We start from the raw sequence: 57,472 nt of genomic DNA, 5'->3' as shown, positions 1-57,472 counted from the left end.
ACCGCGAAGGGGCCTTTGCCGGTGAAAACCACCAGATAGTCTCCATGCCATAGGGTACTGAGGATCTCCTGATCCTCTGTCCAGGGGAAGAGAGGCAGATGGACCACCACCTGGCCGTTTTTGGGGTCCAGCTGGGTGAAAAACAGCGTGTTCTCTTCCAAAGTCAGCAGATAGAGGCAGTCGTCTCCTTCCGGGCCGCCAAAGAGACGGACCACCCGTCCGCCGTTGGGCACCGAGTAGAGGGTGGAAATGGCGGCGTCCTCTCCACTGGTGCCGGTGAGGGCGTATATCCCCCAGCCGCCGGGAATATGACTGGTGTCCAGCAGGTCGACCTGGTCACCTCCGGGAATGAGAGCGAAATAGGTAATATAGTCCCGCATCACAGTCTGGGTAGATAGACTCAAGTCATATTCCAGGTCAAAATCATAACCACAGAGCTGGCCGCTCTTCTCATCGGTCTCCAGAGAGATGATGGCATATGTGCTCTTGGACAGAGGAAAGAAAAAGTAGTCTTCCACCAACTGGATCAGCTGCTTGGATGTCAGCGGGTCGTGTATAAATTGGGTGAAAGAGCCGGAAACCTCCAGGGGATAGTGATCGGTATAGTCGGACAGGTCCACCCGCTGTTGCGAAACGGCGACGTTGGGCCGGTTACTCTGGATCTGCTTTAAAAGAGCGAGCAGAGAAGGGGAGAGCTGCTTCTCTATAGAGGAATGACTGCTTATGCTATGTCTGAAGAGCTCGATATTAAAATAGGTTCCCCAGGAAAAGTTGTCCTCTGCGAAATGGGCAGCCTGAGAAAAGGTGCAGAGGGTCTCACCCTGCTCTGGGCTGTCCGCCGGAAAGGACTGGCGCCAGAAGAGGTGATTTTGATACTCAGTGTAGCTGGTGACCTGGACGTCGGCGACAGCTGCCGGGTCCCCTGCCAGGGTGGTGGAGGAGACGGTTACGTCGGTACCCTGTTGCTGCAGCTGAGCATTGGTCCAGCCCAGCAGTCCGCCGAAGGCGACCACCAGAGCCAGAAGCAGAGCCAGAGCGCTTTTCATCCCTCTCCCTCCTCCTTGCCGGTGAGCTGGTCCAGGGCCTGACTGACCCGGTCAGCCTTGTAGCGGTAGGTCTCTTTCACATAGTCCATGAGGCTCTTGCCCTGTTCCTCCAGATCCAGGGTGGAGGCGTCTCCCACCAGCTTGCCCTTTTGCAGCAGCACGGCCCGGCTGATGAAGTGCTGTACCTCCTCCAGCAGGTGGGTGGACAGCAGAATGGTCTCGCCCGGCTCCAGGATCCCCAGCAGCACCTTGTAAAAGTCCTCCCGGTTGAAGATGTCGTTGCCGGCGAAGGGCTCATCCATCAGGATGTAGTCGGCGCCCTGGCACAGGGCCAGGATCACCTCGAACTGGTTCTTCTGGCCGGTGGAGAACCGGCGGATGGCCTTGTGGGCAGGCAGCTCAAAGAAATCCAGCAGAGCGTGGAACCGTTTTTGACGGAAGGTGGGGAACTGGCTGGTGAGAAAAATTCTGTGTTCCTCTGCGGTCAGATTGGGGAAGAAGGAGTGCTCGCAGGTGGCGAAGGAGAAACGGGCGATGTTGGCCCGGTTTACCGGAGCGCCGTCCAGGGTGATCTGGCCCTGATAGGACAGCAGACCCAGGATACACTTGAGCAGCGTGGTCTTGCCGGCGCCGTTCTCCCCGAACAGGCCCACGATTTCCCCGGGACCTATGGTGAGGGACAGATCATCCACCGCTATGGTGGAGCCGAAGTATTTTTTACGAACCTGATGCAGTTCAAGCATAGCAGCCTCCAATCCAGTAGAAGGGGAAGGAACCCCAACAGTTGGGGGGGAAGTGACCGTCCGGCGTCCCGTAGCGGTAGGTGAGGGCGCACAGCAGAAGCAGCAGGCCCCACAGCAGCGCGCAGGCAGCCAGGCCTACCAGAGGGATCAGGACCACCCGCCGCCACAGCTCCCAGCGGTTGGGGAGCAGCTTCATGCGATAGATGCTGCGGCTGCCCAGTTTATGCCAGGTATAATGGAGAAAGAGGGCGGCCACCAGGCAGAGGGCCACCAGGGTCAGCCCCAGGGATACCCCGCCCAGCAGGTGAGAGAATGGGGCAACGACTGAACCCTCGATAAGTCTGGAGACCCACTTGCCATCGATCTTGACTGACGTATAGAGCTCCTCTTTGGCGGAAAAGAAGGAGGCGAGAAACTGGAAATAACCGATGGCAAAGGCAGCCCCCAGCCCGCCCAATGTAATTTGGAGGGCCTGCCTGCCGGGAAAGCCCAGGGGATAAACGCGTTCAGGTGTCCACATAGCGAGCCCTCCCTATCAGGTTGTAGGTGACGATGATCAGGGCCGTCACAAAGACGGCCAGCTGGAAGAGCGCCACCATGATATTATCTGGCACCTTAGCGTACACATTGGGCAGACTGGCAACAAAATCGCTGCCCGGTCCCGGTAAACCGAAGGCGCCGATGTCGGCAGGGAAGCTAAGACCGGCAAAAGCGGCCAGGGGCACGACGGTAAAGGGTTTATCGCCCCGCCGCCAGTGGTAGGAGCAGGTGGCTGCTGCCATGGCCAGCGCCGCCAGCATCACCACATTGCGGATGTAGATGGGCCAGTCCAGGCCGGGCAGAATTCCGTGAAACCATCCGCTGTAATAAAACACCAGCATGGGAAAGGCGTCGTCTGAGAGGGCGCAGAAGCGCAGGGCAATATACCATGCCGCTGCGATCTGCCCGCCCCAGTAGATCAGTAGGCAGAGGAAGTGGTGAAGGGCGAATATCAGGGTGGCCCGCTCCTCTCCACAGGGCAGGCGGCGGAGGGTATAGCCCAGCTTGCTGCCGCCCCGCTCCATACCGAAGGAGGCCAGCGACAGACAGACCAGCACCAGACCTGCGGTGAACAGCAGATGGAACAGGGAGTTCTGCACAAATCCATACAGACTCACGCTGTTCAGCTCGGAACTGGCCAATGCCACCTGGGCGGCACAGGTGGCGGCGGTGATCAAGACTACCTGCCACAGCCGGGAGCGGGCGGCTACCATCATCAGGCTTACATATTGTCTCATGGGTCCTCCTCCTTTCGGTCCCACAGCCGGTCAATCAGCTCCAGAGCGGCCTCTTTCTCCAGCCTGGACTGCCGCAGGGAGCGGATAAAACCGGCGATCTCCTGCTCCAGCAGCCGGGTGCGAAGGGCCGCTGCCTGCTCCGGCGGGGCGCACACCTCGCTTTTGGCCCCCGAGCGGGAGGTGATGAGCCCCTCCTCCTCCAGCAGGCGGTAGGCCTTCTGCACCGTGTTGGGGTTGACCCCCAGTTGGGCCGACAGCACCCGGCGGGAGGGAAGCTCTTCGCCGTCGGCAATGGTCCCAGCCGCTACGCCCCGTTCCACATAGCGCACAATCTGAAGGTAGATGGGCAGACCGTCCGCCGGGACGAAGCCGCCAAAGTTACACATGGCCTTACCACCTCCTAACTGTATTACTGGACTAGTACACTTTCTAACTGTATTATATGAGTAATACGGTTGCCTGTCAAGTACCATGAGGCCTTTTCTTTTTCAGCCATTTCCGCTATACTATACGGGATATCGACAAAGCGAGGGAACAATATGCTGTTATCGGCGGAACAATTGACCAAGACCTACGGGACCCGCATCCTGCTGGACTCTGTCTCGTTTTATGTGGAGCCGGGGGACAAGGTGGGTATCATCGGCGTCAACGGATGCGGAAAATCCACCCTGCTGCGGCTGTTGGCCGGGGCGGAGGAGCCGGACGGAGGTACCGTTCGTCCCGACCCCAATGTGCGCCTGGCCTACCTGCCTCAGAACCCGGTATTTCCCGGGGAACATACCGTGCTGGAGCAGGTGCTGCTGGGGCTGGACGGGGACGATCGCGCCCTGGCGGAATATGAGGCCAAGACCATTCTAAACCAGCTGGGGGTACCCCGGTTCGACCAGAAGATGGAGGAACTGTCCGGCGGAGAGCGCCGCCGGGTGGCCCTGGCGGCGGTGCTGGCCCGGCCCTGCGATGTGCTGTTGCTGGACGAACCCACCAACCATCTGGACGACCGGATGGTTGGCTGGCTGGAGGACTATTTGAGAGGCTGGAAGGGCGCTCTGGTGATGGTCACCCACGACCGGTATTTTCTGGAGCGCATCGTCACGAAAATGGTGGAGGTGGAGGGCGGCAAGCTCTACACCTATGAGGGTAACTATGACAAATATCTGGAGCGGAAGGCGGCCCGGCTGGAACGTGAAAAGGCCAGTGAGCGCAAGCGCCAGGCCATCCTCCGACGGGAGTACCAGTGGGTGATGCAGGGCCCCACTGCCCGGGGTACCAAGAGCCGGGAGCGGCTTGAGCGGTACGAGGCCCTGAAGGCCCAGACCGGCCCCACGGAAAAAAGTACCTTGGAACTGTCCGCCCGTGCCAGCCGTCTAGGGAAAAAGACGGTGGAGCTTGCGGGGGTCACCAAGGCCTTTGGGGACCGGACCGTGGTCCGGGACTTTGACTGTATGCTGCTGCGGGACGACCGTATCGGCATCGTGGGCTCCAACGGCAGCGGAAAATCCACCCTGCTCAACCTGATGGCGGGGGCCCTGGCCCCCGATTCTGGTACCGTGGAGGTGGGCGAGACGGTCCGCTTCGGCTACTTCCACCAGGAAGTGCCCGACATGGACGGGGATATCCGGGTCATCGACTATGTGAAGGAGATTGGCAATAACATTGAGACGGCAGAGGGAATGCTCACCGCCTCTCAGCTGCTGGAGCAGTTCCTTTTCCCGGTGGAGGTTCAGTGGTCTCCCATCTGCAAGCTGTCCGGCGGGGAGAAACGGCGGCTCTATCTGCTCTCGGTGCTGGCCGCCGCTCCCAATGTGCTGCTGCTGGATGAGCCCACCAACGACCTGGATATTCAGACCCTGTCCATTCTGGAGGACTATCTGGACACCTTCCCCGGCGCGGTGATTGCCGTATCCCACGACCGCTATTTCCTGGACCGGGTGGTGCGGCGGGTGTTTGCCGTAGAGGGGGATGGCTCTGTGCGGGCCTATCCCGGCGGATATACCGAGTATCTGGACGCCAAGCGGGCAGAGGAGAAGGCCAAAGCCCCCAAAATTTCCACCTCTGACAAGGGGAAAGAGCGCCCCGCCGCCCCCAAGAAGCTGAAATTCAGCTACAAGGAGCAGCGGGAGTTTGAGACCATCGACGACGACATCGCCGCTCTGGAGGAGCAGATCGCCCAGGTCCAGGCGGAGCAGGCTGCCAAGGCCACCGACTATGTGGCTCTCCAGGAGCTCCAGGAGAAGCAGAGCCAGCTGGAGGCCGCCCTGGAGGAGAAGATGGAGCGCTGGGTCTATCTCAATGACTTGGCGGAGCGGATTGCCGCCCAGGAGAAGTAGCCCGCCGTCCTCAGAACCAAAGCAAGGAGAATCCCATGACAAGAGTATGGAAATTTGTGGTGGCCATTGTGCTGGTGTGTGCCCTGGCATTGGCAGGCATGGCCATCCGTACCCAGACCAGCGCCGGGAAGAATGAAGTGAAGAATCCCGACCAATTCCGGGCGGTGTGGGTGAGCACGGTGTACCGGCTGGACTATCCCAGCAAGGCCACCACCGACCCGGCGGTGCTGAAGGCGGACGCGGACAAGATCTTGCAGACCTGCGCCGATATGGGCATGACCGCCGTGATCTTACAGGTGCGGCCCTCCGCCGACGCCCTCTATCCCTCCAGTTACTATCCCTGGAGCGCCGATCTGACGGGCCGACAGGGTCAGGCCCCGGCAGATGGCTTTGATCCCCTGGCCTACTGGGTGGAGAAGGCCCATGAGATGGGGCTGGAGCTTCACGCCTGGATCAACCCCTTCCGGGTGACCAAGGGAGGCCAGTCCGAGTACGACAGCCTGACTGCCGACCATCCGGCCAAGGTCCACCCGGACTGGGTGGTGGAGTACGACGGCAAATACTATTTTGATCCCGGTCTGCCGGAGGTGCGGGAGTACATCATTCAGAGCGCCGAGGAGTTGGCCCGTAATTACGACATCGACGGCATCCACATGGACGACTACTTCTATCCCGGCGCAAACTTTGACGACGCCGACACCTATGCCCAGTACGGCAGCGGCTTCTCCGACATTGGGGATTGGCGTCGGGACAATGTGAACCAGCTGGTGAAGGAGATGGGGGAGCGGCTCCACGCCATTGATCCCGATTTGTCTTACGGCATCAGCCCCTCCGGCGTGTGGGCCGACAAGAGCAGCCAGTCCCAGGGCTCCAATACCACCGGCGGCTTTGAGAGCTACTATGCCTCCTACGCCGACAGCCGGAAGTGGGTGCAGGAGGAGTGGATTGACTACATCTGCCCCCAGGTCTACTGGTATATCGGTCATAAAAGTATGGACTATGAGACCATCGTCAAGTGGTGGGCAGACACAGTAAGGGGTACAGATGTTTCCCTTTACATTGGTATGGCCGACTACCAGGCGGGCAACACTGATCCCAGCAGTCCCTGGTACGGTGTGGAGGCCATCCGGCAGCAGCTGGAGCTCAACGAGACCATTGCCCAGGTGGATGGTGAAGTTCACTTCCGATATCAGTTTTTGGCGCAGAATGGGGAATTGCAGAAGCTTTATAAGGAATTTTATGCGCCTCAGCCGGAAGCAGCTCTAAATACGGCGGACCATATGGCCTATGTACAGGGCAGCAATGGACAGTTCCACCCGGACAGCTCTCTGACCCGGGGAGAGGCGGTGACGATGCTGACCCGGCTGGCGGTGGATCGTAATGGGAAACCACTTTACAGTTATGAGGAGGGCACCGGCGGCTTTTCCGACGTGAGTCTGGGGGACTGGTACAGCTCCTATGTCCATTTTGCCCGGAAATACGGCATTGTCCAGGGCTATGAGGACGGAACCTTCCGCCCCACCCAACCAGTCCGCCGGGCGGAGCTGGTGAAGATGGTGTGCGGCTTCTTTACTGTCACTAGCGGCAGTCACGCTTTTCCCGACGTGCCCGCCAGCTATTGGGCAGCCCGGGAGATCGCCTTTGCCGCTGCCCAGGGGTGGATCTCCGGCGGTACCGATGGTACCTTCCAGCCGGGCCGCAATGTGACAAGAGCGGAGGCAGTAAAGATCCTCAACCGTGCCATGGACCGGCAGGCGGGTGAGCGGGACATAGCGGCCCCCTTCACCGATGTGCGCGTGGACCACTGGGCCTACCATGAGATTCTGGAGGCCTCTGTGACCCACGACTATGAAAAGCACAGCCAGGGGGAGACCTGGCTGTAAAACAGGAAAGGCTCCCGGCGCTGCCGGGAGCCTTTTTGGAAGTCAGAAGAAACTTTACAGTCTTTTACCAAAAGGTGATGGAAAGCGCGGGGCAGGCCAAGTACAATAGAGACACCGGATGTTTTCAGACAAGCCGGAACCGCCGGGGCAATCACCCGGACAGAGCAGAAAGGGGTTTCCGCTATGATTCCGTGTCAACAGACCTGTTCCAGTTACTGCGAAGGCTGTCACAAAAGCTGTGCCCAGTGGGCGAATTTTCAACAGCAGAAGAGCCGGGAGCGCCAGGCAAAAAAGGACTATCTCAAGTATTATAACGAGCTGTGCGGTGCGGTGGCACGGCAATTCAAGGCTATTGGCGCGGTGTATATGGCCCGTTGAAGTACATATAGAGAAAAAGCAGCACGCCCTCCACATGGGAGGGCGTGCTGTTCTTTTTATTCCAAGCCTACCAGGGCAGACTGGGCCAACAGGGCGGCGGCCAGAGGCAGGGCGTTGTCATCGGTGCGGAAGTGCTCGTTGTGCCAGCAGGGATTAAACTGGCCGGGGAAGCCGGAGCCCAGCCAATAGAAGAAGGCGGGCACATCCTGCCCAAAGACGGCGAAGTCCTCCGAACCCATATCGGGGGCAGGGGAGACCACATAAGCCTCATCCACCAGAGCCAGAGCCGCCTTTCGGGCCAGAGCGGTCATGGCGGGGGAGTTGACAGTGGCGGGGACGCCGGGGTGGAACTCCACCTCGGCGGTGCACCCGTAGGCGGCCGATACCCCCAGAGTCAGCTCACGCAGCCGCTCCTCGGCATGGCGGTGGGCGGCGGTTCCGTGAGCCCGGATGCTTCCTGTCATGGTGAGTACGTCGGGGACGAAATTGTCCGGGGTGCCGGCGTGGATAGACAGCACGGAGCACACCAGGCTTTCCAGGGGATCGGTGTTGCGGCTCACCACCGTTTGAAGGGCGTTGACCACCGCCGCACCGGCCACAATGACGTCGGTACATTTGTGGGGGGAGCCGCCGTGGCCGGAGATACCATGGAGGGTGATGACAAAGTGGCTCTTGCCCGACATCACCGGCCCTTCCATCACGGCGATCTGTCCGGCGGGCAGCTCAGGCCGGTTGTGTAGGCCGAAGAGACAGTCAGGCTTGGTGGGCAGCTTGTCCCACAGCCCGTGGTCGATCATGGCCTGGGCCCCCTGGGTGACCTCCTCGGCGGGCTGGAAGAGAAAGACCACGTTGCCCGCCAGCTGATCCCGGCGCTGGGCCAGCAGGCAGGCTGCGCCATACAGCCCTACGGTATGGAAATCGTGGCCGCAGCCGTGCATCAGCCCGTCACACTGGGACATGGCCCCGTCGTGGGCGGCTTCCTGCTGGGCGATAGCATCAATGTCGGCCCGGAGGGCCACAGTCTTACCGGGGTGGGCTCCCCGCAGCAGGGCTACCACGCCGGTGTCCATGCCCAGGTCGATGAGTTCCAGCCCTAAGGCGGTCAGTTTTTCTTTTAAAATTCCAGTGGTGCGCACCTCCTGAAAGCTCAGTTCGGGGTGGCGGTGGAGGTCGTCCTTCATGGCCCGCAGCTGAGGCTCCATGGCCTTGGCCTGCTCCAACAGTGTCAAAGAAATCATTTCCTTTCCGTTGCCTGTACTTTAAAACGGTAGTATAATTAACTATTATGCATCCGTCGTATCCAAACGGCGGAGCCGGGGTTCCCTATAGGTATACCCCAAATTCATCCAAATTGCAAGAGAAGAGGTGACCGGCCACGCAAGCCCGGACCCAGAATGATTTTTCCAAGGGCAGTATGGCCCGCAATATCGTCTATATGGCGGTGCCCATGACGGTGGCTCAGCTCATTAATATCCTGTACAACGTGGTGGACCGGATGTACCTGGGCCGTCTGCCGGGGCACCTGGCCCTGACGGGACTGGGGCTGTGTCTGCCCATCATCTCCATCTTGATGGGTTTTGCCAACTTGTGCGGCATGGGTGGCTCCCCGCTGTGTTCCATCTGCCGGGGCAGAGGAGAGAATGAGGAAGCGGAGCAGATTATGGGCAATTCCTTCTCTCTGCTGCTGCTGTTTGGCACATCCCTCACAGTTTTGTGTCTCATCTTCCGCCGGCCGATTCTCTATCTGTTCGGGGCCAGCGATGTCACCTTCCCCTATGCCAACGATTACCTGACCATTTACATTCTGGGTACCCTCTTCGTTATGATCAGCCTGGGTATGAACCCCTTTATCAACGCCCAGGGCTTCAGCCGCATGGGCATGGTCACGGTGGCAGTGGGGGCAGTGGTTAACATTGTGCTGGACCCCATCTTTATCTTCCTGCTGGACATGGGCGCGCGAGGGGCGGCTCTGGCCACGGTGATCTCCCAGGGGTGCTCGGCCCTGTGGGTACTGAAATTCCTCACCGGGAAAAAGGCCATTCTCAAGCTGCGGCTGTCTGCCCTCCGGCTCCAGGCGGGCCGGGTGAGGCGTATTTTGAGCCTGGGCACCTCCGGCTTTGTCATGTCCATGACCAACAGTCTGGCCCAGGTGTTGTGCAACGCCAGCCTGGAGGCCTACAGCGGCGATCTGTATGTAGGCGTCATGACGGTGATCAACTCCATTCGGGAGATCATTACCATGCCGGTCCAGGGCATTACCAACGGCTGCCAGCCGGTGCTGGGCTACAATTATGGGGCAGGCCAGTATCAACGGGTACGCCAGGGTATCCGTTTTACCACGGTGTTGACGGTGGGCTACTCCATCGCCGTCTGGGCGGTGGTGATGCTGCTGCCCGGGCCCCTCATTCGCATCTTCAACAATGAGGCCGACCTCATTGCCGCAGGCATTCCCGCCTTCCGAATCTATTTTGCCACCTTCTTTTTCATGTCCTTCCAGTTTATCGGCCAGTCCACCTTCGTGGGCCTGGGCCGCTCCAGGAGTGCGGTGTTTTTCTCCCTGCTCCGCAAGGCCTTCATTGTGGCTCCTCTGACCCTGATCCTGCCGGCGGTGGGCTTCGGGGCAGACGGCGTGTTCCTGGCCGAGCCGATTTCCAATGTGCTGGGGGGCTTGGCCTGCATCCTCACCATGTATTTCACGGTCTACCGGCGGCTGGACCGGGCATGAATTTTGGGGCGTCTGGATGACGCCCCAAAATTTTTTTATTCTCTGTGAGATTTTTTGCCCCTCCGGGGGGTATTCCTGATGAAAGGCCTTTCAAACCAACCCACAGAAAGGGAGTAGTCATGACCGACGAGACATTTGAACAGGCGGCCCGGACCTATGGCGATATGCTCTACCGGGTGGCCTACCACGCCCTGCGGAGCCGGGCGGACGCGGAGGACGTGGTGCAGACGGTGCTCCTCAAGCTCTACCAGCAGGATGGCTTTGAGAGCGAGGACCACCTGAAGCATTGGCTGCTACGGGTGGCGGTCAATGAGAGCCGGAAGGTGATGCGTTCCTTCTGGCGCCGCCGGGCGGTACCGCTGGAGGAGCGGGACGAGGCGCCCCTTCCGGCGGAGGACCGCCGGGAAGAGGTGTTTCAGGCGGTGATGGCGCTGGATGGAAAGTACCGCCTGACCATCTACCTCTACTACTACGAGGGCTGCTCCGTCAAGGAGACGGCGGCGGCCATGGGGGTCAATCCCTCCACCGTACAGACCTGGCTCCAGCGGGCCCGGGCCCGGCTGCGCCGGACGCTTTCCGAAGAAGAGGAGGGGAACGACGATGTTCGACCACAACGCATACCGTGAACGATGCTCGGAGCTTCACGTCTCCGAAGAAGCCCTACAGGAGGTCATTGAAATGGCAGAACAGAAACAGAAGAAGCCGGTCCGCCGCCCGCTGCGGGTGGGCCTGATCGCCGCCGTGGTAACGGTGGCTCTGATGGTGACCGTAAGCGCCGCCAACCCGGAGGCCCTGGAGTGGCTCTCCGCCACCATCCGCTCGTCCGCCTCTATCGGAGATTACCGGGAAGAGATCGTGATGGATGACACCGGCGAGACCATCACCGCTTTGCGGCTGCCTGATACGGCGGTAGAGGAGAGAGACGGCCGCATCATCCTTACCGTGGACGGGGAGGAGACGGACATCACCGAGGCCATGGAGCGGGACGGCAGCTACCTCTGGACCCGGGAGGATGAGGGAGCCAAGGTTTCCGTCCAGGTGACCCTGGATGAGGACGGAAAGCCTGTGGCTGTCTCCCATGTGACACTGCCCGACGGTACCGGACAGGACGCCAACATGGCTATGGTCACAGAGATCAGCGGAGTGGAATAAGACGCAAAGGACCCGGACGGCAGCCGCCGCCCGGGTCCTGTTTTATTGTCCCGCCAGGAAGGCGCGTACCTCGTCCAGCCGGGCCATGCCCTCGTCGTAGCCGTCTTGCCACAGCGCCTGAATCTTGGCCACATCCCGCTCAGTGCGGCTGAAGCCCTGGGTATTGTGAGGAGCAAAGAGAAGCACCCGCCCCTCCTTTTCCAGCTGAAAGAGCTTTTCCCGGGCCTCGTTGTAGGTATCTGCCCGGCGGCGCATGGTGTCGCAGAAGTTGGGGTACTTCCGGTAAACCCGGTCAATGAGAGGCTGGAGCTTCTCTGGCTGCCGCCGGAAGTTTCGCTCCCGGGTGAGTACCACGATCAGCCGGTCGCAGCCCTTCTCAAAGGCTCGGTCAAAGGGAATGGCGTCCGCCGCGCCGCCGTCCATGAATGGTTTGCCGTCAATGTGGAAAATAGGGAAGAGGAAGGGCAGAGCACAAGTGGCCTGGAGGATGGTAAAGCTCTTGTCGTTGCCGTCCACCGGCAAATATTCTGCCTTGCCGGTGTCAAGGTTGGTGACCGCTGCTTCCACTTCGCCGGGGAATGCACGGTAGGTATCATAGTCAAAGGGGATTAGCTCGTTCGGAATGGTGTCATAGACGAACTTCAGACCGAAATATGCCTTGTTGTCCCGGCGGAGCAGGTTGCCCATGCTCATATACCGCTTATCATTGACGTAGTTTACCATAATATCAAGGTTGCGGCGGATCTGCCTGGACACATAACTGACACCATAAGCGATCCCGGCGGAAACGCCGATGACATAGTCCGTCATAATACCGCCGGTGAGCAAGGCGTCACACACACCGGAAGAAAAGATGGTACGAATGGCGCCACCCTCCAGCACGATCCCGGTCTTCATGGACAACACATCCTTTCTTACATGGACAGTACATTTTTGCGGCACCAAGCCCGGCTGCGCCACCGCAGCAGGAAGAGCACCGCCCGCAGGCACTCGTCGCAGGCCATGGCAATCCATAACCCCGCCAGCCCCAGGCCCAGGGGCACGGCCAGCAGGAAACCGCCTACTACAGCGGTAAGCCAGGCGCTGAAAATGCAGATGGTGATGGGGAAGCGAATATCTCCGCAGGCCTGAAGAGCCCGGCACATGACCATGTTCACCGCACGGCCCAGTTCCAGGGGGATCTCGATGATCATAATGATGCGGAAGAGTTCCAGCACCTGGGGATCCTTGGTAAACAGGCCCAGCAGGGGCTGACAGAACACCAGCAGTATCACCGCCATCAGACCGGAGATAGCCAGGGAGGCCAGCAAGGTGCGTTTTACCAGCCGCTCCACATCGGGAACCCGGTCGGCGCCCATCAGGTGGGCCACCATGACCTGGGCAGCCTGGGAGATGGCGGAGCCGAACATATAGGTGAGCATGGCGAACATATTGGCGTACACTCGGGTGTTGATGACGAAGATGGCAAACAGGTTGCAGATGGACTGGATAGCCACCTGGGACAGATTATAGGAGATGGACTCTCCGCCGGCGGGGATGCCGATGCGCAGCAGACGGCGCAGCTGGTCGGTGGGGAAGGGGCGGAGCAGCTTGAGGGAGAGCACAGGGCCAAACTTCCGGCGGAACAGGAAAGCGATAAGGATGACGCCCACCACACGGGAGATATCGCTGGACAGAGCGGCGCCTGCCACGCCCAGGGCAGGCAGGCCGAAGGTACCACCGATGAGCACCGCGTTGCCGCCGATGTTGAGCAGATTCATGATCACAGCCACGATCATGCTCTCCTTCATCATCTGGTTGGAACGGAAAAAAGCGGTAAAGGTGAGATAGACCGCCTGGAACACCATGCCCCCGCCAATGATCCGCAAGTACAGGCAGCTGCGGTCCAGGATTTCCGCCGGTACCTGCATCAGGGTGAAGATGGGGCCGCACAGAACGATAAGCAGGGTTCCTACCGCCAGACCGAAGATAGCGTTGACCAGCAGTGAAAGGGTGTAGGTCTCGTTGACCCGCTGTTTATCCTCCGCTCCCAGGTAGCGGGAGATGAGAATGGTGGAGGCGGTGGAAATAACGGAAAAGACCAGAAGTACCAGATTGGTGATCTGGTTGGCGTTGCCGATGGCGCCTACGCCGTTGGGGTCAAAGTGCCCCACCATGACCTGGTCGGCGTTGCCCACCAGCATCTGAAGAAGCAGTTCGATGAAGATGGGCCAGGTGAGGGACAGAATGCCCGGCTCGCGCCGGCGAAGGACGGTAGCTTGTTCCATGGAGGGGCTTCCTTTCGGTACAGAAATGGGAAATAGAAAGTACCGTATTAGTATAATGCGTACTGAACAAAGCCGAATGCCTTGAAAGCACCAGCTTTCAAGGCCAGTTGGCTTTGTTCAAGTGCAAGGTTTTTGGACGAGATCGACCCAAAACCTTGCACCTTCTGCTGGTGCGCCTTAACGCATCAGCGGAAATACGCATTGTACCAATGGCTGAATTTCATAAAAACGGCCACTTCGAGCCGTTTTATGAAATTGGGCGGCTACTGCCGCACGAATAAACCGTATCACGGTTTATTCAGCAGACATTAGTATAGTGTCTCCATGCCAAAATGCAAGGGGGAAAAACGCCGTCTTTTCCCCTCATTTCAGGGAGCGCCTCCGTCAGTTTTTGTCAAATTTAAATTAGGGCCAGGGTTTTCAGCACATAGAGCCACAGCGTCAGGGTAAAGGCGCTGAAGCCGGTGGTCAGCATGACGGTGCTGGAGGTCAGGGTGCCCTCGTGGCCCATGTTGCGGGCCATCACGAAGCAGCTGACAGTGGTGGGGCTGCCCAGCATGGTGAGAGCGGCCACCAGCTTGTCGTCCCGGAAGCCCATGGCTACCGCGATGGGCAGGAAGATGGCCACAAAGACCACCAGCTTGAGGGCGGTGGCGGAGAGGGCGGGCTTGATGCGGCCGATGGCCTTTTTCCAGTCGAAGGAAGCGCCGAGGGCCATGAGGCCCAGGGGGGTGCCGGTGGCCGAAATGCTGTTCACCGTCTTGGTGAGGATGGTGGGCTGGGGGATGCGCAGCAGGGTCCAGGCCAGACCCACGATGATGCCCAGGATGATGGGGTTGGTGATAATTCCCTTGGCCACTTTCTTGGCCGCCCCCTTGGAAAGGCCCTTCTGAGTGGGGCTGGTGAGGGAGAGTACCGTCACCGCCGCCGCGTTATAGAGGGGGACCGCACCGATGATGATCAGGCTGGCGGCCCCGGCGCTGCCGTAGAGGTTCTCCAGAAAGGCGGCGCCCAGCAGGGCCACGCTGCTGCGGTAGCCCACCTGAATAAATTCCCCTCGCAACGGGGGTTCTTTCAGCATACGGCTGAGCAGGGCGGCGAGCAGGATGGAGGCCAGAGTGGCCAGAAAACAGAATACCACAAAGGAGGTGTCCCACACCTGGAAAAAGTCGGAGCCGGTCAGGTCCTTGAACATCATGACAGGCAAGCCCACTTTAAACACATAGCTGTTGAGCTTATCGGCAAAGGCCTGGCTAAAAAAGCCCATTTTGCGGAATGCGACACCCAGCAGCATGAGCAAAAAAATGGGTATAGTACCATTGAGACAATAGATCAGATTGTCCAGCATGACGATCCCCTCCAGAAATGACATCTATTTCATTATATCCCCTCCGCTATACAGGTGCAAGATTACCAAATGGTAAGTGGAATGGGCCAACCTGGTCGGCGCATAGGGATATCAAAAAGGGGGATTGTGCTATGGAGTGCCGGGGATCGGAGTTACGGGACAAGGAGATCATCAATATCAGCGACGGCAGCCGGATCGGCTATGTGGGGGATGTGATCATGGATCTGGAAGAGGGCAAAGTGAGTGCTCTGGTGGTGCCTGGGCGGCTGCGCCTGTTTGGCCTGTTGGGGCGGGAACCGGACACGGTTTTTCCCTGGACGGCGGTGCGCCGCTTCGGTGCGGATACCATTTTGGTGGAGGGGACGCAGGTCAGACAGAGAGAGCGGAGGGAACGAGCCTAATTTCGGGTGTTCTGCCATTGTTTTGCCAGCTTTTCCGTGCTATAATTCTATTTTAAAGCACCATATATCAAACACGTCAAATACGCAGGAGGATCGCCATGTGCGGGATTGTTGGATATGTTGGAAGGGAGGAGGCCGCGCCAATTTTGTTGGACGGCCTGGCCAGGCTGGAGTACCGGGGGTATGATTCCGCCGGTGTAGCGGTATACGGAGCAGAAGAAGGAATGCAGGTGGCCAAGGCCAAAGGGCGGCTTCAGGTGCTCAACGACCTGGTTGAGGGCGGAAGCACCCTTCACGGTACCATTGGCGTGGGCCATACCCGGTGGGCTACCCATGGGGCCCCGTCGGACGTCAATTCCCACCCTCAGGTCAGCGAGAATGGCCGGTTCGCCGTAGTCCACAACGGTATCATCGAAAACTACGCTGAGCTGCGGGAATTCCTCCAGTCCGAGGGAGTGCAGTTCGTGTCGGATACCGATACCGAGGTGGCGGCCCAGCTGCTGGAGTATTACTATCAGGGCGACCTGCTGGACGCAGTGGTGCGTACCCTCCACACCATCCGGGGCGCCTACGCCTTGGGCATCCTGTGCGCCGACTGCCCTGACCGGCTCATTGCTGCCCGAAAGGACAGCCCGCTGATTCTGGGTTTCGGCGACGGCGCTCACTATTTGGCCAGCGACGTCACCGCGCTCATCAAGTACACCCGGGAGGTGTGCTTTCTGGATGACGGTGAGATTGCGGAACTGACTGCCGACCACCTGTGGGTGTACGATTCCTATCTGCGCCCGGTGGAGAAGGAGCACCGCCATGTGGACTGGGAGATCTCGGCGGCGGAGAAGGGCGGCTATGAGCACTTTATGATCAAGGAGATCATGGAGCAGCCAGAAGCCATCCGCAAGACCATCTCTCCCCGCATCAAGGACGGCCGTATTGTGCTGGATGACTGGCGGCTCACCGCCCGTGAGCTGGAGGAGATGGACCGGCTGTATATCATTGCCTGCGGCTCCTCCTACCATGTAGGTGTGGCGGCCAAATATATCCTGGAAAAACTGCTGCGAAAGCCGGTGGAGGTGACCTTGGCCTCCGAGTTCCGTTACTGCGACCCCATTGTGTCGGAGCGTACTCTGGCCCTGGTCATCAGCCAGTCCGGTGAGACCATCGATACCCTGGCTGCCATGCGGGAGGCCAAACGGCTGGGCGCCAAGGTGGTGTCCATTGTCAACGTGGTGGGCTCCACCATTGCCCGGGAGAGCGACAGCGTGCTCTACACCTGGGCCGGACCGGAAATCGCCGTGGCCACCACCAAGGCCTATTCCACCCAACTGGCGGTGATCTACCTCATCGGCCTGTACTGCGCCGATCTGCTGGGCACCCTGGACCGGGCGAACTATGATGCCATTCTGGCAGAGCTCCAGCGCATTCCGGACAAGCTGCAGGAGATCCTGGAAAATCGGGAGGACATCCAGTATTTTGCCTCCCTGTACTTCAACCGGCCTTCCATGTTCTTCATCGGCCGCAATCTGGACTATGCGGTGGGTCTGGAGGGCTCCCTGAAGCTGAAAGAGATTTCCTATATCCACTCGGAGGCCTACGCTGCCGGTGAGCTCAAGCACGGCACCATCTCCCTCATTGAGCCGGGCACCCTGGTGGTGGCCCTGGCCGGGTGCGGGCCCCTGTTTGAAAAGACAGTGAGCAACGCGGTGGAGGTCAAGAGCCGGGGAGCCGATGTACTGGGTCTCACCACCCGGGACCGGGCGGCCGATCTCAGCCGTACGGCGGACCATGTGATTGCCATTCCTGAGACCCATCCCATGCTGCTGCCTTCCCTGGCAGTGGTGCCTATGCAGCTGTTCGCCTATTATACGGCGCTGCAGCGGGGTTGTGATATTGATAAACCCCGGAACCTGGCCAAGTCTGTAACAGTGGAATAAAAAAGACGGAGGAACGACATGAAACGACTGATCGCATTACTGATGGCAGCCGTTCTGGCCCTGGGGCTGACGGCCTGCGGCGGAGAGAAAGAGACCGCGGAGCAGGTCACGGTGCGCTATGGCCTGTCCAATGCCTGGGACTCCCTGATGCCCTATAACAGTCCTTCGGGCAGCAATTATACCCGTATTGTCTGTGATAAGATCTATGACCGGCTGGCCTATGTCCACGCTGACGGCACCCTGGACCCCCGAGGCGCTAAAAGCTGGGAGAGTACCGACGACGGTATGGCGGTGCTCTTCCACCTGGATGAAAAGGCTGCCTTCCACGACGGCACTCCGGTGACCGCCCAGCACTGGGCGGATACCATTGCCCTCATTACCAACCCGGACTGTCCGGCCCTGGGCCGTGGTACCTTCTCCGTGCTGGCGGGCACCGACAGCAACGGCTGCGCCGTGGCGGGGGAGCAGCTGGGGGCGGAGGCAGTGGATGAGTACACTTTGAAGCTCACCTTCAAGAGCGCTACCACCCCGGAGGACTTCCTGCTGGACAAAAACCGGGAGCTCTATGTGCTGCCCACCCATCTGCTGGCGGATACCGAACCGGCGGACATTATGGAGCTTGACCTGTGGGACGCACCTGTAGGCTCCGGCCCCTGCAAGTTTGCGGAGGAGATCCCGGGCAGCCAGCTGGTGCTGGACATCAACAAGGACTATCAGCTGGGCTGTCCCGACTTTGATCAGCTGGTGGTGACGGTGATCGATAAGTCCAACCTGTTGTCCTCCCTCATTTCCGGCGATCTGGATTACTATGCCTTTGGTGGCAACCTGTCCATGGATGATGCTGAAACCGCCAAAGCGGGGGGCATTGAGGTGCTGGAGGGCGAGGTCCCCAACACCTTCTATGAACTGATGCTCAACTGCGAGACCATCCCCAGTGCAGAGGTGCGCCGGGCCATCGATCTGGCCCTGGATAAGGAGGCACTGTGCCTTCAGTCCACCCATGGTTTGGGTGAGCCCACTGCCACCGACGTGACTCCGGGTACGGAGTACACCTGCTCCCTGACCTGGCAGCGGGACGTGGAGGGAGCCAAGACGCTGCTGGAGCAGGGAGGCTACGACGGGCGGACCTATACCCTGGCCTGTACCTCCAACCGCTCCGGTCTGGCTGCCCTCATGCAGCAGGAACTGGCCGAGGTGGGTATGAATGTGACCATCGAGACGGTGGACTCCGCCGCCCTCTTCTCCGGTATGGCTGACGGCAAGTACGACATGGCCATTGCCAGCCATACCCCCGGCGCGCTGCCTCTGTGGTTTACGGAGAGCCGTCTCAGTGAGAGCAACAACATCTTCCACATTGCCGATCTGGAGCCCTACACTTACTATATTGACCAGATCAAGAGTTCCTCGGGCTGGGAGACTCGCCAGGTCATGCTGGATAAGCTGCAGGAGCTGCTGGTTGATCAGCGGCCCTTTATCCCCCTGTGGTTTGGCCGTACCCTCCATGCCCAGTCTCCCACAGTGGACAACATCGACTACCCCTCGTCCAGTTTCTCCAATGAGAACATCTGGGCGTGGCGCATGAAGGAGGCCTGAAAGGCCCCTTCTCCAAACTAGAAAGACCTCCGTAGGGCCGCCGCCCATAGCGGCCCGTGCCCCTGATTGGGGCCGGAAGTGCAGGAGGAAGCGAAAACTATGGGACAATATTTCCGCCGTCGTCTGCTGACGGCCATTCCGGTCTTTTTCGGAATTACGATTCTGGTATTTTGTATGCTTAATCTGGCCCAGGGCTCCATCCTGGACCTGATGGGGGAGGGAAGTGGCGCCACCGACGCCGACCGCTCTGCCCTGGCCGCCTCCCTGGGGCTGGACCAGCCCCTGCCGCAGCGGTATCTCTCATGGCTGGGCGGACTGCTCCGGGGGGACCTGGGCAATTCCTACACCAACGGGAAACCGGTGGCTGGGCTCATTGCCCAGCGGGTAGGACCCTCCCTGCTGCTCACCGGCACCGGTGTGGTGCTGGCGATAGCCATTGCCCTGCCGCTGGGGGTGTTGGCTGCCTGGAAGCCCCGGTCCGGCTGGGACCGGGCGGCCTCTGCCCTTAGCTTGGTCAGCTTTGGTGTGCCCGGCTTTTTCCTCTGCCTGGCCGGCATCTTTGTCTTTTCCGTCACTCTGGGCTGGCTGCCCGCCAACGGGATGTATGCCGCCGGGCGGTTTACCAGCCTGGCTGACCTGCTCCGCCATCTGATCCTCCCGGCAGGGGTGGTGTGCCTGAGCAGTGTGGGCGAGCTGGTGAAGCAGACCAGGGCCGCCTGCCTGGAGACTTTGGGAGAGGACTATATCCGCACTGCCTATGCCAAGGGACTCACTGAACGGGCGGTCATGGTACGCCATGCCTTCCGGGGCTCTATGATCCCGGTGCTTACCACCATTCTCAGCCACATTCCTCATATCCTGGGTGGCTCCGTGGTGGTGGAGCAGATCTTTGGCTGGCAGGGTATGGGCAGCCTTCTGTTTTCCGGTATCTCCGGCCGGGACTATCCCGTGGTGATGGGCGTCACGGTGGTCATCGCCCTGACGGTGCTCCTAACCAACCTGCTCCTGGATCTGGTCTACGGACTGGTGGACCCCAGGGTGCGCTATGGGAAGGGGTAGGGCTATGGAGGAAAAACGTTTAGGCCGCAGCCCCTGGGACCGGTTTAGGGCGGACCGGAGGGCGATGGTATGTCTTTATATACTCTGCCTGGAGATCCTTGCGGTGTTGCTGCTGCCGCCGCTGCTGGGTCTGGAGCCCAATGCCAGCGATTTGGAGGCAGGTTTCTGGGCTCCGCCATCGGCACAGCACCCCCTGGGTACCGATGACGTGGGCCGGGACCTGCTGGCCCGGCTGCTGAGCGGAGGGCAGGTATCCCTCTTCATTGGCCTGAGCTCTGCCGCCATCAGCACCGCTCTGGGTGTGCCTCTGGGCCTGCTGGCGGGTTACCGCCGGGGAGCCTGGGAGTTCTGGATCATGCGGTTGGCTGATATCTTTCAGACCTTTCCCTCTATCGTGCTGGTGCTCTGCCTGGTGACGGTAGTGGGTCCGTCGGCCACCAATATCGTACTGGTGCTGGGCCTGCTGGGCTGGACGGGAATTGCCCGGCTGGTGTACGGCAATACCCTGGCAGTGCGTGAGCGGGAATATGTGCTGGCAGCCAGGGCCCTTGGCGCCCGGACCGGGACCATCCTGCGGCGAAATGTGCTGCCCAATGTGATCTCCCCGGTGTGGTGCTCCATCCCCCTGCGGGCGGGGCGGGCCATCCTGTCGGAATCCAGCCTTAGTTTTCTGGGCTTCGGCATCCGGGCACCCCAGGCATCCTGGGGCAGTATGATCCAGTATGCCAGTAACCTGACGGTGCTCACCGCCCGGCCCTGGGTGTGGCTGCCGCCGGGCCTGTGCATTATTCTCACGGTGCTCTGTCTGGCGGGTATCGGAGACGGCCTGCGGGATGCGCTTGACCCCCGGTTCGACGGTCGGCGGTCCTGAGAACAGCGGAATATCAGTTGGAGAACCTGAAACAGCTCCAGCCCGGGAAGGACCGGAGCTGTTTTGCAGCAAAAGGAGGTAATAGATGGTATATATGTTGATTTTATGCGGTGTGGTGCTGGTAGCCTGTATTCTGGCCAGCCGCTTCTCTCAGCGGGCCGGAGTGCCGGCGCTGCTGCTCTTTATGGCTCTGGGGATGCTGTTTGGCTCCGATGGGCTGTTGCGTATCCCCTTCGATGATTTCCGGGCGGCGGAGCAGATCTGTTCGGTGGCTCTGATCTTTATTATGTTTTACGGCGGATTCGGCACCCGCTGGGAAGCCGCCAAACCGGCAGCGGCCAGGGCGGTGGTGTTGTCCACCCTGGGGGTGGCGATGACCGCTCTGCTTACCGCCCTCTTCTGCCATTTTGCATTGGGGTTTCCGCCCCTGACCAGCTTCCTCACCGGCGCGGTGATTAGCTCCACCGACGCGGCCTCGGTGTTCTCCATTCTGCGCTCCAAAAAGCTGGGCCTGCGGTACCATACGGCCTCCCTGCTGGAGCTGGAAAGTGGCAGCAACGATCCCATGTCCTATATGCTGACCATGATTGCCCTCTCGCTGATGGGGGTGTGGGAGAGCGGCAATCTGATCTGGATGGTCTTTTCCCAGATCGTATTTGGCGTTGCGCTGGGTCTGGCGGTGGCCGGCCTGTCGGTGCTCGTTCTGCGGCGGGTCCATCTGGCGGACGGCATGGACTCCATCTTTGTGCTGGCAGCCGCCTTGTTGGCCTATGCCCTGCCTGCTGCCGTGGGAGGCAACGGCTATCTGGGTACCTATCTGGCAGGGATCCTGCTGGGCAACGCCAAAATTCCTCATAAGCCCTCCCTGGTCCATTTTTTTGACGGCCTGACCGGTCTGGGCCAGATCATCATTTTTTTCCTGCTGGGTCTGCTGTCCTACCCCACGCAGATGCCCGGCGTACTCCTTCCGGCAGTGGCCATCGCCCTGTTCCTGACGCTGGTGGCCAGGCCGCTGGCGGTCTTTGTGCTGCTGGCTCCCTTCCGGTGCAAACTGCGTCAGTGTTTGCTGGTGTCCTGGGCGGGACTGCGTGGCGCGGCCTCCATTGTGTTTGCCATTATGGCTCTGGCCGGGGGAGCGGAAACCGGCTATGATTTGTTCCATATTGTCTTTTGTATCTCCCTGCTGTCCGTGGCAGTTCAGGGTTCCCTGCTGCCTCTGGTGGCCCGCAAGCTGGATATGGTGGATACAGAGGACAACATTGGACGGACCTTCAACGACTATCAGGACCAGCGGCAGCTCCACCTGACCCGCTTCCGCATCCAGCAGGGACACCCCTGGGAGGGAAAGACGGTAGGGGAGTGCAATCTGCCTGCCGATGCTCTGGTGGTTACCATCCGCCGGGGGGAAGAGAGTCTGATCCCCAACGGCAGCACCGTGGTCCAGGCGGGGGACCTGCTGGTGGTGAGCACGCCCATCTATCAGGACGACGGCGGTATCAGCCTGCGGGAGCTTCCGGTGGAGGAGCATAAGGAATGGATTGGCCGCACCATCCGGGAGCTGGATCTGCCGACGGAGGTGCTCATCGTACTGGTCCGCCGGGCGGACGGTACCACCGCTGTACCCAAAGGGGGAACGGTACTCTGCCAGGGAGATACCCTGGTGGTCAGCGAAGGGGAGAATATGCGCCCCGCATAAATCAGAAAAAATGGATAGAGGGGTTAAAATCTCTTGCCATTACCAAACGGTAAGTGTTATCATGATAACAAAGGATCATGTGAACCGGTTTCGTGGCAAAGGAGGCCCCACTGGTGGAGTATACGGTAGAACTGGCGGAAAAAAAGCAACTGCGCGTGATGCTCAACCCGGTACGGCAGGAAATGATCCATCTGCTGCGCCTGGTGGCTCGGCCGCTGTCCGCCAATGAGGTGGCGGAGCGGATGCAGCTGTCTCCCAGTGCCGCCCATTCCCATTTGAACAAGCTGGTGAAAATAGGATTGGTGTCGGCCCGGGAGGGTACCCGGCGGGACGGGAGCAAGACGACTTACTATCAGATGCGGGATGTGAGACTGCGGCTGTGTCTGGGCCGGAAGGACGGCTTTCAGGGCGAGCGGGAGGCCCTGGCAGCAAATTTGGTGGACAGCACCTTCCGCAGTTTGCTGGATAACGTGTACCGCTATGAGGAACAGGAACTGAAAGACTACGGGGTGCTCCGCTTTGGGGCCCTCCATCTGGATACCGCCCAGCGTAAGGAGCTGATGGAGCTGGTGACGGATTATCTGGAGAAGCACGGAGCCCTCCGGCCGGAGGCAGAGGAGCACTGGGAATATGTGGTGCTTGCTTACCGGGCCGGGGAGGAATTGTAATAAAAATCAGGGCCGGACTTTTGTCCGGCCCTGATTTTTACAGATAGATAATATCCAGTTCCAGCTCCTGCTTCATGGCGTAGCTGATGGTATACATGGTGCCCCCCAGCATTCCATTGTAGATGGAGATAAGCCGGGCGGCGTGATCCACCAGATAGCGGTTACGGCGGAGCATACAGCCCTTGTCATAGCGGCGCTGCACCATGGTCTCCCCATCGCAGGCTTCCACCAGTGCGTAATACCGGTCCCGGTCCCGCTCGCTCCAGCGGGCGGCCTGCTCCTCACAGGGAATAACCGCTTCCAGCGTGACATCGGGCATCTGCTCCCGCAGAGCAAGCACAGCCTCACAGAAGTAAAAGTCAGCGCCCCGGGCCATGCCGCACAGAAAATGTCGGTATCCGGCTTCATAGGCCCGCACTACCGACGCGGCCAGCTTATCCTTGATTTCCAGGCAAGAGGGGTCCTGCTCGTCCTCACCCCAGGGCAGCTTTTCCGGCCGATGCCCGGTAAAGCAGCAACTGATGTCCCGTCTCATAGCCAACCCCTCTCCGCAGTTTGATGCTGCCCATATTGTAAACGATTCCCTATTGGAAGTCAATGAAAATCGAACATTTGTTTTTGTCTTAGAAAGCAGTTGCAAATTGTGTTGGAATGTGTATAATAGGGGATGACAACTGAATGACTGTCTTCAGGGCAGGGTGAAAATCCCGATCGGCGGTAAAGTCCGCGAGCCGTTTTGGCCGACCCGGTGGAACTCCGGGACCGACAGTGACGCACAATGTGCGAAGTCTGGATGGAAGAAGACGTGTGGTACATTGGCACGCTCCCATTGCATGGAACTCTGAACGGCAGTTTGGTTCAGCAGATCCGGTAATGAGGAGTGTTTTGTTATGACCAATTCTGTTTCCGCCCGGCGGCGGGTGGGGGCTCGCGCCGTGACGGTGACGGCCATGTTTTCCGCCGTGGCCTTTGTGCTGATGTTCCTGGAGTTTTCTCTCCCCATCATCCCCAGCTTTGTAAAGATGGATGTGTCCGAGCTGCCCGCCCTGCTGGCTTCCTTCGGCCTGGGACCGGTGTACGGTGTGGTGGTGTGCCTGGTGAAGAACCTGCTCCACCTGCTTATCACCACCACCGGCGGTGCCGGTGAACTGTGCAACTTCCTGCTGGGTGCCTGTTTTGTGTTCCCGGCCGGCCTGCTCTACCAGCTCCACAAGTCCCGCAAGACCGCCATTTTGGGCGCTCTGGTGGGTGCCATCATCATGGCCCTGCTGTCCATCCCCCTGAACTACTATATTACCTACCCCATTTACTCCAACTTTATGCCTATCGATACTATCATCGGGATGTATCAGGCCATCCGTCCCTCCACCAACGGCCTGCTGGAGTGCCTTGTGGTGTTCAATGCTCCTTTTACCCTGCTGAAGGGTCTGCTGGACGCGGTGATCTGCTTTTTGATCTACAAGCCCCTGTCCCCCCTGATCCACGGAAAACGGTAAATACAAAAACGACCGCCGAAAGGCGGTCGTTTTTTGTTGGGAGGCTAGGGCAGGGGGATGCTCCAGTCCAGGTCCACCCACTGGCTTACCAGCCCCTCGTCCATATCGTCATAGGCGTAATAGATGCGCTGGATGTGCACGGCGGTGATAGGGCCAGTGTCCTGAGTGAGCAGAATCTCCTGGGGGTATCCCGCCCCATCCAAGCCGCCCGGACGGCGGGGGATCCCCTGATGGTAGGTGCCGTCCGCCTCCATGAACTGGACCCCACAGATGGGATCGGCCTGTAATTCTACCAGGGACTTCCACCACTCCTCAGCCTTGGCCATCGTGCCATAAAGGGACAGGCGGCGGCCGTCTGCCGAGACCAGGGCGGTGATCCGGACCTCGTCCACGGTGCGCTGCGCACAGATTGCGGAGATCTCTTCCGGAGGGGTCAGGGTCAGATCGATCTCCCGGACCTGGTTGGTCAGATAGTCCTCTACACGCAAGGTATAGCTGCCGTCCGGATTTGGAGTCTCATAGGTAAAGACAGCCTGGGCGTAGGTCTGATAGCCATCCGGCAGGTAGCGCCAACCCAAATACTGATCCTCCCGCAGCGGAGAGAAGGAGATGCGCTTGCGCGTCAGAGCGGTATATTGTCCCGTGGAGTAGGAGCCATTGTCCGACAGGCTGAGGAAGGGATTGCTGACGGCCAGAGTCTGTCCGTCCTGACAGACCTCCATCTTGACGTACAGATTTTGATAGTTGCTGCCGTTGAGCCGCTCTTCCGAGCGGGAGACCACCTCCAGGGGGATAAAGAGAAAGCCGTCCCGGGCGTAGGCTCCAGAGATGAGATAGGTGCGGCCGCTGAGCTCAAATTCCAGCTCGCCCTCCTGGATGCGGAGATCCGCCCCTGTCTCTGCTGCTCCCACCCCGGAGAAATAGCGGATGAGGGTTTGTACTCCTGTGGCCAGGGCCTGGTAGTTGGTCAGGCACAGGATCAGGGCCAGACAGGCCGCCAGGGTCCCCAGCCGACGCCAGGGAATTGGCCGTGCCGCTGAAGAGGTCATGGCTTCCTCCGTGAGATCCATAAGATCGTTTTCATCCAGCAGTTGATCCCAGTGATAGCGTTTCATGGTGCATCTTCCTTTCCGGCCCAGCCCAGCCCTTGTTGGACCAGCAGCCGCTTCAGCTTCTTGCGCAGGCGGGTCACCCGGGCGTCCACCCCGTTGGGGGACAGCCCCAGTGTTTTCCCGATCTCTGCGGAGGGCCATTGGTAGAGAAACCGCAGGGTAAAGAGTCTCCGTTCCTCAGGACCCAAGGCCTCCAGAACACGGCGGACACCGTCCCGAAGGGCGGAGCGCTCGGCGTGGTCCTCCGCCCACAGGGTCCCCTGGTGTTCCTCCAGGGAGTCCTCCCGCCGGGCGGCCAGCCTGCGGCGGCGGTCCTTGGCCCGACTGCGGACCAGTACGCAGAGATAGGTCTTTTCGCTCCCTCTGGTGGGGTCCCACGTTTGAATGCCGTCCACATAGGCCCACAGAGCGTCCTGGACGCACTCCTCGGCCTCCTCCGGGTATCCGGGCAGCAGAGCGTCCGCCACTGTGCGCAGCAGTTTGCCGTACTGGTCCAGCACCCGCTGGGCCTCCCGGTCCCGGTCCATGGTGGTATCCATGCCTTTCCCCCCTTTCACCCAACAGTACGATGGAGCAGCGGAATACCTGACGATGTTCCCCTCAATTTTATCAAAAAAAGCCCCTGAACGGGGGAAAATCCGTTCAGGGGCTGGTGGGAGTTGGAAAGGATCAGGCCTGGTCCACGACCTGGCCGGAGAGGACGCTTTTGGCCTCCACGGTCAGTTCGCCATTGGCGCAGTCCACAGTAAGGGTATCGCCGGGTTCCACCTGGTCGGCGATGATCTTCCGGCTGATGAGGGTTTCCACCCCGTGCTGCACAAAGCGGCGCAGGGGACGGGCACCGAAAGCAGGATCGTAGGCGCTGTCGATGATGAAGCGCTTGGCAGCGTCGGTGAGGACCACCTTCAGCTGCTTCTCCTCCAGACGGCGGTTGAGCTCGCTCACCAGCAGGTCGATGATGTGGGTGATGTTGTCCTTGGTGAGGGGCTTGTAGAACACGATCTCGTCCAGACGGTTGAGGAACTCGGGCCGGAAGGAGTGGCGCAGCAGTTCCTGTACAGCGCTCTTGGCCTCCTCAGTGATCTCGCCATTGGCGTCGATGCCGTCCAGCAGATACTGGGAGCCCAGGTTGGAGGTCAGGATGATGATGGTGTTCTTGAAGTCCACGGTGCGGCCCTGGCTGTCGGTGATACGGCCGTCGTCCAGCACCTGGAGCAGGATGTTGAACACATCGGGATGGGCCTTCTCCACCTCATCGAAGAGGACCACAGAGTAGGGGTGACGGCGGACGGCTTCGGTGAGCTGACCGCCCTCCTCATAGCCCACATATCCCGGAGGGGCGCCGATCAGACGGGACACAGAGAATTTCTCCATGTACTCGCTCATGTCGATACGCACCATGTTTTTCTCGGAGTCAAACAAGGCCTCGGCCAGGGTCTTGGCCAGCTCGGTCTTGCCCACGCCGGTGGGGCCCAGGAACAGGAAGGAGCCGATGGGCCGGTTGGGGTCGGCGATACCGGCCCGGCTGCGCAGAATGGCCTCGGACACCAGACGAACGGCCTCGTCCTGGCCCACTACACGCTGGTGGAGGATATCTTCCAGGTGGAGCAGCTTCTCGCGCTCACCCTCCATCAGCTTGGCCACGGGGATGCCGGTCCAGCGCTCGATGATACGGGCAATCTCCTCCTCGGTGACCTTATCCCGCAGCAGGGAACGGGCTTTGCCTTCGTTGGCGATGGCCTCCTCCGCCTCCAGCTGCTTGCGCAGCTCGGGGATGCGGCCGTACTGCAGTTCGGCGGCCTTGTTCAGGTCGTACTGCCGCTGAGCCTTCTCCAGCTCGGCGTTGGCAGCCTCCAGGTCCTCACGCAGCTTCTGAACCTTGCCGATGGCATTCTTCTCGTTCTCCCACTGGGCCTTCTTGGCGTTGAACTCATCCCGCATCTCGGCCAGCTCCTTCTGGATCTCGGCCAGGTGCTCACGGGAGATGGCGTCGTCCTCCTTCTTCAGGGCGGCCTCCTCGATCTCGTGCTGGATGATCTTACGCTGGATGATGTCCAGCTCGGTGGGCATGGAGTCGATCTCGGTGCGGATCATGGCGCAGGCCTCGTCGATCAGGTCGATGGCCTTATCGGGCAGGAAACGGTCGGTGATATAGCGGTCGGACAGGGTAGCGGCGGCGATGATGGCGCCGTCCTGGATCTTTACGCCGTGGAACACCTCATAGCGCTCCTTCAGGCCACGGAGGATGGCAATGGTGTCCTCCACCGTGGGCTCGCAGACCTGTACGGGCTGGAACCGCCGCTCCAGAGCGGCGTCCTTCTCGATATACTGGCGGTACTCGTTGAGGGTGGTGGCGCCAATGCAGTGGAGCTCGCCACGGGCCAGCATGGGCTTCAGCAGATTGCCGGCGTCCATGGCGCCCTCGGTCTTGCCGGCGCCCACAATGGTGTGCAGCTCATCGATGAAGAGGATGATACGACCCTCGGACTTCTTCACCTCGTTGAGGACGGCCTTCAGCCGCTCCTCAAACTCGCCCCGGTACTTGGCACCCGCAATGAGGGAACCCATATCCAGAGCGAAGATGGTCTTGTCCTTCAGTGAGCCGGGCACGTCGCCCTTGACGATACGCTGGGCCAGGCCCTCGGCGATGGCGGTTTTGCCTACGCCGGGTTCACCGATGAGGACGGGGTTGTTTTTGCTCTTGCGGCTCAGAATACGGATCACGTTGCGGATCTCATCATCACGGCCGATTACCGGGTCCAGCTTATTTTGCCGGGCCCGCTCCACCAAGTCGGAGCCATACTTCTTCAGGGCATTGTAGGTGTCCTCCGGGTTGTCGGAGGTGACCCGCTGATTGCCGCGGACGGCGGTCAGAGCCTGGAGCACCCCTTCCTTGGTGACGTTATAGGTACGGAAGAGTTCCTTCAGCTCCCGGTTGGCGGTGTTGATCAGGGCCAGCAGCAGGTGCTCCACCGAGACATATTCGTCCTTCATGGAGGAGGCAATGGACTCGGCGGTATTCAGGCACTTGTCCACATCCTGAGCCACATAGATCTTGCCCTGCTCACGGCCGGAGCCGGAGACACGGGGCAGTTTTTCCACCTCCGCCTTGGTGGCGGCGGTGAAAGAGGGAACGGTGAGACCCATGTTCCCCAACAGCTGGGGAATCAGGCCGGACTCGTCGCTGAGCAGTGCCAGCAGCAGGTGAGGCTGCTCGATCTGCTGGTTACCATATTCCGTGGCCAGACTCTGGGCGGTCTGGACGGCCTCCAGAGATTTCTGGGTATATTTCTGTGCATTCATAAAAAACACTCCTTTCAAGGGGCAGCTTTTTGTTTGTCCTCAGTATAGTCCCCTGTAAAACAAAAATCATGAACGGAGTGTGAATTTTTAGCACTCATATGAAGAGAGTGCTAAAACCTTCGGCGGGTGGAGTGATTTGACAGGATAGCCCCTTTACGAGCGCAGAAAAAAGAGGTATAATGCCGTGGACTGCCTGAAGGAGGAGCGAGATGAAACGGACCAACGATTTGGGGCATGATCCAGTTTTTCGCCTGGTGTGCAAGCTGGCCATTCCCACCATGCTGGCCCAGCTGGTCAGCGTACTCTATAGCATCGTAGACCGCATTTACATTGGAAATATTCCCCAGATCGGGGATCTGGCCCTGGCGGGAGTGGGCGTGTGCGGACCGATCGTCACCCTGCTCGGTTCCTTTGCATCCCTGGTTGGATTGGGCGGCTCGCCTATCCTGGCCATGCGGATGGGGGAGGGGAACCGCAAGGAGGCCAGCCGGGTGCTGTCCAACAGCTTCTTCATGCTGTTGGTACTGGCGGTGGGGTTGACAGGGCTGTTCCTGCTGCTTAAGGGGCAGCTGCTCCAGTGGTTTGGCGCCAGTCCGGCCACCTTTGGCTATGCGGATACTTATTTGACCATCTACACCGCCGGCACCTTCTTTGCCCTGATGGCCACCGGCATGAACAGCTTTTTGATCGCCCAAGGCTATTCTGGCCTGGGTATGGCCACAGTGATGCTGGGGGCGGTGCTCAATATTGTGCTGGACCCCATTTTTATCTTTGTTTTAAAGTTGGATGTGGCGGGTGCGGCTCTGGCTACGGTCATCTCCCAGATGGCATCCTGCGCCTTCGTGCTCTGCTCTCTGCTGCGGAAAAAGATGCCGGTGCCCCTGCGATGGGGCGGCTTTGACCGGAAGATCATGATGCGGATTGTCACATTTGGCTTGTCCCCCTTCCTGATCATTGCCACCGACAGCGTGCTGCTCATCGTCCTCAACACAGTGCTCCAGCACTACGGCGGCCCAGAGTTGGGCGACAAGCTGGTGGTCTGCGCCACCATTGTGCAGAGCTATCTGCTTCTCATCACCATGCCCATGGGTGGCCTGACCTTGGGTACTCAGCCGGTGATCAGCTTTAACTACGGGGCGGGCAACGTCGCCCGGATCAAGCGGGCCATGAAATCCATTGTGGGATTGTGCCTGACCTTCTGCGCCCTGATGACTGTGGTGACCTACACCCTGTCTCCGGTGTTTGTCCGGCTCTTTACTCAGAATCCGGAACTGATTGACCGCTCAGTGGGCTATATCAAGGTGTTTACCGCTATGATCCTGCCTCTGGCCGTCCAGTATCCCCTGGTGGACGAGACCACCGCCCTGGGTCATGTGCGGCTGGCGCTGTTCTGTTCTCTGTTCCGTAAGACGGTTTTTCTGGCCTGCTTGCTGCTGCTGCCCGCTCTGGTGTCGGCGGAGGCTACCTTCCTGTCTGAGCCCATTGCCGATGCCGTGGCGGCTACCGTTACCACCATTCTGTTCCTTCGTTTCTTCCCCCGTATTCTGGCCGAGCGCAGCGGAACGCCTGCCTCGCAATAAAAAAGTCCGCCGCGAAGAATGCTTCGCGGCGGACTTTTTTCATGTAAGCAGGAATCAATGCTCCTTGCGCTGGCACTTCTTGGGGGTCACGCAGGTGCCCTCAGCAATGGCCACCACAATGGGCTCCTCCAGGAAATCAGCAGCAGAATCGCTGATGTCGGGGCGGGGGACAGCTACCTTACGGGCCTCAAACTTCATCTTGCGGGAGGTATTGCCGATGTGAGTGATCTCACCATAGGCCTCGATGAAGTCGCCGGCATACACAGGCGCCTTGAACTCAATGTTGTTGTAAGCGCAGAACAGGCCCTCGTCGCCGTCACACTGGATCAGCAGCTCGGTAGCCACGTCGCCGAACAGATGCACCATATGGGCGCCATCCACCAGGTTTCCGCCGTAGTGGGCGTCCTTCGCAGACATCCGCAGACGGATCATCGAGGTGTACTTTTTCTCTTCCATGTCGATTCCACTCCTTATTCATATTTGTGAAAAGAGAACAAAAGGGACAGGACACTAAGACCATTGTACGTCTCTTTAACAGTCTTGTCAACAGCGGAAATTTGTGGTATAATTTTCTCTTTTGCTTTAGCGAGAGAAAGAACGGCTCATTTTTGGAGAAGGGCCTCACCGGCGGTATAGATGTTGCCGGCGCCTACGGTAAGGATCAGATCACCGGGTTGTGCCAACTCCTTCAGTTTGGCGGTTACATCCTCCAGGGTGGGGCAGTAAATGCTGCCGGGAATCTGGTCGGCCAGGTCCTGCGAAGAGATGCCCAGATCGTTGGTTTCACGGGCGGCATAGATCTCGGCCAGCAGGGTGACATCGGGCTGACGCAGGACCTTAACAAAGTCGTCGAACAGGGCTTTGGTGCGGCTGTAGGTGTGGGGCTGGAAGGCACAGATAATCCGCTCATAACCCAGGGTACGGGCGGCGGCCAGCAGGGCCTGAAGCTCACCAGGATGATGGGCGTAGTCGTCGTACACCTCGGCGCCATTGTAAGTGCCCTTGTGCTCAAAGCGGCGGCCGGCGCCCCGGAATGCGTTGAGACCTTCGCTTACCGCCTTGGGGGAGACAGCCAGGGCGATGGCAGCGGCTGCCGCAGCCAGGGCGTTTTTCACGTTGTGTTCTCCGGGGACCCGCAGGCCTACCCGGGTAAAGACTTCGCCGCGATAGATGATGTCAAAGGTGGGCAGCCCCCGACTCCAGGTCAGGTTAGCGGCGTGGACATCGCCTTCCTCCAGACCGAAGGTGAGAACAGGGCGGGTTTCGCCTTCCAACGTGTGCATGGTGTTGGCGTCGTCGGCGTTGGCCACGATCAGGCCGTTTTCCGGCACCCGGTCGGCAAAGGCCCGGAAGGAGTGCTCCACATCGTCCAGGTCTTTGAAGAAGTCCAGGTGATCGGCCTCAATGTTGAGGATGACTGCCACAGTGGGGAAGAAGGAGAGAAAGGAGTTGCAGTACTCGCAGCTCTCCAGAATAATGGTGTCCCCGTGGCCCACCCGGTAACCGGCACCCAGCAGGGGCAGGGTGCCGCCGATCATGACAGTGGGGTCCATCTGAGCTGCCATGATGATGTGGGTGCACATAGAGGTGGTGGTAGTCTTGCCGTGGGTGCCCGAGATGCACAGAGCATTTTTATAGCCCCTCATAATGGAACCCCAGGCCTGAGCACGCTCAAAAACAGGGATGTTCAGCGCGTGGGCCTGGGCGACCTCCGGATTGTCGTCGTGGACGGCGGCGGTGCGGATGATAAGGTCGGCGCCCGCCACGTTTTCCGCCCGGTGGCCGATGGCCACGGGGATGCCCAGAGAGCGCAGATGCTCCACGGTGGCGCTGTCGTTCATATCCGAGCCGGTAATCTCGACCCCCATTTTGTGGAGCACCTCGGCCAGAGGAGACATGGAAACGCCGCCGATGCCGATCAGGTGAGCCTTGCGGCCAGGCGTCAGATAGTCGTGAATGTTGGGATTGGTCATGGGGTTTACACACCCTTTTCTACAGATTATAATGATAAAAGTTCAACACTATATTATAATCCATTATAGGTAAATAGCAAGCCAAACATACCGGGGGAGGTGGAGAAAATGAAGAAGTGGCCGATTCCGGAAGGCGTGCAGCATTGCTTGGATATCCTGCGGAAGGCAGGCTGTGCTGCCCATCCGGTGGGGGGCTGCGTTCGGGATCTGCTGCTGGGCCGCACGCCGGGAGACTACGACGTGTGTACCTCCGCCTATCCGGAGCAGGTAATGGGGCTGTTTGAGCATACCGTCCCCACGGGGATACAGCATGGCACCGTCACCGTCCTGACGGAGGACGGCCCGGTGGAGGTGACCACCTTCCGCCGGGAGGGAGGGTATGCCGACGGACGGCACCCGGACGGGGTGACGTTTGACGCGGGCCTCACCCAGGACCTGGCCCGGCGGGATTTTACCATCAACGCCATGGCCCTGGGCCCGGAAGGGGAGGTTATCGACCCCTTTGACGGACGGGATGATTTGAAAGTCGGGATCATCCGGTGTGTGGGGGAGCCGGACCGGCGGTTCTCTGAGGATGCGCTGAGAATGCTGCGGGCGGTGCGCTTTGCCGCTCAACTGGGGTTTGTCATCGAGCCGGAGACCGAGAAAGCGATCCAGCGGAATGCCGGGCGGATGGCCCGGGTGTCAGGGGAACGGATCAAGGCGGAGCTGGAGAAAATCCTCCTCTCACCTCACCCGGAGCGGGCGGGGGAGCTGCTCCGCTGGGGACTGCTGTCCCACCTGTGGCCGGTATGCAGCTGCCCTGATCTGTCCTGTCTGAGGGAGCTGCCTCCCCAACCCATCCCCCGGTGGCGGGGGTTCTGCGCCGCCACCGGATTTCCCATCGAATGTCTGCCGGTGGAGCGGGCCCTGCGCCGGGGGGTGCGCCACCCGGAGGAGGAGGTTCTGCGGCGGCTGGCCCTGTCCGGCGGGGAGCTGGCGGCCCTTGGTCTAAAGGGCAGGGAGATCGGCGCGGCCCAGCGGAAGCTGGCCCTCCATGTATTAGAACATCCCGAGGACAACCGGTGTGACAAGCTTATGGAGCTGCTTAAATTGGACTAAACGGTTTTGTGATTTGGCATATTGTACAAAATAACAGCGTATAAATTAAGCGCAAAGCTGAAATTGGGGAGTTTGACAAAAAGATGCTTGAAAATGGAAGCGGGAAGGAGTAAGATTCAATCACAGGGAGCTGGAAACGTTTCCATGAAACGTTTCCAGCCGAGACACGAATCAACTGTGACAGGAGGAACTTAGAATGAAGAAACGTCTGTTTGCGCTTGCGTTGACCGGTACCATGGTGGCCGGTATGCTGGCCGGCTGCGGCGGCGGCGACACCACCCCCTCCGGCGACTCCTCCCCCAGCGGCGGCGGCGACGCCACCGGCGGCAAGGTCTATTACCTGAACTTCAAGCCTGAGCAGGACGCCCAGTGGCAGGAACTTGCCGAGCTCTACACCGCTGAGACCGGCGTGGAGGTCACCGTCCTCACCGCCGCCTCCGGCAACTACGAGACCACCCTGAAGTCCGAGATGGCCAAGACCGACGCCCCCACCCTGTTCCAGGTCAACGGCCCTGTGGGTCTGGCCGCCTGGAAGGATTACTGCTATGATCTGACCGGCTCCGCCGTGGCCGGCGAGCTGTCCAGCGACGAGTTCGCCCTGATGGACGGGGACAAGATGGCCGGCATCGGCTACGTCATCGAGACCTACGGCATCATCTACAATAAGGCCCTGCTGGAGCAGGCCGGCTACACCGCCGATGACATCAAGAGCTTTGACGACCTGAAGAAGGTGGCCGAGGACATCACCGCCCGCAAGGACGAGCTGGGCTTCTCCGCCTTCACCTCCGCCGGTATGGACGGCTCCTCCGACTGGCGCTTCAAGACCCACCTGGCCAACCTGCCCATCTACTATGAGTACAAGGCCGACGGCATCGACAACACCGACGCCATCAAGGGTACCTACCTGGACAACTACCGCCAGATCTGGGATCTGTACATCAACAACGCTACCTGTGAGCCTGCGCTGCTGTCCACCAAGACCGGCGACGACGCCGTGGCCGAGTTTGTGACCGGTCAGGCCGTGTTCTATCAGAACGGCACCTGGGCTTACAACGACGTGGCCGAGCTGGGCGACGACAACCTGGGTATGCTGCCCATCTACATCGGTGTGGAAGGCGAAGAGAAGCAGGGCCTGTGTACCGGTACTGAGAACTACTGGTGCGTCAACGCCAAGGCCTCCGAGGCTGACATCCAGGCCACCCTGGACTTCATGTATTGGTGCGTCACCTCCGAGACCGGCACCAAGGCCATGTGCGGCGGCGAGGGCGCCATGCCCTCCGGCCAGGCCGGTATGGGCTTCGTGATCCCCTTCAAGGGCAACCTGGAGTCCACCAATCCCCTGGTCAACATCGGCAACCAGTATGTGGCCGACGGCTATGAGTCCGTGTCCTGGAACTTCTCCACCATGCCCTCCGAGGAGTGGAAGAACGGCGTGGGCTCCGCGCTGACCGCCTATGCCGCTGACCAGACCGATGCCAAGTGGGACGCCGTGGTATCCGCCTTCGTGGGTGGCTGGGCCTCCGAGGCTGCCGCCGTCAACGGCTGAGACTGACCCCCAAAAATAACTGCTGAACCGGCAGCGGGCGGGCATTCTGTCCGCCCGCTGCCTCTGCCTTTCTGAGCAATGAGAGAGGAGGTCGATCCTTTGGAAAAGGCAATCAAGCGGTATTTTCCCATCTTTTTGCTGCCCACTCTGATCGCATTCACCATTGGCTTCATCGTGCCCTTCATTATGGGTATCTGGCTGTCCTTCTGTGAGTTCACCACCGTGACCGACGCCACCTTCGTGGGCCTGAGCAACTACATCAAGGCCTTCCAGGACCCCGTATTCCTCCATTCCTTTTGGTATACGGCCCTCTTCGCGGTGGTCTCCCTGGTGGTCATCAATGTAATCGCCTTTGCCATCGCCCTGGCCCTGACCCAGAAGCTGCGGGGCACCAATATCTTCCGCACCGTGTTCTTCATGCCCAATCTGATCGGCGGCATCGTGCTGGGCTACATCTGGCAGCTGATCTTCAACGGCCTGCTGGCCCCCTTTGCCACCGCCCTCAACCTCAACGAGTGGTACGGCTTCTGGGGCCTCATTATCCTGGTGGCCTGGCAGCAGATCGGCTATATGATGATCATCTACATCGCCGGTCTCCAGTCCATCCCCGGCGACGTGATGGAGGCCGCTGCCATTGACGGCGCCAGCGGTCCCCAGCGCCTCTTTAAGGTCACCATCCCCATGATGATGCCCTCCATCACCATCTGTACCTTCCTGTCGGTGGTCAACGGCTTCAAGCTCTTTGACCAGAACCTGTCCCTCACCGCCGGCGAACCCTCCAAGATGTCCGAGATGCTGGCGCTGAACATCTACAATACCTTCTACGGCCGCACCGGCTGGGAGGGCGTGGGCCAGGCAAAGGCCGTGGTCTTCTTCATCCTGGTGGTAGCCATCGGCCTGATCCAGCTGAAAGCCACCCGTTCCAAGGAGGTGCAGCAGTAATGATCCGGAAAAAGCGGCTGAACCGGCTGGGCACCGGCCTGTTTACCTTCATCAGTATTTTCTATGTGCTGCCCGTTGTGGTGGTACTCTTCAACTCCTTCAAAAAGAAGTCCTACATCAATCTGGAGCCCTTCAAGCTGCCCAATGAGACCACCTTTACTGGTCTGGACAACTATGCTACCGCCATCAACCAGTACGACTTCCTGAAAGCGGTGGGGTGGACGGTGTTCATCACCGTGGGCTCGGTGCTCGTCATTCTGATCTGCACCTCCATGTGCGCCTGGTTTATCACCCGGGTGCGAACCAGGGTCACCAAGGCTATCTACATCCTGTGCGTGTTCTCTATGGTGGTTCCCTTCCAGATGGTCATGTTCACCCTGTCCCTGGTCACCGATCGGCTGGGCCTGGGTACCCCCTGGGGCCTTATCATCATCTACCTGGGCTTTGGCGCGGGACTGGCGGTGTTTATGTTCTGCGGCTTCGTCAAGTCCATCCCCATCGAGATCGAGGAGGCCGCCATGATCGACGGCTGTTCTCCCATCCGCACCTTCTTCTCGGTGGTGCTCCCCATCATGAAGCCCACCTACATCTCCGTGGGTATTCTGGAGACCATGTGGATCTGGAACGACTTCCTGCTGCCCTACCTGACCCTGGACATCAAGAAGTATAAGACCATCTCCATCGTCATTCAGTATATGAAGGGCTCCTATGGCCGGGTGGATATGGGCGCCATTATGGCGGCCCTCATTATGGCCGTGATCCCGGTGGTTATCTTCTATCTGTCCTGCCAGAAGCACATCATCAAGGGCGTGGCCGCCGGCGCGGTCAAGGGATAAAAAAGACGCAGACCGACAAGAGGTGAGTTTCTTTGACCATCAAAGACATCGCCAAGCTGTCCGGCTATGCGGTGGGTACCGTCTCCCGGGTACTCAACAACCGCCCGGACGTATCCGAGGAGGCCCGCGCCAAGGTGATGGCGGTGGTGGAGGCCCACAATTTTACGCGCAACAGCAATGCCAAGCACCTTAAGCAGCAGGCCAGCAGCGGAGTGGCACTTATCGTCAAAGGCACCCAGAATATGCTCTTTGCCGATTTGGTGGAGCGTATCCAGACCCGTATCCGGGACAGCGGATACCCCAGCTTGATCTACTACATCGATGAGGATGACGATGAGATCGATCAGGCCATCCGGGTGTGCCGGGAGCGGCGGCCCATGGGCATCCTCTTCCTGGGCAGCAACCTGAGCCTGTTCCGGGCCGGCTTTCACAGTATCACCATCCCATGTGTGCTGGTGACCAACTCGGCGGCCGGGCTGGACCAGCCCAATCTGTCCAGCGTCTCCACCGACGATACCGACGGCGCCCGCCGGGCGGTGGAGCGGCTAATGGAACTGGGCCACCGGACCATTGGTATCCTGGGCGGCCGGGCGGAGCAGTCCGACGCCGCCCAGGCCCGCCTGGAAGGGGTGCGGCAGGCCTTTGCCGACCGGGGACTGGTTCTGGACGAGGCGAGCCAATATGAGACCGCCCGCTTCGATCTGTCGGGAGGGTACGCCGCCATGGAGCGGCTGCTGGATAAGCTGCCCGGAATGACCGCCGTGTTTGCCATGTCCGACGTGCAGGCCCTGGGGGCCATGCGGGCCCTCCATGACCGGGGGCTGCGGGTGCCGGAGGATATCTCTATATTGGGCTACGACGGCATTGTGCTGGGGCGGTACGCGGTGCCCCGGCTCACCACCGTTCGCCAGGACGCCCAGCGGCTGGCGGAGCGGAGCGTGGATCTGCTGATCCACCAGATTCAGGACGGAGCGAAGCCCGCCCATGAATTGATCCCCTATACCTTTTTGGAAGGGGAGAGCGTGAAGGAAAGGACGTGAAACTATGCGGACCGGCGGCATCCTGATGCACCTCACTTCGCTGCCATCCCCCTACGGCGTGGGCACCATGGGCGCCTGTGCCCGGCAGTTCGTGGATTTCCTCCAGGCGGCGGGCCAGTCCCTGTGGCAGATCCTGCCCATCTGTCCCACCAGCTATGGAGATTCCCCCTATCAGAGCTTTTCCACCTTTGCCGGTAACCCCTACCTCATTGATCTGGACGACCTGGCGGCCGACGGCCTGCTGGACCGGGCGGACTATGAGGGACTGGACTGGGGGAGCGACCCACAGCGGGTGGATTACGGCAAGCTGTATCAGAACCGCTATCCGGTGCTGCGGAAGGCCTGCAAGGCGCTGCTGGCCGCACCCACCGCGGATTACTGGGCCTTCTGCGAGGAAAACTCCTTCTGGCTGGAGGACTACGCCCTCTTTATGGCTATGAAGGAGGCCAACGGCGGAGAGCCCTGGACCGACTGGGAACCGGCCATCCAGAACCGGGACCGGGTGGCCCTCAACCGGGTGCGGCGGGCCCTGGCCGCCGATCTGGCCTTCTGGCGGGGGGTGCAGTACCTCTTTTTCCGCCAGTGGAAGGCACTCAAGGAATACGCCAATGGGAAAGGCATCCGAATCATCGGGGACCTGCCCATCTATGTCTCCGCCGACAGCGTGGACGTGTGGGCCCACCCGGAGCAGTTCCAGCTGGACGAGCACCGGCGGCCCACCGAGGTGGCGGGCTGTCCCCCCGACGGCTTCTCCGCCGACGGCCAGCTGTGGGGCAACCCCCTCTTTGACTGGGACTACATGGAGCGGGACAATTTCTCCTGGTGGGTGCGCCGCATCGCCTATCAGTGTGAGATCTACGATGTGCTGCGGATCGACCACTTCCGGGGCTTTGACGCCTACTACGCCATCCCCTATGGGGAGCCCACCGCTCAGAACGGGCGGTGGCGGCAGGGACCGGGGATTAAACTGTTTCAGGCTGTGGAGCGGGCTCTGGGCAAAAAAGAGATTATTGCGGAGGATCTGGGCTTTTTGACCCCCTCGGTCCACCGGCTCCGGGATGAGACCGGATTTCCCGGCATGAAGGTGCTGGAGTTTGCCTTTGACAGCCGGGATAAGGAGGGACCGGCCTATCTGCCCCACAACTATCCGGTCAACTGTGTGGTCTATGTGGGCACTCACGACAACGAGCCCGCCATGGGCTGGCTGGTGACTGCCCGGCCGGAGGATGTGGCCTATGCCCGGGAGTATCTCCACCTGGACCAGCAGGAGGGGGAGAACTGGGGCATGATGCGGACGGTTTGGGCCAGTGTGGGCCGGTGCGCCGTGGTGCAGATCCAGGATGTGCTGGGCCTGGGTTCGGAGGCCCGGATGAATATCCCCTCCACCCTGGGCCACAACTGGACCTGGCGGGCGGCGGAGGGCTTTGACAGCCCGGAACTGGCGGCCAAACTCCACCGTCAGATGGAACTGTATGGACGGTTGCCCAAAACAGAATAAAGGCAAGAAAAAAGTGCGCGTCAGCGCACTTTTTTCTTGCCTGTTTCATATTACAGCATGGCGTACAGCAGCTTGGCCACCTCGCCCCGGGTGATGGAGTCGGAGGGGCGGATCAGATTGTTGTTGCCGCTGACTACGCCCTGGGTGACCAGAATCTGTGTGTAGGAGAGGGCCCAGGAGGGGACCTGACCGGCGTCGTCAAAGGTTAGATCGTTGGCGGTGTATCCCTTGGCCTGAGTGCGGCCCAGAATGGTGATGGCCTCTGCCCGGGTGATGGTGGACATGGGATTGGCCAGCAGCTGGCCGCCGCTGGAGGCGCCCTGAAGGATACCCAGGCTGTACATGGCCTTGATCTCGTTGAGAGCCCAGGAGGGAATGGAGTCGGCATCGGCAAAGGGCAGCTCCACATTGGCATACTGCTCCAGGTCCAGATCCATCCACCGGGCAACCAGAGCGAAGAACTCTGCCCTGGAGATGTTCTTGTTGGGCTCGTACTGGGGAGTGGCTCCACCGGTGCCCTGGGAGATGCCCTGGTCGTACAGGAAGGTGGCATAGGGTTCGGCCCAGTGGCCGGTCATGTCGCCGAAGGGGCTGGTCCGGCTGGAGGAGGGCTTCACATCGGCGGAAGCCCGGGCCAGATTGCCGCTGGCATCAGAGGCAGTAACGGTGACCCGATGATAGCCGCTGTCGGCGGCAGGCAGAGTGGCAGTGAGGGTACCGGTGCTCTCATTCCAGGTGCCGGTCAGGACCTTGCCGTCGTAGGTGAGAGTGACATTGCTCTGGGGGATGGTCTGGTCCAGATCGTCCTTGACTGTGGCAGTGAGCTGGGTGCCCTTTACCGACACGGAGACGGTGGGGGCGGTGTTATCAGTAACCTGCTGATTGGCAGTGACCAACTGATCCAGCCAGATGGAGCCGATTTGCCGCTCCGCACCGCCGCCATAGACCACATCCAGACTGGACAGGGAGGAGGCGCCGGTGGGCAGCTGAACCATGACATACTTCCAGCCGGTGAAGTCCAGAGCGGTCAGGAGGAATTGCTGGGTCTGCCCATCCTGGTCAGCGGTGGTAGCCATCAGGGTATTGCCCGAACCGTTGCCGTAGACCCACATACCCAGCCAGCTCTCCCCTTCGGGAATGGAGAGGGAGGTAGACAGACTGGCGGAGCCGCTGGTGGCGTCATAGGACAGCTTCAGGCTCTGGCTGCCGTTGTGTACAAAATCCAGGCCGGTTTCTGCCTCGGCGGTGGCGGTATCGGTATTCTGGAAGGAGGACAGGTTGCCCTCACAGGTATCCAGCGTCTTGACATGGCTGGCGATGGTCACGGGAATGGTGACGCTTTTGCCGCCGGCGGAGACGGTGAGCTTGCCGCTGCCGCTGTTCTGGGAGGCGGTCAGTACACCGTTTGCATCTACCGTGCCCAGTGAAGCGTCCATAGACCAGGTGAAGCAGGTGTCCTGGGCGGTGAGAGCCAGGGTGCGGTAGGTGGCGGAGGCCTTCAGATCGATCTGCTGGCCGGGATTCAGGTTCAGGGAGGTGACTTTGGAGCCGGTAGACTCATTGAAAATGGTGATGGTGTCCGGCGTGGCCACAGTGGTCAGATAGGCGGTGCCCGAGTGCTCACCGTCCGTTGCAGTGACCTGGTAGAAGCCACTCTTGTTGCCGGCGGTAAAGAGCCCGCTTTCATTGACGGTTCCGCCGCCGTCAGAAACGGACCAGGATACTGTGTTTCCGGTGGTGGGATAGTAGTTGGTATCCAGGCCGGTGGCGGAGAGCTGAACTGTGGCGCCGGAGAGCAGCATGGAGTCGGTGGGGGTCACATAGTAGCTGTCCAGCTCACCAGTGGGCTGAAGGGTGGTGGTCAGGAAGATGGCGGTGCTGTTGGAGCGTTGAGAGCCATCGGAGGGGCGGTTGACCACCTGCATTCCATTGGTGTCCGGATAGGTAGCGCCGATGGTGGTAGAGCCGCCGCCGTCCATGGCGACGGCCTCCACACAACCCAGTTCTACCAGGCGCTGAGCCGCCTGGGACAGAGTGCAGCCCACGCTGTAACCGGACTGCTTGCCGTCCAGAGTGTAGAAAATCACGGTGCCGTCGGCCTTGACGCCCACTGCAGTCCAGGCGGTGCGCTCCGAGGGCAGGCCGGATGAGACCACCTTGCCGTCAGTGACGATCTTATAAGTACCGCCCAGAGCCTGGGTAACCGAGTTCCAGCGCTCATCAGTGCTGGTGATGGACAGGGTCACCGTATCGCCGGGCTGGAGGGCGCGGAGCTTGGCCAGAATGTCGGTGTTGTCCTTGGCATTCATGGTGAGGACGGCCTTGCCCTCTGGGATGGCGATGCTGCCGGTGGACTCCAGTACCTGGTCCACAGTGTACTGGACTTCCTTGCCGATGGTGGGCTGAGTGGCATAGACTCCTGTGCCGTCGTCCACCGGGGTGAGGATTACGTCCACGCCGGGGTCGGTGTTCTGGGTGGTGGAAGCAAAGTCGGAGGTGAGCAGGGTCAGTCCGCCGCTGGTGTCGCTGGCAGTGATCTTGCGGACCTTGTTGATGGCACCGCTTAATTTATAGGTGGCGCCGTCAAAGGTAACGGTGGTGGAGAGGGCGGGCTGACCGATGAAGGCGGTACCGTCCTCGTTGAAGCCAATGGCCCAGGAGCTGTTGTAGTAGGGGGTGGCCCGCACCACGCCATCGGTGACCAGCAGGCCTACCGTAGAGCCGGTGGAGAGTACATACCAGTCTCCGTTGATGCCGGAAACTACCCGCTTCCCCTGGTTTTCCAGATTCTTGGCCATGCTGGACAGGGTGAGCCGGTCCAGTACCTTGTTTCCGTAGGCCACAGTGGGCACTACATTTTCATTGGGGCTGTAAGAGATGTAGTACTCGTGGCGCAGATCGGAGTAGGTGTCGCTCCAGAAAATGTTTTTTCCCAGAGTGGCGCCCTGAGACAGAGGGACCTGTCCTGTGTGCAGGTCCCAGCCCAGGGCGTATGAGGCCGACGCCGCAGTGACCGTCAGGGCCAGAGCCAGGCCTGCTGCGGCGCATCGCCGGATGAAGTGCTTCATGATTGTCCTCCTATGGTAGGGTGAAAAGATACATACGTTATGTTAACACAAATACCCCCGCTTGTAAACAAGCGGGGGTATTTGTACCCAAATCTTTATTCTGCGTCCTCGGGACGGCCTTGTTTCAATCGAGGAAGGGTTTTCTCCAGGGTCGCCTCTTCCTGGATCACCAGCAGATCTCCAATGAGCTGATTGGACACCAGGAAACCCTTGGGGGTCAGATGCCAGCGGCGGTCGTGGCGCTCCGCCCAACCGTGGCGCTCATAGTCCTCCAGCTTCTGCTCGATGGGGTCGAAGTCCAGGAAGAACTCTCGGCGGTATTCCCACTCCTCAATGCCCCGGGTGGTACGCAGCCGGAGCATGAGGTACTCACTGCCCCGCTCCCGGGCGGGGATCAAGTCGGAGGAGTCGATCACCACGCCTCCCTCCAAAACGCCGGAGATATAGCCCTCCAGGTCCCGGATAAAGGAGTAGCGCCGCCCGCCGAAGTCGGAGTGAGCGCCGGGGCCAAAGCCAATATAGGGATGGCCCATCCAATACTTCAGATTATGGCGGGACTGATAGCCGGAACGGGCGAAGTTGGAGATTTCATACTGGCGGTAGCCCTCTTTTTCCAGCCGTTCCACGGTCCAGAGGTACATATCCGCCTGGGCGTCATCGTCGGGCAGCTTTTCGCCCCGGGAGACCCGGTAGTCCAGAGGGGTACCCGACTCCACCTTCAGGCCGTAGCAGCTCAGGTGCTCCGGCTTGAGGGTGAGAACCTGCTCCACCGTGTCCTGCCAGCTTGCCAGATCCTGACCGGGCAGACCGTAGATCAGGTCCAGACTCAGGTTCTGGAACTTAGCCTGCCGTGCCAGGGTGACAGCCTGAACCGCCTGTTCAAAGGTATGGGGGCGGTGAAGGCTCTGAAGGGCCTGGTCACAGGCGGACTGAACGCCCAGGGAGAGCCGGTTGACCCCAGCCCGACGGAGGGCCTGGAGCATTTTCAGATCCACACTGTCCGGATTGCACTCCACGGTAATTTCCGCGTCCTTAGCCAGATCAAAGCGTTTGCCGATCAACCGCAGCAGCTCCCGCAGCCGCTTTTCTCCATAAAAGCTGGGTGTGCCGCCTCCAAAGTAGACAGTATCGATTTGCCAGCCTCTGGCCTGAGGGGCGGTTTCCTTGAGATGGGCCAGTAAGGCCTTCTGGTAGTCGTCCATCCGTCCCTCTTGCCCGGCCAGAGAGTAGAAGTCGCAATAGTCGCATTTGCTGCGGCAAAAGGGAATGTGGATGTAGATGCCCAGTTTTTCTGCCATAGACGGCGCCTCGCTTCCTGGAAAGGTGCAGTGGTGCTACCCAAGTATCACTTGCTTATCTGACTATTATACATGAAAAAGCTCAATTTGAAAAGCATAGCCTGCCATGCTATACTCAAAAAAGAGAGGAGGGGGACACAATGCCCCAACAGGATGGACGGCGGCTGATACTGACGGTGGCCTCGGCATGGGATGGAGAGAAGATCGACACCTTGCTCCGCCGGGAGCTGGGACTGTCAGGTACTGTGATCAAACGGATCAAATGGTTGGAGGACGGCATCCTGCTGGATGGCGTCCGGGCTATCACCGGCCAGCGGGCAGCGGCGGGACAGGTTCTCTCGGTGCGGGTGGACGATCCGGAGCGGCCTGAGGCTGTGGCCCCCACGCCTGGGCCGGTGGATGTGGTCTATGAGGACCAGGACCTGCTGGTGGTCAACAAGGCCCCCGGTGTACCGGTTCATCCTGGAGCAGGCAACGGCAGAGAGACCCTGTGCAACTATGTAGCTTATTACTACCAGCAGAAGGGAGAACCGGCGGGGGTCCATCCGGTCCATCGGCTGGACAGGGGTACCTCCGGCCTGATGGTGATTGCCAAACACCCGTTGGCCCAGGAGCGGCTGAAGGAGCAGCTCCATACGGCTGCCTTTCGGCGGATCTATCTGGCGGTGTGCGACGGGGTACCGGTGCCGGAACAGGGGAGGGTGGAGGTCCCCATCGGGCGGGTCCCTGGTTCTCTGATCCAGCGTCAGGTGGACCCGGCGGGCCAGCCTGCGGCCACCTGCTACCGGGTAGTAGAACAGACAGGGAACCGGACCCTGGTAGAGCTCATTCTGGAGACGGGCCGCACCCATCAGATCCGGGTCCACATGGCATGGCTGGGCTGTCCTCTCACCGGCGACTTCCTCTACGGCAGGGAGGACAAGGGTCTCATTGCCCGGCCAGCCCTCCACTCATCAGAGCTCTTTCTGACCCATCCCATCACCGGGGCGGCTCTCCACTGGACCGCACCTCTGCCGGATGATATGGCAGTGCTGCTGCGTTAAAAAGGGGCTGCTGCAAAATGCAGCAGCCCCTTTTAGTCCTGTTTCAGCCCAGTTTGCTGAAGAGATTGACCATCTCGATGGCGGACAGGGCGCAGTCGTAGCCCTTGTTGCCTGCCTTGGTGCCGGCACGCTCAATGGCCTGCTCAATGGTGTCGGTGGTGAGCACCCCGAAGAGCACCGGCTTGCCGGTCTGGAGAGAGGCCTGAGCCACGCCCTTGGACACCTCGGCGCACACATAGTCGTAGTGGGAGGTGGAACCACGGATGACAGCGCCCAGGCAGATTACCGCGTCATACTTGCCGCTCTGGGCCAGGTGGAGGGCAGCTACCGGAATCTCAAAGGCACCGGGTACCCAGGCAACGTCAATGTTCTCGGTGGGAATGCCGTGACGTACCAGGCCGTCCTCTGCGCCGGAGAGCAGCTTGCTCACGATAAACTCGTTGAATCGGGACGCCACAATGGCGATGTGCAGGCTTTCGCTGCCGATCAGTTTTCCTTCCAGAATGTTCATGTCAAATACCTCCCTGAATCTTATCGTCGTCGGTCACCTGCTCCAGCAGGTGGCCCATTTTTTCACGTTTGGTCCACAGATAGAAATGGTCGTGTTCCTGGGGCGCGATCTCGATTGGAACGCGTTCGGTGATCTCCAGGCCAAAGCCGGACAGACCGTAGATCTTGTCCGGGTTGTTGGTGAGCAGCCGCAGTTCCTTGATCCCCAGATCCCGGAGAATCTGCGCCCCGATCCAGTACTCCCGCAGGTCGGGGGCGAAGCCCAGTTTGATGTTGGCCTCCACCGTGTCATAGCCCTGCTCCTGGAGGGTGTAGGTTTTCAGCTTGTTGATGAGACCGATGCCCCGGCCCTCCTGCCGCATATAGAGCACCACGCCCCGGCCCTCTTTTTCGATGCGCTCCATGGCAGCGGCCAGCTGCTGGCCGCAGTCGCACCGCTGGGAGCCAAACACGTCGCCGGTAAGGCACTCGGAGTGGACCCGGCACAGCACCCCCATGCCGTCCCCAATATCGCCTTTGACCAGAGCCACATGGCTTTCGCCGGTGAGGTCGTTGGTGTAGCCGTAGATGGTGAAGTCACCGTATTTGGTGGGCATTTTGGCCACCGCCTCCCGGACCACGTGCTTGTCGTGGAGGCGGCAGTAGTCCTGGAGATCCTTGATGGTGATGACCTTGATACCCCAGGCGGCGGCATTTTCCAGCAGCTCGGTGGTGCGCATCATGGTGCCGTCCTCCCGCATGATCTCGCAGCACAGGCCGCACTCGGCAAGGCCTGCGTGGCGGCACAGGTCTACCGTGGCCTCGGTGTGACCGTTGCGGGCCAGCACCCCGCCCCGGCGGGCCACCAGGGGGAACACATGGCCGGGTCGCCGGAACTCCTCCGGCCTGGCGTCGGGAGCGGCGCACCGGCGGCAGGTGAACCCCCGCTCCTCGGCAGAGATGCCGGTGGTAGTGTCCACATGATCGATGGACACGGTAAAGGCGGTCTGATGGTTATCGGTGTTTACCTTTACCATCTGCTCCAGCCCCAGCCGGGCGGCCACAGCCTCCGACATGGGGGTGCAGATCAGGCCCTTGGCATGGACTGCCATAAAGTTTACGTTCTCGGTGGTGGCAAACTGGGCGGCGCAGATCAGATCGCCCTCATTTTCCCGGTCCGGGTCGTCGATGCACATGATGAGGTGTCCGGCCCGCAGCTCCTCCAGGGCCTCCTCAATGGTGGCAAATCCCATGGTATGTATCCTCCTTTAAAATCCGTGTTGAGCCAGAAATTCCATGGTGATGCCGGAGGGCTTGGGTGCCTCCCGGCCCAGCAGTCTGGCCACGTACTTTCCCAAAATATCGGTCTCCAGGTTGACGGTGTCTCCCGCCTTCCGGTCCAGCAGGGTGGTCTGGGCCCCGGTGTGGGGGATGATGGAGACGGAGAAATCCCGGTCAGTGACGGCGGCTACCGTCAGGCTGATGCCGTCAATGGCGATGGAGCCCTTCTCCACAATACCGGAGAGCAGTTCCGGGGCGGCGGAGATGGTGACCCACACCGCATTGCCCTCCCGACGCAGAGAGGTTACGGTGCCGGTACCGTCAATGTGGCCGGTGACGATGTGGCCACCAAAACGTCCATCTGCCGCCATGGCCCGCTCCAGATTGACCTGGGAGCCGGGATGCAGTCCGCCCAACCCAGTGCGCCGGAAGGTTTCCGGCATCACGTCGGCGGTAAAACCAGCGGGGGAGAGGGCGGTTACCGTCAGGCACACCCCGTTTACCGCGATGGAGTCACCCAATTTGGTGCCCTCCAGCACGGTGTGGGCGGCCAATTCCAGACTGCCCGGCCCCACCTTGCGGATGGTACCCAGTTCTTCAATGATTCCTGTGAACATTCTGTATCACCTCGTATTCCAGCAGCAGGTCCTCGCCCATGGGGGTGCAGGTGGGGGAAGAGAGCTGCCAGCAGTCCTCCGGGCGGCCCACTCCCCGGCCCTCCACCGGGCTTTTGGCCTCCGCTCCGCCGAACAGCTTGGGAGCCAGATAACAGTATACTTTCTGTACCAGTCTCTGCCGCAGCATGGACTCATTGAGTCCGCCACCCCCCTCCAGCAGGATGCCGTCAATCTCCCGTTTTCCCAGCTCTGTCATCAGGGCGGGCAGGTCCACTCTGCTGTCGGCGCCGGGCAGGTCCAGTACTGTGATCCCAAGGCCCTCCAGGGCAGCCCGCTTGTCAGGCATGGGGGAGGCACAGGCCACGATGGTGGGCACCTCCTTGGCGGTGCGGACCAGGTTGGAGGTGAGGGGGATGCGTAGCTGGGAGTCGCAGATGATGCGCACCGGATTGCGGCCGCCCTCCATCCGGCAGGTGAGCATGGGGTCGTCCTGGAGCACCGTACCAATACCTGCCAGAATGCCACGGTACTGGTGCCGCAGAGTCTGAACGTGAGCCCGGGCGGTCTCTCCGGTGACCCACTGGGACAGGCCGGTATGGCAGGCGATCTTGCCGTCGGCGGTCATGGCGTATTTCATGGCCACATAGGGAGTCTTGTGGGTGATGTAGTGGAAGAATACCGGGTTCATGGTATCGCACTGGTCCCTCATGAAATCTTCTTCCACGTCTACCCCGGCTTGCCGCAGCAGGGCCGCTCCCTTGCCGTGGACCAGGGGGTTGGGGTCCCGGGAGCCGATGACCACCTTGGCGATGCTCGCATCCAGAATGGCCTGAGTGCAGGGGGGCTGGCGGCCCTGGTGGCAGCAGGGTTCCAGGGTGACATACAGGGTGGCTCCTGTCGGGTCCTCTGTGCAGGCAGCCAGAGCCTCCCGCTCGGCGTGGAGGCCGCCGCAGCGGCGGTGCCAGCCCTGGCCAATGATGCGGCCCTCCTTCACCAGCACCGCCCCGACCAGAGGATTGGGGCTGGTCCATCCGGTACCCTGTTGGGCCAGCTTTATAGCCAGCCCCATATAGTCGGTGTCGTTCATATTCGCTTGTCCCTCCTTTTTCGGGACGAAAAAAGCGCCCCGAAGCAACTTCGGGGCGCTGAGAAAGCATCTACGGGGCGGAATGAAACGGATATAAAGCAGGGGTAAGATTCATTCCCACCGGCGTCTTCTTCCATCCAGACTTTAACTGTCGGTTTTGGAATTGCACCAAATCCTGCGCTTACGCGCTCGCGGACTTTACCGCCGATCGGGAATTTCACCCTGCCCTGAAGACTGCATATGAACTTGTTGGCCTTATCATAGCACTGTGGAAAAGTGTTGTCAACTATTTATCTACGCTGGGGATCTCCGTGGTGTCCACTTCGTCCAGGTGGCTCAGGTAATATTTCGTCTCTTTTGCGATGACTCCGGACAGCAAAAGAACCGCGATCAGGTTGGGGATGGCCATGAGGGCGTTGAGGATATCAGCAATGGTCCACACCAGGTCCAGAGCCAGCACGGGGCCCACCACCACAACGGCTACAAAGAGAATCTTGTAGGGGAGAATGGCCTTCTTGCCCCACAAATACTGGGCGCACCGTTCGCCGTAGTAGGACCAGCCCAGGATGGTGGACCAGGCAAACGTGATGATACCCACCACCAGAATTACCGGTCCCAGTACGGGGATCTGGGAGAAGGCCAGGGTGGTCAGCTTGCCGCCGTCGGTGATGTCGGCCATGTTGATGGCGGGATTTTTCATAATGGTGGATACCAGCACCAGGCCGGTCATGAGGCACACCACCACCGTGTCCCAAAAGGTGCCGGTGGCGGACACCAGGGCCTGACGCACCGGATTGCGGGTCTGGGCCGCGGAGGCCACCAAGGGGGCGGAGCCCATGCCGGACTCGTTGGAGAACAGGCCGCGGGCCACGCCGAAGCGCATGGCGATCATCAGACCCTGACCCACCAGACCGCCGGCCACCGCGCCGGGGGTGAAGGCCAGACGAACAATGGCGCCGATGGCGGGGAGGATGAAGTCGTAATTGAAGCCAAGGATGATGATACAGCCCAGTACATAGAAGGCGGCCATGAAGGGTACCAGTTTTTCACAGACGCTGGCAATGGAGTTGATGCCGCCAATGATAACGATGGCGGTGAGCAGGCCGCCTACAATGCCTACCACGATGGGCGGAATGGGCAGGGGGATGTTGTTCTCAATGACCTCGGCAATGGCGTTAATCTGGGTGCCGCAGCCGATGCCGAAGGAGGCCAGCGCAGCCAGGGCGGCAAAGAGCACGCCCAGCCATTTCAGGCCCAGGCCCCGCTCCAGCGCGTACATGGCGCCGCCCTGCATTTTACCGTCAGGGGTGCGGACCCGGTACTTTACGGCGATGAGGGACTCGGCGTACTTGGTGGCAATACCGAAGATGCCGGCGATCCAGCACCAGAACACCGCGCCGGGGCCGCCCAGGAAAATGGCGGTGCCCACACCGATGATGTTGCCGGTGCCGATGGTGGAGGCCAGAGCGGTTGTGAGGGCCTGAAACTGACTCACGTCTCCGGGGGAGTCGGGGTCACGGGTCACTGACAGGCGAATGCCCGTAAAGGTTTTGCGCTGGATGAAGCCGGTGCGTGCCGTCATAAACAGGTGGGTGCCGAAGAGCAGCACGATCATGGGGATACCCCAGATAAAGTCGTCCAGCCAGTTGATGAAGGATACGATTACATCCATAGAAATCCCTCTTTTCTCTCTCTAATTCTCTCTTATTTGTTCTGTTCCAGCCACTTTTTCAGCTGCTCGGCCATGGCGGAGTTGCCGCTGTCCTTCTGCTGTTCCTGCTGCTGGAGATAGCGGCGCACATCTCCCTTACCGGCGGATTTGGTCTCCCGCCGTTTCTTGAAGTCGCTGAGCCGTTCCCGGTAGCCGCACACGCAGGCGAAGAGCTGCTTGTCTCCCTCGCCCCGCAGCTCCATCTTCTTGTGACAGTTGGGGCAGCGGGCGTTGGTGGTCTGGGTGACCGAGCGGCGGTAGCCGCATTCCCGGTCGGGACACACCAGCATCTTGCCCCGTTTACCCTTGACGCTGAGCAGGAATTTGCCACAGTCAGGGCACTTCTCACGGGTCACATTGTCGTGGGTATAGGTGGCGTCGCTGGCCTTCACTTCGGCCACCAGATGGGAGGCGTAGCCCTTCATTTCGCCCACGAAGGCATCCTCCTTCTCCTTGCCCTGGGCGATGTCTCCCAGCCGCTTTTCCCACTGGGCGGTGAGAGAGGCCGAGCGCAGGTCGGAAGGGGCCAGGCCTACCACTTGGACCCCCTTGGAGGTGGGTACCAACTCCTTGCCCCGGCGCTCGATATAGAAAGCGGAGAACAGCTTTTCAATGATATCTGCCCGGGTGGCGGGGGTGCCCAGGCCGCCGGTTTCCTCCAGAATCTTACTCTGGTCCCGGTCCTGTACCTGAGCGGCAGGGTGCTCCATGGCGGTGAGCAGGGTGGCCTCGGTGTACCGCTTGGGAGGTGCGGTCTTGCCCACATTGGCCCGGACGGACAGCACAGGCAGCTTGTCCCCCTGGCGCAGGTCGGGCAGAGACTGTTCCCGCTCCTCTTCATCCTCGGGCTCCTCCAGGTCGAAGGAACGATCATAGGCCGCCTTCCAGCCCGGCTCCTTCACGATTTTGCCTCGGGCGTGGAAGGTCTCGCCGTCGATGGTCAGCTTGAGGGAGACCTCCTCATACTCGAAGGGGGGCAGCAGCACCGCCAAAAATCGGCGTGCCACCAGGTCGAAGATGTTGCGCTCGGGCCCGGACAGCCGCCACAGGTCCACCTGCTCCTCGGTGGGGATGATGGCATGGTGGTCGCTCACCTTGGCGTTGTTTACCAGATAGCGGGTCTGAAGGGGACGATGGCTCATGATCTGCCGGGCCAGGGGAGCGTATTCGTCGATCATCACGCTGCGCAGCCGCTCAGGCAGGGTGGGTACCACATCGTCGGAGATATAGCGGGAGTCGGTGCGGGGGTAGGTGAGGATCTTGTGGACCTCATAGAGGTTCTGCATGACGGACAGGGTCTCCTTGGCGGAGTAGGCGTACTTTTTGTTCGCATCCCGCTGCAGCTCGGTCAGGTCGTAGGCAGCGGGCGGAGGTGTTTGCTTCCAGGTGCGCTTGATTTCGGTCAGCACAGCGGTCTTTCCAGCCAGTTTATTGACAAGGGAATCTGCTTGCTCCTTGCTGAAAATACGGGCCTGTCCGTTTTTATCACGCCATGTTGCTGTGAAGCCATTTAGCTTCACGGAAACGGTATAAAATTCCTTGGGTTGGAACTTGCGGATCTCCTCCTCACGGTCCACAATGAGGGCCAGGGTGGGGGTCTGGACCCGTCCGGCGGACAGCTGAGCGTTGTACTTGCAGGTGAGAGCCCGGGTGACATTGAGGCCCACCACCCAGTCGGCCACGCTGCGGGCCCGGGCGGAGTGGTACAGGTTGTCGTAGTCGGCGGCGGGGCGCAGGTGGGCAAAGCCCTCCTTGATGGCCTTATCAGTCTGGGAGGAGATCCACAGCCGTTTGGCCGGCTTCTTCCAGCCCGCCTTCTCCATGATCCACCGGGCTACCAATTCTCCCTCACGGCCGGCGTCGGTGGCGATGACCAGATCGCTGACGTCGCCACGGCGCATCTGGGCCTGTACCGCCCGGAACTGCCGCCCGGACTGAGGAATGACCACCGTTTTCATTCTGTCGGGCAGCATGGGCAGAGTAAGCATATCCCACTTGGCCCAAGCCTTGTCATAGTCCTCCGGGGGTGCCAGCTCCACCAGATGGCCCAGGGCCCAGGTGACAATGTAGCGCTCCCCCTCCAGAAAGCCCTCGCCGGACTTTTTGCAGCCCAACATACGGGCCAATTCCCGCGCTACCGAGGGCTTTTCCGCCAATACCAATGTTTTAGCCATATAGATTCTCCTAACCGCCGTTAAACGGCGTTTCTGGGTGGTTTTCAACGGTTGACTTTTGGATACCGCTCTGGTATGTTTAAGCCAGAAGGAATCCCTGTTACTGGTGCGACTGAGAAAGGAGTACAGTATGTTCGGGTTTGCTGGTTTGCAGATCAAGATGAGCCAGACTTTGCCCCCCGAGGACCGGATGAGTTCTGCCGAGCGGGTTTGCCGCAGGCAGGCCAGGGACGCGGAATGGAAGTTCCGGGTCTCCAAGGGATACGAGAAGGATACCTTCTGGAACCGGGTCAAGTTCAATATGACCCACAAAGACTGAGTTTTGATCCAGCCGCGGGCTTTGCCCGCGGCTTTTTTGCATTTAGAGGGAGATGCTCCAGTTACCCAACTGATCCAGAATGGGGATCAGCTGTTTGCAGGGCTCTGTGATGCTGTATTCCACCCGCACCGGTACCTCCAGATACTCTGTCCGGGTGACCAGCTTGTCCTCCTCCAGCTCCCTAAGGGCATTGGCCAGCACAGTGTTGGATACCCCGTCCAGGGTCTTTTTCAGCTGGTTGTACCGGGTGGGGCCATTATTATACAGGGAGCACAGGATCTGCATCTTCCACTTGCCGCCGATAAGGGACAGGGCGTGGTTCAGAGGGCAGGTATCCATGCAGGGACAGTTTTCATGTTCCACAGGTCAGTTCCTCCTTACCTGGTACGAAATTTCTGCGTTCTTGCGTTGGGATAAGATAGGTACTATAATACTACCAGGTTGTAAAAATGAAAAGTATTTTTTAGGAGGAATTTCCATGCCGCCCTATTTGACCGGTCTTGGCATTGGCCTGGCCTATGTGGCCCCCATCGGAATGCAGAACCTGTTCGTCATCAATTCAGCTCTGACTCAGCCCCGGCACAAGGCGCTGCTGACTGCCCTCATCGTGGTATTCTTCGATGTGACCCTGGCGCTGGCCTGCTTCTTTGGCATCGGCGCGCTGATGGAACACTTCACCTGGCTGCAAATGGTCATTCTGCTGGTGGGCGGCGCCATCGTGATTTGGATTGGTATCAGTCTGCTGCGGGATAAGCCCACCATGGACAACAATGTGGACGTAAATATCTCCCTGCCCAAGGTGGCGGCCAAGGCCTGCGTGGTCACCTGGTTCAATCCCCAGGCCATTATCGACGGTACCATGCTGTTCGGCGGCTTCCGGGCGGGCAACCCCGGCGGGGTGAGCACCCAGCTGATTCTGGGTTCCTCCACCGCCTCCTTCCTGTGGTTCTTCGGCATCACGGTGCTGATCTCCCTCTTCTCCGCCCGCTTCAACGACAAGATCCTGCGGGTCATCAACATTGTCTGCGGTATTATTATTATTTTCTACGGCGGCAAGCTGATTTGGCAGTTCTTCCAAATGGTGATGTAAAAAAGTCCCCTCCCAACGGAGGGGACTTTTTCTGTCCAACCGGCGGCAGGAGAATCTGATGCAGCGGCTGGAAATATGAACCGGTCTATGCTATGCTTAATAAAAACAGTAAATCAGCACTCAGGAGGATCGGAAGTCATGACAGATGTGCAGCAGAGGGCAGCGGCGAAGGAGTTTACAGCCTATTGGGCAGGCCGGGGCGACGAGAAGCAGGAGACCCAGCGTTTCTGGATCGACCTGCTTCGGAATGTCTACGGTGTGGCGGAGCCGGAGAAGGCCATTGAGTTTGAGTGTCCTGTGAAGCTGGACCATGTCAGCTTTATTGACGGATATATCAAGGATACCCGTGTCCTCATTGAGCAAAAGGGGGCGGACATCGACCTGCGGCGGGGCTACAAGCAGTCCGATGGCTCCATGCTGACGCCCTATCAGCAGGCCCGCCGTTACGCGGGCTATCTGCCCCACGACAGGAACCCCCGGTGGATCGTGGTGTGCAATTTCCGGGAGTTCCACGTCCACGACATGAACCGCCCTAATGACGAGCCGGAAGTTGTGGCCCTGGCCGACCTGGAGAAGGAATATCACCGCCTGAATTTCCTGGTGGACACCGGGGATGAAAACATCAAAAAGGAGATGGAGATCTCCTTACAGGCCGGTGAGATCGTGGGTGCCCTGTACGATACGCTTTTGAAGCAGTACAAGGACCCGGAATCCCCGGAGACGCTGAAGAGCCTGAACGCCCTGTGCGTCCGGCTGGTGTTCTGCCTGTACGCCGAGGACGCGGAGATTTTCGGGGGCCACGGCAAATTTCACGACTATATGCAGCGCCACCAGAGCGACGCCCGCCGTGCCCTGATGGATCTGTTCCAGGTGCTGGATACCAGGCCGGAGGACCGGGACCCCTATATGGACGATGATCTGGCTTCCTTTCCCTATGTCAACGGCGGGCTGTTTGCCGATGAGCATATTATTATTCCCCGGCTGGACGAGACCATTGTGGAACTGATCCTCCAGCGGGCCAGCGCGGATTTTGACTGGTCCTCCATCAGTCCCACCATCTTCGGCGCTGTGTTTGAGAGCACCCTGAACCCGGAGACCCGGCGCTCCGGCGGGATGCACTATACCAGCATCGAGAATATCCACAAGGTCATTGACCCGCTGTTTCTGGAGGACTTGAAAGGGGAGCTGGCGGAGATTCAGGCTGTGGCGGTGGAGACCACCCGGAAACGCCGCCTGAAGGAGTTCCAGCATAAGCTGGCGGGCCTGAAATTCCTAGACCCGGCCTGTGGCTCGGGCAACTTCCTGACGGAGACCTATATCTCCCTGCGCAAGCTGGAAAACGAGGCCCTGCGGTCCCTCTCCGACCAGATCACCATGGGGGATTTCACCAACCCCATTGAGGTCTCCATCGGCCAGTTCTACGGCATCGAGATCAACGACTTCGCCGTGACCGTGGCCAAGACGGCCCTGTGGATCGCGGAGAGCCAGATGATGAAGGAGACTGAGGACATCATCCATATGTCTTTGGATTTCCTGCCGCTGAAATCCTACGCCAACATCGTGGAGGGCAACGCCCTGCGGATGGATTGGGAGAGCGTGGTGCCCAAGCATGAACTGGATTATATCATGGGCAACCCACCGTTTGTGGGGGCAAGACTGATGAACAATGCCCAGAAAAAAGAAGTTCAAGAGATTTTTGGCAATATTAAAGATGTGCAGGATTTGGACTATGTTACATGTTGGTATAAACTGGCTGCACAACACATTCGAGGAACAGGTATACAGGTTTGTTTTGTCTCTACAAACTCAATCTGTCAAGGCTCGCAGGTTCCTATTTTATGGAGTGTTTTATTTAACAGTTATCAAATCCATATAAATTATGCTTATCAAACATTTAAATGGATTAGCGAGTCATCTACACAGGCAGCGGTTCATTGTATCATTGTAAGTTTTGCTAGTTTTAATCGAAAAGAAAAATGGTTGTTTTCGGACGGTTCGAAAAAGAAAACCGTTTCAAATATCAGTCCATATCTTGTAGAAGGTAACGATATTTTCGTTACAGCAGCTAAAGATTCTCTTTGTGGTATGCCTAAAATGAATTTTGGCAATCAGCCCCGTGATGGTGGATTTTTTGTAATTAAAGAAGATGAGTACCAGCAGATTCTGGGGAAAGAGCCAGATCTTAAAATATGGCTTCATCCATATATTGGTGCAGACGAGTTTATTAAAGGCAAAAAACGCTGGTGTCTGTGGTTAAAACATGCTTCACCGAAAGATATTATGGGGAGTAAAATTCTTGCAGAAAAGGTTGAAGCGGTTCGCCAGTTTCGTCTTTCCTCTAAAGCCAAAACAACAAATGGCTATGCAAAGGTGCCTCAACTGTTTGCGCAGATAACACAGCCGGATGACACGGATTTTTTAATTGTTCCGAGCGTATCCTCTGAGCGTCGAAAATATATTCCAATTGGATTTGCATCTTCAGATATAATTTCATCCAATGCAGTTCAGATCATCCCCAATGCAACTCTATACCACTTTGGAGTGCTAACCTCTAATGTCCATATGGCGTGGATGCGTGCTGTGTGCGGTAGGCTAAAAAGCGATTATAGGTATTCAAAAGAAATTGTTTATAACACATTTCCTTGGCCAAATCCAACGGACGCACAGAAAGCTATAATTGAGCAAACAGCTCAGGGCATCCTTGACGCACGGGCGCAGTATCCTGAGCTGACTTTTGCAGAGATGTATGGTGAGAAAATGTATCTGCTTCCCAAATTGTTAAAAGCCCACCAGCAAAATGACAAGGCTGTTATGCGCGCCTACGGCTTCGATATCAAGACTACCACCGAGACTTCCTGTGTGGCGGAACTGATGCGGATGTATCAGAGATTGACGCAAGAAAAGAACGAAAATTAAGACGTAAAACGAAATCAAAACGCCACTAAATGGAACTAAATAAGCGCAGAGAGGACAGAGGTTTCTGTTGCATTATAAGCGTGAGTCTGATATAATATAGCGTGAAAGGAGGTGCGGAAATGTCTGCATTGGATGGATTCAGAGCTTTTGATTTCTCGGAAGGAGTTCCGTATGCGTCGTTTACGCAGAATGGCATCACTTTCAACAAGTCAGTAACGCTCAAGTTGGGCGAACCAGAATACGCAAAATTTCTTATCAATCCAGAAACAAAACAGGTTGCAGTCCAGGCGTGTAGTTCAGATGACAAAAATGCAACTGTATTTTATCGTCCAAAAGCGTCCGGCGTACTATCTGTAAGATGGAACGCGCGCGATTTATTGAACACACTGGAGCGCGTAATGGGATGGAACCTCAAAGAAAACGGATACCGCGCTGACGGAGTATTGCTTCGTGAGGAACGGGCTATTGTGTTTGACCTTTCCAAAGCTTCCATACTCACCTAATTGGTGTCTCCCGGCAACGCCCGGATGACATATAAAAAGCCTTGACTGAGTTGCAGCTCAGTCAAGGCCCTGTTGAGAAAAGTT

50 protein-coding genes and 2 riboswitches (1 of these 52 only partly in view) are annotated in these 57,472 nt (G+C 59.4%); of the genes, 26 read left to right on the top strand and 24 right to left on the bottom strand.

Annotated elements, in window-relative coordinates:
• The 5 genes in view from B5G42_RS00790 to B5G42_RS00770 are tightly spaced (each overlapping or abutting the next) and all read right to left on the bottom strand, a layout consistent with a single transcriptional unit that may run on beyond the window.
• Positions 1-1,046: the 5' portion of a hypothetical protein gene (locus B5G42_RS00790; RefSeq protein ID WP_087265758.1), read on the bottom strand. 349 nt of this gene lie to the left of the window's left edge; the window shows 1,046 of its 1,395 coding nt (coding positions 1-1,046); its start codon is at positions 1,044-1,046; its stop codon lies beyond the left edge, outside the window.
• A complete protein-coding gene (locus B5G42_RS00785) occupies positions 1,043-1,789 on the bottom strand; it encodes an ABC transporter ATP-binding protein (protein ID WP_087265756.1) in 747 nt (248 codons plus the stop codon). Before B5G42_RS00785 ends, B5G42_RS00790 begins: the two co-directional genes overlap by 4 nt.
• Positions 1,782-2,309 (bottom strand): hypothetical protein, encoded by a 528-nt coding sequence (locus tag B5G42_RS00780; protein ID WP_087265754.1) that lies wholly within the window; start codon positions 2,307-2,309, stop codon positions 1,782-1,784. The genes B5G42_RS00785 and B5G42_RS00780 overlap by 8 nt, the downstream gene beginning before the upstream one ends.
• Positions 2,296-3,066: a hypothetical protein gene (locus tag B5G42_RS00775; protein ID WP_087265752.1), complete on the bottom strand. Its 771-nt coding sequence runs from the start codon at positions 3,064-3,066 to the stop codon at positions 2,296-2,298. The genes B5G42_RS00780 and B5G42_RS00775 overlap by 14 nt, the downstream gene beginning before the upstream one ends.
• Positions 3,063-3,452: a GntR family transcriptional regulator gene (locus tag B5G42_RS00770; protein WP_087265750.1), complete on the bottom strand. Its 390-nt coding sequence runs from the start codon at positions 3,450-3,452 to the stop codon at positions 3,063-3,065. The genes B5G42_RS00775 and B5G42_RS00770 overlap by 4 nt, the downstream gene beginning before the upstream one ends.
• A 153-nt stretch (positions 3,453-3,605) precedes the next feature.
• Here B5G42_RS00770 and B5G42_RS00765 point away from each other — a divergent pair, with 153 nt between their 5' ends.
• From B5G42_RS00765 to B5G42_RS00755, 3 genes are all read left to right on the top strand, one after another.
• A complete protein-coding gene (locus B5G42_RS00765; protein ID WP_087265748.1) occupies positions 3,606-5,393 on the top strand; it encodes an ABC-F family ATP-binding cassette domain-containing protein in 1,788 nt (595 codons plus the stop codon).
• 35 nt (positions 5,394-5,428) lie between these two features.
• Positions 5,429-7,276 carry a family 10 glycosylhydrolase gene (locus B5G42_RS00760; RefSeq protein WP_087265746.1) on the top strand — a complete coding sequence of 616 codons (1,848 nt, stop codon included), beginning with the start codon at positions 5,429-5,431 and terminating at the stop codon, positions 7,274-7,276.
• Between the two features lie 183 nt (positions 7,277-7,459).
• Complete coding sequence (locus B5G42_RS00755; RefSeq protein ID WP_087188192.1) at positions 7,460-7,654, top strand: hypothetical protein; 195 nt, start codon at positions 7,460-7,462, stop codon at positions 7,652-7,654.
• 56 nt (positions 7,655-7,710) lie between these two features.
• Here the strand turns inward: B5G42_RS00755 and B5G42_RS00750 are convergent, their stop codons facing one another.
• The gene (locus tag B5G42_RS00750; protein WP_087265744.1) at positions 7,711-8,892 is read right to left on the bottom strand and encodes a M20 metallopeptidase family protein; all 1,182 of its coding nucleotides are present in this window, start codon (positions 8,890-8,892) and stop codon (positions 7,711-7,713) included.
• Between the two features lie 176 nt (positions 8,893-9,068).
• On the opposite strand from B5G42_RS00750, the gene B5G42_RS00745 reads away from it, so the two are divergent.
• The 3 genes from B5G42_RS00745 (at position 9,069) to B5G42_RS00735 (ending at position 11,531) form a co-directional block, all read left to right on the top strand.
• On the top strand, positions 9,069-10,379 hold the full coding sequence (locus B5G42_RS00745; RefSeq protein WP_087265742.1) for an MATE family efflux transporter: 1,311 nt from the start codon (positions 9,069-9,071) through the stop codon (positions 10,377-10,379).
• A 119-nt stretch (positions 10,380-10,498) separates the two neighbouring features.
• Positions 10,499-11,005, top strand: a complete 507-nt coding sequence (locus B5G42_RS00740) for an RNA polymerase sigma factor (RefSeq protein ID WP_087188195.1) — start codon at positions 10,499-10,501, stop codon at positions 11,003-11,005.
• Positions 11,006-11,057: 52 nt separating this feature from the next.
• Positions 11,058-11,531: a hypothetical protein gene (locus B5G42_RS00735; protein ID WP_087265740.1), complete on the top strand. Its 474-nt coding sequence runs from the start codon at positions 11,058-11,060 to the stop codon at positions 11,529-11,531.
• A 42-nt stretch (positions 11,532-11,573) separates the two neighbouring features.
• Here the strand turns inward: B5G42_RS00735 and B5G42_RS00730 are convergent, their stop codons facing one another.
• The 3 genes from B5G42_RS00730 to B5G42_RS00720 form a co-directional block, all read right to left on the bottom strand.
• The gene (locus B5G42_RS00730; RefSeq protein ID WP_087265738.1) at positions 11,574-12,428 is read right to left on the bottom strand and encodes a patatin-like phospholipase family protein; all 855 of its coding nucleotides are present in this window, start codon (positions 12,426-12,428) and stop codon (positions 11,574-11,576) included.
• 17 nt (positions 12,429-12,445) lie between these two features.
• Positions 12,446-13,798, bottom strand: a complete 1,353-nt coding sequence (locus B5G42_RS00725) for an MATE family efflux transporter (protein WP_087265736.1) — start codon at positions 13,796-13,798, stop codon at positions 12,446-12,448.
• Between the two features lie 400 nt (positions 13,799-14,198).
• On the bottom strand, positions 14,199-15,170 hold the full coding sequence (locus B5G42_RS00720) for an AEC family transporter (protein ID WP_343286676.1): 972 nt from the start codon (positions 15,168-15,170) through the stop codon (positions 14,199-14,201).
• 107 nt (positions 15,171-15,277) lie between these two features.
• On the opposite strand from B5G42_RS00720, the gene B5G42_RS00715 reads away from it, so the two are divergent.
• From B5G42_RS00715 to B5G42_RS00685, 7 genes are all read left to right on the top strand, one after another.
• Positions 15,278-15,547 carry a YlmC/YmxH family sporulation protein gene (locus B5G42_RS00715; protein ID WP_087265733.1) on the top strand — a complete coding sequence of 90 codons (270 nt, stop codon included), beginning with the start codon at positions 15,278-15,280 and terminating at the stop codon, positions 15,545-15,547.
• Between the two features lie 98 nt (positions 15,548-15,645).
• Positions 15,646-17,478, top strand: a complete 1,833-nt coding sequence (glmS, locus tag B5G42_RS00710; protein ID WP_087265730.1) for a glutamine--fructose-6-phosphate transaminase (isomerizing) — start codon at positions 15,646-15,648, stop codon at positions 17,476-17,478.
• A gap of 18 nt (positions 17,479-17,496) precedes the next feature.
• Positions 17,497-19,071: an ABC transporter substrate-binding protein gene (locus B5G42_RS00705; RefSeq protein WP_087265728.1), complete on the top strand. Its 1,575-nt coding sequence runs from the start codon at positions 17,497-17,499 to the stop codon at positions 19,069-19,071.
• Between the two features lie 99 nt (positions 19,072-19,170).
• Positions 19,171-20,130 (top strand): ABC transporter permease, encoded by a 960-nt coding sequence (locus B5G42_RS00700; protein WP_087188203.1) that lies wholly within the window; start codon positions 19,171-19,173, stop codon positions 20,128-20,130.
• A 64-nt stretch (positions 20,131-20,194) separates the two neighbouring features.
• Positions 20,195-21,001, top strand: a complete 807-nt coding sequence (locus B5G42_RS00695) for an ABC transporter permease (protein WP_242961079.1) — start codon at positions 20,195-20,197, stop codon at positions 20,999-21,001.
• An 85-nt stretch (positions 21,002-21,086) separates the two neighbouring features.
• The gene (locus tag B5G42_RS00690) at positions 21,087-22,697 is read left to right on the top strand and encodes a potassium/proton antiporter (RefSeq protein WP_087265724.1); all 1,611 of its coding nucleotides are present in this window, start codon (positions 21,087-21,089) and stop codon (positions 22,695-22,697) included.
• A 113-nt stretch (positions 22,698-22,810) separates the two neighbouring features.
• Positions 22,811-23,365 carry a winged helix-turn-helix domain-containing protein gene (locus B5G42_RS00685; RefSeq protein WP_087265721.1) on the top strand — a complete coding sequence of 185 codons (555 nt, stop codon included), beginning with the start codon at positions 22,811-22,813 and terminating at the stop codon, positions 23,363-23,365.
• Positions 23,366-23,402: 37 nt separating this feature from the next.
• On the opposite strand, the gene B5G42_RS00680 is transcribed toward B5G42_RS00685, so the two are convergent.
• On the bottom strand, positions 23,403-23,900 hold the full coding sequence (locus B5G42_RS00680; RefSeq protein ID WP_087188207.1) for an SLOG family protein: 498 nt from the start codon (positions 23,898-23,900) through the stop codon (positions 23,403-23,405).
• A gap of 145 nt (positions 23,901-24,045) precedes the next feature.
• Positions 24,046-24,174, top strand: a riboswitch (FMN riboswitch).
• Between the two features lie 81 nt (positions 24,175-24,255).
• On the opposite strand from B5G42_RS00680, the gene B5G42_RS00675 reads away from it, so the two are divergent.
• A complete protein-coding gene (locus B5G42_RS00675) occupies positions 24,256-24,861 on the top strand; it encodes an ECF transporter S component (RefSeq protein WP_087265719.1) in 606 nt (201 codons plus the stop codon).
• A gap of 44 nt (positions 24,862-24,905) precedes the next feature.
• On the opposite strand, the gene B5G42_RS00670 is transcribed toward B5G42_RS00675, so the two are convergent.
• The 3 genes from B5G42_RS00670 to clpB all read right to left on the bottom strand — a co-directional run bounded on the left by B5G42_RS00670 (position 24,906) and on the right by clpB (position 29,276).
• On the bottom strand, positions 24,906-25,976 hold the full coding sequence (locus tag B5G42_RS00670) for a hypothetical protein (protein ID WP_087265717.1): 1,071 nt from the start codon (positions 25,974-25,976) through the stop codon (positions 24,906-24,908).
• Entirely contained in the window at positions 25,973-26,512 is a 540-nt protein-coding gene (locus tag B5G42_RS00665) for a sigma-70 family RNA polymerase sigma factor (RefSeq protein ID WP_087265715.1), read from the bottom strand. The genes B5G42_RS00670 and B5G42_RS00665 overlap by 4 nt, the downstream gene beginning before the upstream one ends.
• A 130-nt stretch (positions 26,513-26,642) precedes the next feature.
• Positions 26,643-29,276 (bottom strand): ATP-dependent chaperone ClpB, encoded by a 2,634-nt coding sequence (gene clpB / locus B5G42_RS00660; RefSeq protein WP_087265713.1) that lies wholly within the window; start codon positions 29,274-29,276, stop codon positions 26,643-26,645.
• 209 nt (positions 29,277-29,485) lie between these two features.
• On the opposite strand from clpB, the gene B5G42_RS00655 reads away from it, so the two are divergent.
• Positions 29,486-30,856: an MATE family efflux transporter gene (locus B5G42_RS00655; RefSeq protein ID WP_087265711.1), complete on the top strand. Its 1,371-nt coding sequence runs from the start codon at positions 29,486-29,488 to the stop codon at positions 30,854-30,856.
• Between the two features lie 54 nt (positions 30,857-30,910).
• Here B5G42_RS00655 and B5G42_RS00650 read toward each other — a convergent pair whose 3' ends face one another.
• A complete protein-coding gene (locus tag B5G42_RS00650) occupies positions 30,911-31,312 on the bottom strand; it encodes a hotdog fold domain-containing protein (RefSeq protein ID WP_087265709.1) in 402 nt (133 codons plus the stop codon).
• A 146-nt stretch (positions 31,313-31,458) separates the two neighbouring features.
• Positions 31,459-32,829, bottom strand: coding sequence for a UDP-N-acetylmuramate--L-alanine ligase (gene murC, locus B5G42_RS00645; protein ID WP_087265706.1), 1,371 nt, complete (start codon positions 32,827-32,829; stop codon positions 31,459-31,461).
• Positions 32,830-32,937: 108 nt separating this feature from the next.
• Here murC and B5G42_RS00640 point away from each other — a divergent pair, with 108 nt between their 5' ends.
• The 6 genes from B5G42_RS00640 (at position 32,938) to malQ (ending at position 39,792) form a co-directional block, all read left to right on the top strand.
• Entirely contained in the window at positions 32,938-33,930 is a 993-nt protein-coding gene (locus tag B5G42_RS00640; protein WP_087265704.1) for a CCA tRNA nucleotidyltransferase, read from the top strand.
• 196 nt (positions 33,931-34,126) lie between these two features.
• On the top strand, positions 34,127-35,476 hold the full coding sequence (locus B5G42_RS00635; RefSeq protein ID WP_087265702.1) for an ABC transporter substrate-binding protein: 1,350 nt from the start codon (positions 34,127-34,129) through the stop codon (positions 35,474-35,476).
• Positions 35,477-35,575: 99 nt separating this feature from the next.
• A complete protein-coding gene (locus B5G42_RS00630) occupies positions 35,576-36,418 on the top strand; it encodes a carbohydrate ABC transporter permease (RefSeq protein WP_087188217.1) in 843 nt (280 codons plus the stop codon).
• Positions 36,418-37,254 carry a carbohydrate ABC transporter permease gene (locus B5G42_RS00625; protein ID WP_087188218.1) on the top strand — a complete coding sequence of 279 codons (837 nt, stop codon included), beginning with the start codon at positions 36,418-36,420 and terminating at the stop codon, positions 37,252-37,254. Before B5G42_RS00630 ends, B5G42_RS00625 begins: the two co-directional genes overlap by 1 nt.
• A 32-nt stretch (positions 37,255-37,286) precedes the next feature.
• On the top strand, positions 37,287-38,294 hold the full coding sequence (locus B5G42_RS00620; protein WP_087265700.1) for a LacI family DNA-binding transcriptional regulator: 1,008 nt from the start codon (positions 37,287-37,289) through the stop codon (positions 38,292-38,294).
• 4 nt (positions 38,295-38,298) lie between these two features.
• The gene (malQ, locus tag B5G42_RS00615; protein WP_087265698.1) at positions 38,299-39,792 is read left to right on the top strand and encodes a 4-alpha-glucanotransferase; all 1,494 of its coding nucleotides are present in this window, start codon (positions 38,299-38,301) and stop codon (positions 39,790-39,792) included.
• 50 nt (positions 39,793-39,842) lie between these two features.
• Here malQ and B5G42_RS00610 read toward each other — a convergent pair whose 3' ends face one another.
• Both B5G42_RS00610 and hemW read right to left on the bottom strand, forming a co-directional pair.
• A complete protein-coding gene (locus B5G42_RS00610; RefSeq protein WP_087265694.1) occupies positions 39,843-42,860 on the bottom strand; it encodes a phosphodiester glycosidase family protein in 3,018 nt (1,005 codons plus the stop codon).
• A 95-nt stretch (positions 42,861-42,955) separates the two neighbouring features.
• Entirely contained in the window at positions 42,956-44,158 is a 1,203-nt protein-coding gene (gene hemW, locus B5G42_RS00605; RefSeq protein WP_087265692.1) for a radical SAM family heme chaperone HemW, read from the bottom strand.
• A 140-nt stretch (positions 44,159-44,298) separates the two neighbouring features.
• Here hemW and B5G42_RS00600 point away from each other — a divergent pair, with 140 nt between their 5' ends.
• Complete coding sequence (locus tag B5G42_RS00600) at positions 44,299-45,201, top strand: RluA family pseudouridine synthase (protein ID WP_087265690.1); 903 nt, start codon at positions 44,299-44,301, stop codon at positions 45,199-45,201.
• 43 nt (positions 45,202-45,244) lie between these two features.
• Here B5G42_RS00600 and ribE read toward each other — a convergent pair whose 3' ends face one another.
• The 6 genes from ribE to B5G42_RS00570 all read right to left on the bottom strand — a co-directional run bounded on the left by ribE (position 45,245) and on the right by B5G42_RS00570 (position 52,560).
• Positions 45,245-45,712: a 6,7-dimethyl-8-ribityllumazine synthase gene (gene ribE / locus B5G42_RS00595; protein WP_087188224.1), complete on the bottom strand. Its 468-nt coding sequence runs from the start codon at positions 45,710-45,712 to the stop codon at positions 45,245-45,247.
• A gap of 1 nt (position 45,713) precedes the next feature.
• Complete coding sequence (locus B5G42_RS00590; RefSeq protein WP_087265688.1) at positions 45,714-46,943, bottom strand: bifunctional 3,4-dihydroxy-2-butanone-4-phosphate synthase/GTP cyclohydrolase II; 1,230 nt, start codon at positions 46,941-46,943, stop codon at positions 45,714-45,716.
• 15 nt (positions 46,944-46,958) lie between these two features.
• The gene (locus tag B5G42_RS00585) at positions 46,959-47,588 is read right to left on the bottom strand and encodes a riboflavin synthase (protein ID WP_087265686.1); all 630 of its coding nucleotides are present in this window, start codon (positions 47,586-47,588) and stop codon (positions 46,959-46,961) included.
• Positions 47,569-48,675, bottom strand: a complete 1,107-nt coding sequence (gene ribD / locus B5G42_RS00580) for a bifunctional diaminohydroxyphosphoribosylaminopyrimidine deaminase/5-amino-6-(5-phosphoribosylamino)uracil reductase RibD (protein ID WP_087265684.1) — start codon at positions 48,673-48,675, stop codon at positions 47,569-47,571. Before ribD ends, B5G42_RS00585 begins: the two co-directional genes overlap by 20 nt.
• A gap of 121 nt (positions 48,676-48,796) precedes the next feature.
• Positions 48,797-48,914, bottom strand: a riboswitch (FMN riboswitch).
• 47 nt (positions 48,915-48,961) lie between these two features.
• Entirely contained in the window at positions 48,962-50,347 is a 1,386-nt protein-coding gene (locus B5G42_RS00575; protein WP_087188228.1) for an alanine/glycine:cation symporter family protein, read from the bottom strand.
• A 32-nt stretch (positions 50,348-50,379) separates the two neighbouring features.
• Positions 50,380-52,560, bottom strand: coding sequence for a DNA topoisomerase III (locus tag B5G42_RS00570; protein ID WP_087265680.1), 2,181 nt, complete (start codon positions 52,558-52,560; stop codon positions 50,380-50,382).
• Positions 52,561-52,666: 106 nt separating this feature from the next.
• On the opposite strand from B5G42_RS00570, the gene B5G42_RS00565 reads away from it, so the two are divergent.
• Positions 52,667-52,879: a hypothetical protein gene (locus B5G42_RS00565; protein WP_242955375.1), complete on the top strand. Its 213-nt coding sequence runs from the start codon at positions 52,667-52,669 to the stop codon at positions 52,877-52,879.
• A gap of 42 nt (positions 52,880-52,921) precedes the next feature.
• Here the strand turns inward: B5G42_RS00565 and B5G42_RS00560 are convergent, their stop codons facing one another.
• Positions 52,922-53,242, bottom strand: coding sequence for a winged helix-turn-helix transcriptional regulator (locus B5G42_RS00560; protein WP_343212783.1), 321 nt, complete (start codon positions 53,240-53,242; stop codon positions 52,922-52,924).
• A 115-nt stretch (positions 53,243-53,357) separates the two neighbouring features.
• On the opposite strand from B5G42_RS00560, the gene B5G42_RS00555 reads away from it, so the two are divergent.
• The 3 genes from B5G42_RS00555 (at position 53,358) to B5G42_RS00545 (ending at position 57,388) form a co-directional block, all read left to right on the top strand.
• Entirely contained in the window at positions 53,358-53,969 is a 612-nt protein-coding gene (locus B5G42_RS00555; protein ID WP_087265678.1) for a LysE/ArgO family amino acid transporter, read from the top strand.
• Positions 53,970-54,044: 75 nt separating this feature from the next.
• Positions 54,045-56,885 carry a DNA methyltransferase gene (locus tag B5G42_RS00550; protein ID WP_343286675.1) on the top strand — a complete coding sequence of 947 codons (2,841 nt, stop codon included), beginning with the start codon at positions 54,045-54,047 and terminating at the stop codon, positions 56,883-56,885.
• Between the two features lie 119 nt (positions 56,886-57,004).
• The gene (locus B5G42_RS00545) at positions 57,005-57,388 is read left to right on the top strand and encodes a hypothetical protein (RefSeq protein WP_087265674.1); all 384 of its coding nucleotides are present in this window, start codon (positions 57,005-57,007) and stop codon (positions 57,386-57,388) included.
• The last annotated feature ends 84 nt before the right edge of the window (positions 57,389-57,472 follow it).

Source organism: Flavonifractor sp. An91, assembly GCF_002159225.1.
Taxonomy (GTDB): Bacteria; Bacillota; Clostridia; order Oscillospirales; family Oscillospiraceae; genus Flavonifractor; species Flavonifractor avicola.
The sequence above is the reverse complement of the archived record's forward strand: the minus strand, read 5'-3'. Positions and strand labels throughout refer to the sequence as shown.

Coding starts and splice junctions, on each gene's coding strand:
- B5G42_RS00785 (WP_087265756.1), bottom strand. CDS start 1,789: ATGCTTGAACTGCATCAGGTTCGTAAAAAATACTTCGGCTCCACCATA.
- B5G42_RS00780 (WP_087265754.1), bottom strand. CDS start 2,309: ATGTGGACACCTGAACGCGTTTATCCCCTGGGCTTTCCCGGCAGGCAG.
- B5G42_RS00775 (WP_087265752.1), bottom strand. CDS start 3,066: ATGAGACAATATGTAAGCCTGATGATGGTAGCCGCCCGCTCCCGGCTG.
- B5G42_RS00770 (WP_087265750.1), bottom strand. CDS start 3,452: ATGTGTAACTTTGGCGGCTTCGTCCCGGCGGACGGTCTGCCCATCTAC.
- B5G42_RS00765 (WP_087265748.1), top strand. CDS start 3,606: ATGCTGTTATCGGCGGAACAATTGACCAAGACCTACGGGACCCGCATC.
- B5G42_RS00760 (WP_087265746.1), top strand. CDS start 5,429: ATGACAAGAGTATGGAAATTTGTGGTGGCCATTGTGCTGGTGTGTGCC.
- B5G42_RS00755 (WP_087188192.1), top strand. CDS start 7,460: ATGATTCCGTGTCAACAGACCTGTTCCAGTTACTGCGAAGGCTGTCAC.
- B5G42_RS00750 (WP_087265744.1), bottom strand. CDS start 8,892: ATGATTTCTTTGACACTGTTGGAGCAGGCCAAGGCCATGGAGCCTCAG.
- B5G42_RS00745 (WP_087265742.1), top strand. CDS start 9,069: ATGGCCCGCAATATCGTCTATATGGCGGTGCCCATGACGGTGGCTCAG.
- B5G42_RS00740 (WP_087188195.1), top strand. CDS start 10,499: ATGACCGACGAGACATTTGAACAGGCGGCCCGGACCTATGGCGATATG.
- B5G42_RS00735 (WP_087265740.1), top strand. CDS start 11,058: ATGGCAGAACAGAAACAGAAGAAGCCGGTCCGCCGCCCGCTGCGGGTG.
- B5G42_RS00730 (WP_087265738.1), bottom strand. CDS start 12,428: ATGAAGACCGGGATCGTGCTGGAGGGTGGCGCCATTCGTACCATCTTT.
- B5G42_RS00725 (WP_087265736.1), bottom strand. CDS start 13,798: ATGGAACAAGCTACCGTCCTTCGCCGGCGCGAGCCGGGCATTCTGTCC.
- B5G42_RS00720 (WP_343286676.1), bottom strand. CDS start 15,170: ATGTCATTTCTGGAGGGGATCGTCATGCTGGACAATCTGATCTATTGT.
- B5G42_RS00715 (WP_087265733.1), top strand. CDS start 15,278: ATGGAGTGCCGGGGATCGGAGTTACGGGACAAGGAGATCATCAATATC.
- glmS (WP_087265730.1), top strand. CDS start 15,646: ATGTGCGGGATTGTTGGATATGTTGGAAGGGAGGAGGCCGCGCCAATT.
- B5G42_RS00705 (WP_087265728.1), top strand. CDS start 17,497: ATGAAACGACTGATCGCATTACTGATGGCAGCCGTTCTGGCCCTGGGG.
- B5G42_RS00700 (WP_087188203.1), top strand. CDS start 19,171: ATGGGACAATATTTCCGCCGTCGTCTGCTGACGGCCATTCCGGTCTTT.
- B5G42_RS00695 (WP_242961079.1), top strand. CDS start 20,195: ATGGTATGTCTTTATATACTCTGCCTGGAGATCCTTGCGGTGTTGCTG.
- B5G42_RS00690 (WP_087265724.1), top strand. CDS start 21,087: ATGGTATATATGTTGATTTTATGCGGTGTGGTGCTGGTAGCCTGTATT.
- B5G42_RS00680 (WP_087188207.1), bottom strand. CDS start 23,900: ATGAGACGGGACATCAGTTGCTGCTTTACCGGGCATCGGCCGGAAAAG.
- B5G42_RS00675 (WP_087265719.1), top strand. CDS start 24,256: ATGACCAATTCTGTTTCCGCCCGGCGGCGGGTGGGGGCTCGCGCCGTG.
- B5G42_RS00670 (WP_087265717.1), bottom strand. CDS start 25,976: ATGAAACGCTATCACTGGGATCAACTGCTGGATGAAAACGATCTTATG.
- B5G42_RS00665 (WP_087265715.1), bottom strand. CDS start 26,512: ATGGATACCACCATGGACCGGGACCGGGAGGCCCAGCGGGTGCTGGAC.
- clpB (WP_087265713.1), bottom strand. CDS start 29,276: ATGAATGCACAGAAATATACCCAGAAATCTCTGGAGGCCGTCCAGACC.
- B5G42_RS00655 (WP_087265711.1), top strand. CDS start 29,486: ATGAAACGGACCAACGATTTGGGGCATGATCCAGTTTTTCGCCTGGTG.
- B5G42_RS00650 (WP_087265709.1), bottom strand. CDS start 31,312: ATGGAAGAGAAAAAGTACACCTCGATGATCCGTCTGCGGATGTCTGCG.
- murC (WP_087265706.1), bottom strand. CDS start 32,829: ATGACCAATCCCAACATTCACGACTATCTGACGCCTGGCCGCAAGGCT.
- B5G42_RS00640 (WP_087265704.1), top strand. CDS start 32,938: ATGAAGAAGTGGCCGATTCCGGAAGGCGTGCAGCATTGCTTGGATATC.
- B5G42_RS00635 (WP_087265702.1), top strand. CDS start 34,127: ATGAAGAAACGTCTGTTTGCGCTTGCGTTGACCGGTACCATGGTGGCC.
- B5G42_RS00625 (WP_087188218.1), top strand. CDS start 36,418: ATGATCCGGAAAAAGCGGCTGAACCGGCTGGGCACCGGCCTGTTTACC.
- malQ (WP_087265698.1), top strand. CDS start 38,299: ATGCGGACCGGCGGCATCCTGATGCACCTCACTTCGCTGCCATCCCCC.
- B5G42_RS00610 (WP_087265694.1), bottom strand. CDS start 42,860: ATGAAGCACTTCATCCGGCGATGCGCCGCAGCAGGCCTGGCTCTGGCC.
- hemW (WP_087265692.1), bottom strand. CDS start 44,158: ATGGCAGAAAAACTGGGCATCTACATCCACATTCCCTTTTGCCGCAGC.
- B5G42_RS00600 (WP_087265690.1), top strand. CDS start 44,299: ATGCCCCAACAGGATGGACGGCGGCTGATACTGACGGTGGCCTCGGCA.
- ribE (WP_087188224.1), bottom strand. CDS start 45,712: ATGAACATTCTGGAAGGAAAACTGATCGGCAGCGAAAGCCTGCACATC.
- B5G42_RS00590 (WP_087265688.1), bottom strand. CDS start 46,943: ATGGGATTTGCCACCATTGAGGAGGCCCTGGAGGAGCTGCGGGCCGGA.
- B5G42_RS00585 (WP_087265686.1), bottom strand. CDS start 47,588: ATGTTCACAGGAATCATTGAAGAACTGGGTACCATCCGCAAGGTGGGG.
- ribD (WP_087265684.1), bottom strand. CDS start 48,675: ATGAACGACACCGACTATATGGGGCTGGCTATAAAGCTGGCCCAACAG.
- B5G42_RS00575 (WP_087188228.1), bottom strand. CDS start 50,347: ATGGATGTAATCGTATCCTTCATCAACTGGCTGGACGACTTTATCTGG.
- B5G42_RS00570 (WP_087265680.1), bottom strand. CDS start 52,560: ATGGCTAAAACATTGGTATTGGCGGAAAAGCCCTCGGTAGCGCGGGAA.
- B5G42_RS00555 (WP_087265678.1), top strand. CDS start 53,358: ATGCCGCCCTATTTGACCGGTCTTGGCATTGGCCTGGCCTATGTGGCC.
- B5G42_RS00550 (WP_343286675.1), top strand. CDS start 54,045: ATGAACCGGTCTATGCTATGCTTAATAAAAACAGTAAATCAGCACTCA.
- B5G42_RS00545 (WP_087265674.1), top strand. CDS start 57,005: ATGTCTGCATTGGATGGATTCAGAGCTTTTGATTTCTCGGAAGGAGTT.